Source organism: Inmirania thermothiophila (assembly GCF_003751635.1).
In the GTDB taxonomy this organism is placed as follows: Bacteria; Pseudomonadota; Gammaproteobacteria; order DSM-100275; family DSM-100275; genus Inmirania; species Inmirania thermothiophila.
This window is the reverse complement of the sequence record NZ_RJVI01000002.1, coordinates 111,742-168,081: the sequence shown is the minus strand read 5'-3', so window position 1 is coordinate 168,081 and position 56,340 is coordinate 111,742. Positions and strand designations below refer to the sequence as shown.

Below are 56,340 nucleotides of genomic sequence, written 5' to 3'. Positions count from 1 at the left end.
ACATGAGCGCCGGGCAGGTCGAGCACTTCCGCAAGATCCTTCAGGCCTGGAAGGCGCAGCTGGTGGAGGAGGCGGGCCGCACCGTCAACCACCTGCGCGACGAGGCCGGCAACCTGCCCGACCCCAACGACCGCGCCTCGCAGGAGTCGGAGTTCAGCCTGGAGCTGCGCACCCGCGACCGCGAGCGCAAGCTCATCAAGAAGATCGACGAGGCCCTCGCCCGCCTCGACACCGGCGACTACGGCTACTGCGACTCCTGCGGCGAGGAGATCGGCCTGCGCCGCCTCGAGGCCCGCCCCACGGCGACGCTGTGCATCGACTGCAAGACCCTGGACGAGATCCGCGAGAAGCAGCTCGGCTGAACGCCGGCGGGCGCACGCCCTGCGGGCGCTTCGCGCCCTCGCCCACCGGCCCGCTCCACTTCGGCTCGCTGGTCGCGGCGCTGGCGAGCTTCCTCGAGGCGCGCAGCCGCCGCGGGCGCTGGCTCGTGCGCATCGAGGACCTGGACCGGCCGCGCTGCGTGCCCGGGGCCGCCGACACCATCCTGCGCCAGCTCGAGGCCTTCGCCCTCCCCTGGGAGGGGCCCGTGCTCTTCCAGAGCCGGCGGATCGAGCGCTACCGCGAGGTCCTCGCCGCCCTCGCCCGCGAGGGTCTCCTCTACCCCTGCGCCTGCACGCGGCGGGAGCTGCGCGCCGTCGCCCGTCCGGGGCCGGCGGGCCCGGTCTACCCCGGACGCTGCCGCGGCGGCCTCGCCCCGGGGCGCCGCCCCCGCGCCCTGCGCGTGCGCGTCGACGGGACCGCGGTGGACTTCGTCGACGCCGTGCGCGGGCCGCAGCGCGAGCACCTCGCCGCCACCAGCGGCGACTTCATCGTCCGCCGCGCCGACGGCATCGTCGCCTACCAGCTGGCGGTGGTGGTGGACGACCACGATCAGGGGGTGACCGAGGTGGTCCGCGGCGCCGATCTCCTGGACTCCACCGCGCGCCAGATCCACCTCCATCGCCTCCTCGGCCTCACCCCCCCGCGCTACGCCCACGTCCCGGTGGCGCTCGGCCCGGACGGGGCCAAGCTCAGCAAGCAGACCGGCGCCCGCGCCCTCGACCCGGCGGCGGCCCCGCGCCTGCTCTGCGCCGCCCTGCGGCTGCTCGGCCAGGCGCCGCCGCCGCAGCTCGCGGGCGAACCCGCCGCGACCGTGGTGGCGTGGGCGCTGGCGCACTGGCGCCTCGACCGCGTCCCCGCCCGCGACGCCCCCGCACCGCCCGAGGCGTTACCGTAGGTAACCCCGATCTGGTAGGCTTGGGCCCATGAGCGGAAGGGGGGAACCCGCGCGCGCCATCACCAGCCTGCTGCTGGTGTTCCTGTTCGCCGCGCTGCTCTTCGCCACGCCCTTCATCACCTGGCTGGGCGGCCTCCACCAGCCCTGGTACTTCCCCTACCTGATCTGGGGGCTGGTGATCGCCCTCGCCGCCCTCGCCACCCCGCCCAACCATGACCTTTGAGCTCGGACCGCTCTACGCCGCGGCGGTCGCCTACCTGGGCCTGCTCTTCCTCATCGCGTGGGCGGTGGAGCGCGGTCTGCCGGTGGCGCGTCTCGTCCGCCATCCCGCCACCTACGTCCTCTCCCTGGGGGTCTACGCCACCACCTGGACCTACTACGGCAGCGTGGGCTTCGCCCAGTCCCAGGGCTACAACTTCCTCACCATCTACCTCGGCGCCACCCTCGCCTTCCTCCTCACCCCCTATCTGCTCGCGCCGATCCTGCGCCTGACCCGCGAGTACCAGCTCACATCGGTGGCCGACCTCTTCGCCTTCCGCTACCGCAGCCAGCTCGCCGGCGTCCTTACCACCGTGTTCATGATCGCCGGCGTCCTCCCCTACATCGCGCTGCAGATCCGCGCCGTCACCGAGTCGCTGCGCATCCTCACCCAGGAGGCCACCAGCGCCGAGGTGGGCTTCGGCTTCTGCCTCACCCTGACACTGTTCGCGATCCTCTTCGGGGCCCGCCACGTGCATCCGCGGGACAAGCACGAGGGGCTGGTGGCGGCGATCGCCTTCGAGTCGGTGGTCAAGCTGGTGGCGCTGATGGCGGTGGGGCTCTTCGCCTATCTGGGCGTGCTCGGCGGCGGGGACGGTCTCTGGGCCTGGCTCGCCGCCCACCCGCAGGCCCTGGCGCGGCTCTACGAGCCGGTGCGCGACGGGCCCTGGAGCGCGCTCGTGCTGCTCTCCTTCGCCGCGGCCTTCCTCCTGCCGCGCCAGTTCCACATGGCCTTCGCCGAGAACATCGAGCCGCGGGCCCTGCGCGCCGCGGCCTGGGGCTTCCCCCTCTATCTGCTGCTGCTCAACCTGCCCATCCTTCCGGTGCTCTGGGCCGGCCAGCGGCTGGGCCTCGACCTCGACCCCGACTACTACGTCCTCGGCATCACCCTGGCCAGCGGCAGCCCGCTGCTGCCGGCGCTCGCCTTCGTCGGCGGCGTCTCCGCCGCGAGCGCCATGATGATCGTGACCACCCTGGCGCTCGCCGCCATGGCCATGAACCACCTCCTGCTGCCGGCGAGCTACCCCGATCCCCGGCTCGACATCTACCGCTGGCTGCTCTGGGGCCGGCGCCTGCTCATCGGCGTCATCATCTTCGCCGGCTACGTCTTCTCGCTCCTCCTGGAGCAGCACCAGGGGCTGGTGCGGCTGGGGCTCGTCTCCTTCGTCGCCGTGGCCCAGCTCCTGCCCGGCGTCGTCGGCGTCCTCCTGTGGCCGCGGGCGACGCGCGCGGGCTTCGTCGCCGGGCTGGCCGGAGGCGCCGCCGCATGGCTGGTCCTGCTGGTCCTGCCGCTGCTGCGCAGCTCGGGCGTGCTGGATGCGGCCGCACCCTCGCTCTGGGCGGGCCTCGTCGGCGACGACCCATGGAGCTTCGCCACCTTCTGGTCCCTCGCCCTCAACACCGCCCTCTTCGTCGGCGTCTCCCTCGTCACCCGCCCCTCGCCCGAGGAGCAGGACGCGGCCAATGCCTGCGCCCGCCACATCCTCCTGCCCCCGGGCGGGCGGCTCACCGCGGGCTCGCCGGCGCAGCTTCGCGAGCAGCTCGCCGCCGTGGTCGGCGCCGCCACCGCGCGCAAGGAGGTGGGCCGGGCCCTGCGCGAGCTGGGCATGGGGGAGGACGAGCGGCGGCCGACGGAGCTGCGGCGGCTGCGCGACCGCATCGAGCGCAACCTCTCGGGGCTGGTGGGCCCGCAGCTCGCGCGCATGATCCTGGACCGCCCGGCCCTCGTCGCCGACCCCGCGCACCGCGCCCTCGCCGACGGCATGCGCTTCATCGAGGAGCGTCTGGAGGAGTCGCGCGCCCAGCTCCAGGGGCTCGCCGCCGAGCTCGACGCCCTGCGCCGCTACCACCGCCAGATCCTCTACGAGCTGCCGCTGGGGGTGTGCGCCCTCGGCCCCCGCGACGAGGTGGTGATCTGGAACCTCGCCATGGAGCTGGTCTCGGGCATCGACCGCACCACCGCGCTGGCGACCCCGGTGGCGGATCTGCCGGCCCCGTGGGGCGGGCTTCTCGCCTCCTTCGCCGCCACCCCCGAGCAGCACCGGCACAAGCAGCGCCTTGCCATCGGCAGCGGCGAGCGCTGGTTCAACCTCCACAAGGCCGCCCTCGGCGGCGAGCCGGCCGGCGGCACCCGACGCGGCTTGGTGATCCTGGTGGAGGACCTGACCGAGATGCAGCGCCTCGAGGCCGAGCTCGCCCACAGCGAGCGGCTGGCCTCGGTGGGCCGACTCGCCGCCGGGGTGGCGCACGAGATCGGCAACCCCGTCACCGCCATCGCCTGCCTGGCCCAGAACCTGCTCGAGGAGGACGACCCCGAGGCGGCGCGGGAGGCCGCCCGGGAGATCCTCGCCCAGACCCGCCGCATCAGCGACATCGTCCAGTCGCTGGTCTCCTTCGCCCACGGCGGCAGCACGGTGCGCGGGCGCCGCGAGCGGGTGCGGCTCGCCGCCTGCGCCGAGGAGGCGCTGCGCCTGGTCCGCCTCAGCCATGCCGGGCGGCGGGTGCAGTGCCGGCTCGAAGCCGACCCGGCGGCCGAGCTGGTGGCTGACGCACGGCAGATGGTGCAGGTCCTGGTGAATCTTCTCACCAACGCCTGCGACGCCTCGGAGCCCGGCGGCGAGGTGGTGGTGCGCATCGGCCGCCGCGGCGGCGACGTCCTCCTCGAGGTCGCCGACCGCGGCTGCGGCATCCCCGAGGACCTTCACGAACGCATCTTCGAGCCCTTCTTCACCACCAAGGAACCGGGACAGGGCACGGGCCTCGGCCTGCCCCTGGTCTACAGCATCGTCCGCGCCCACGGCGGCCAGATCCAGCTCGAAAGCCGCCCCGGAGCGGGCACGCGGGTGCGGGTGACCCTGCCCGGCGAGGCCCCCGCCCTCGCCTCGCCCGTGACGGAGGCCTGAGCCGTGGGTGCCCGCATCCTGATCCTCGAGGACGAGCCGGTCATCCGCCGCGCCCTGCGCCGGCTGCTCGAACGGCACGGCCACACCGTGGAGGAGGCCGCCACGGTGGCCGAGGCCGAGGCGGCCTGCGCCCGCTGCGGCTTCGACCTCGTCATCGCCGACCTGCGCCTGCCCGGCGCCCCCGGCACCGACATCATCGGCCGCTGCGGCGACGCCCCGGTGCTGGTCATGACCAGCTACGCCAGCATCCGCTCGGCGGTGGAGTCCATGAAGAAGGGCGCCGTGGACTACATCGCCAAGCCCTTCGACCACGACGAGATGGTGCTCACGGTGGAGCGCATCCTGCGCCAGCACCGCCTGGAGCGCGAGAACCGGGCGCTGCGCTCCGAGCTCGCGCGCAGCTACCCGGTGCACGGGATGGTGGGCGAGTGCCCGGCCATGCAGGAGGTCTTCCGCCGCATCCGCAAGGTCGCCGCCACCGACACCACGGTGCTGATCCTGGGCGAGTCCGGCACCGGCAAGGAGCTGGTGGCCCGGGCCCTGCACGAGCAGAGCCCCCGTGCCGACCGGCCCCTGATCACGGTCAACTGCGCCGCGATCCCGGAGACGCTCATCGAGAGCGAGCTCTTCGGCCACGAGCGCGGCGCCTTCACCGGCGCCGTCGAGCGCCGCCAGGGCCTGGTGGAGGCCGCCGACGGCGGCACCCTCTTTCTGGACGAGGTGGGCGAGCTGCCCCTGACGGCCCAGTCGCGGCTGTTGCGCCTGCTCCAGGAGGGCACCATCCGCCGCCTCGGCGAGGCGCGCGAGCGGCAGGTGGACGTGCGCCTGGTGGCCGCCACCCACCGCGACCTGCAGCGCCTGGTGGCCGAAGGGGCGTTCCGGGAGGACCTCTACTTCCGCCTGCGCGTGATGGAGATCTGGCTGCCGCCGCTGCGCGAGCGGGGCGACGACATCGAGCGCCTGGCCGCCTTCCTCCTGGAGAAGGTGACCCGCCGCCTCAACCGCCCGCCCATGCACTTCACCGAGGAGGCGCTCGCCGCCATGCGCGCCTACCACTGGCCGGGCAACGTGCGCGAGCTGGAGAACGCCATCGAGCGTGCCGTCATCCTCGCCGAGGACGAGCGCATCACCCCGGCCCTGCTGGCCCTGGGCACGCCGGCAAGCGACCCGGCCTCGACAGCTCCCCAGGCGCCGCCCGCGGACCTCTCGCTGGAGGCGTATTTCCGCCACTTCGTCCTCACCCACCAGGAGCACATGACCGAGACCGAGCTCGCGCGGCGGCTCGGCATCAGCCGCAAGGCCCTGTGGGAGCGGCGCCAGCGCCTCGGGATCCCGCGCCCGCGGCGCCGGCAGGCGCGTTGACACCCCCTGGTTATGGAAAGAAAAATACCGGCTATATCGCCGCCTGGGCCGGGCGGTGCGTCTGGACACGAGCCCGCGGTCAGGGCCGACAGAACCACACCGAGGCACCACACGAGAGGGAGAGCAGGCATGTCCGACAGCAAGGTCTACGACGTCCCCGCCGAGTTCGCCGCGCGGGCGCACATCACCGCCGAGCGGTACGAGGAGATGTACCGCCGCTCGGTGGAGGACCCGGACGGCTTCTGGGCCGAGCAGGCGGAGAAGTTCGTCACCTGGTTCCGCAAGTGGGACAAGGTCTCCGACTGGAGCTACGACCCCGCCAATCTCTACATCCGCTGGTTCGAGGGCGCCAAGCTCAACGCCAGCTACAACTGCCTCGACCGCCACCTGGAGACCCGCGGCGACCAGATCGCCATCATCTGGGAGGGCGACGACCCCACGGTGGACCGCAAGATCACCTACCGCGAGCTCCACGAGGAGGTGTGCAAGTTCGCCAACGTCCTCAAGGCCCGCGGGGTCAAGAAGGGCGACCGCGTCTCCATCTACATGCCCATGATCCCGGAGGTGGCGGTGGCGATGCTCGCCTGCGCGCGCATCGGCGCCATCCACTCGGTGGTCTTCGGCGGCTTCTCGCCGGATTCGTTGCGGGACCGCATCCTCGACTCCGACTGCCGCGTCGTCATCACCGCCGACGAGGGCCTGCGCGGCGGCAAGCGCGTGCCCCTCAAGGCCAACACCGACGAGGCGCTGACCGCCTGCCCCAACGTCCACTCGGTGATCGTGGTCCGCCGCACCGGCGGCGAGGTGCCGTGGACCGAGGGCCGCGACTACTGGTACCACGAGGAGATGGCCAAGGCCTCCGCCGACTGCCCGCCCGAGGAGATGGATGCGGAGGACCCGCTGTTCATCCTCTACACCTCCGGCTCCACCGGCAAGCCCAAGGGCGTGCTCCACACCACCGGCGGCTACATGCTCTACACCGCCATGACCCACAAGTACGTCTTCGACTACCACGACGGCGACATCTACTGGTGCACCGCCGACGTGGGCTGGGTCACGGGGCACTCCTACATCGTCTACGGCCCGCTGGCCAACGGCGCCACCACCCTGATGTTCGAGGGCGTGCCCAACTATCCGGATCCCTCGCGCTTCTGGCAGGTGGTGGACAAGCACCAGGTCAACATCTTCTACACCGCGCCCACCGCGATCCGCGCGCTGATGCGCGAGGGCGACGAGCCGGTCAAGCGCACCAGCCGCAAGAGCCTCAAGCTCCTCGGCACGGTGGGCGAGCCCATCAACCCCGAGGCCTGGGAGTGGTACTACCACGTGGTGGGCGAGGGCCGCTGCCCCATCGTCGACACCTGGTGGCAGACCGAGACCGGCGGCATCCTCATCACCCCGCTTCCGGGCGCCACCCGCCTCAAGCCCGGCTCGGCGACGCGGCCCTTCTTCGGCGTCGTGCCCGCGCTGCTCGACGACCAGGGCAACGTGCTGGAAGGCGCCACCAGCGGCAACCTCGTGATGACGCGTCCCTGGCCGTCGCAGATGCGCACCGTCTACGGCGACCATCAGCGCTTCGTGGACACCTACTTCAAGATGTACCCGGGCTACTACTTCACCGGCGACGGGGCGCGCCGCGACGAGGACGGCTACTACTGGATCACCGGCCGCGTCGACGACGTCATCAACGTCTCCGGCCACCGCCTCGGCACCGCCGAGATCGAGAGCGCGCTGGTGCTGCACGACGCCGTCGCCGAGGCCGCGGTGGTGGGCTACCCCCACGACATCAAGGGCCAGGGGATCTATGCCTACGTGACCCTGGTCAAGGGGGTGGAGCCCAGCGACGCGCTGCGCCAGGAGCTGGTGCAGCTGGTGCGCAAGGAGATCGGCCCCATCGCCACCCCGGACGTGATCCAGTGGGCGCCGGGCCTGCCCAAGACCCGCTCGGGCAAGATCATGCGCCGCATCCTGCGCAAGATCGCCGCCAACGAGATCGACAACCTCGGCGACACCACGACCCTGGCCGATCCCAGCGTGGTCGACGACCTCATCGCCAACCGCGCCAGCCGCTAGGCGCGGCGCGGCAGGCCCTCAGCCCGGCGCCCCGGCGCCGGGCTTTTTCGTCTGCGCCGCCGCGAGCGGCAGGCTGAAGACGAAGCGCGCCCCGCCGCCCTCCGCCTCCTCCACCCAGATCCGGCCGCCGTGGTACTCCACGATGTGGCGGCAGATGGCAAGCCCCAGGCCGCTGCCGGTGGGCTTGTGGCCGCTGCGGTCGTGGACCTGGTGGAACTTGTCGAAGACGCGCTCGCGCTCCGCCGGCGGGATGCCGGGGCCGTTGTCGCTCACCGCCACCCGCGCCTCGCCCCCTTCCCGCCACGCCGACACCTCCACCCGCCCGCCCTCGGCGGGACAGAACTTGGCGGCGTTGGCGAGCAGATTGAGCAGCACCTGGGTGAGCCGGTCGCGATCGCCCGTCACCTCCAGCGGCTCCCGCGGCAGGCGCAGCACCAGCCGCACCCCGCGCTCGCGCAGGAGCTGGCCGCCGCTCTCCATCGCCTCGCGCACCACGGCCCCGAGGTCGAGCGCGGCCTCGTGCCACTGCACCCGCCCCGACTCCAGCCGCGCCAGATCCAGGACCTCGTTGACGAGGCGCGACAGCCGCTCCGTCTCCCGCACCAGGATGGCCAGGAACTCCTGCCGGCGCCCGCGCGGCATCTCCGGCTCCGAGAGCAGGATCTCGGCGAAGGCCCGGATCGAGGTCAGGGGCGTGCGCAGCTCGTGGCTCACGGTGGAGACGAACTCGTCCTTCATGCGGTCGAGCTCCTGCAGCCGCTCGTTGGCCGCCCGCAGCTCCTCGGTGGCCCGCTCCAGCTCGCGCGACTTCTCCTCGAGGCGGCGGCTGTACTCGATCACCTGCGAGGTCTCGTCGACGATCTCCATCACCTCGGCAAGCCCCACCTCGCCGCCCTGGACCACCGAGGCCACCATCACCCGCGCCGAGGCGGCGCCGATCGCCCCGGCGAGCTCCCGCTCCACCGCCCGCACCAGCCCGGGCGGGGCCTCCGCCTCGGCGGCGAGGGCGCAGCCTGCGGCCTCGGCCGCCCGCGCAAGGGCCTGCCCCGCGCGCGCCTCGCCCAGGAAGCGCGCAAGCAGCGCCTGCAGATCGCCGATGCGGGCGCTGCCCCGCCAGTCGCCGCCGGCGCCCGCGCGACGGCGGAAGACGTCCACGAAGAGCTCCGCCTGGACCCGCTCCAGGGGCCCCGGGCGGTCCAGCAGGGACACCCCCACGAGCAGCCCGACGTTGGCCACCAGGCTCCAGAAGACGGCGTGCGTGACCGGATCGAGCCCGGCGAGGCCGAGGAGGGCATAGGGCCGCAGGAGCGCGATCCCCCACGGGCCCGTCTCGAGGAAGCCCGCATCGAGCCAGCCCGAGCGCGCGAAGGCCGGCAGGAACAGGGTGTAGGCCCAGACCGCGAAGCCTGCGGCGAGCCCCGCCAGGGCGCCGCGGCGGGTCGCCCCGCGCCAGTAGATGCCGGCGAGGATCGGCGGCGCGAACTGCGCCGCGGCGGCGAAGGAGACGAGGCCCATGCTCACCAGGGCGTAGCCCTCGCCGATGAGGCGGAAGTAGGCGTAGCCGAGGAGCAGGATGAGGACGATGGCCCCGCGCCGCACCGCCAGCAGCAGCCCGCTCAGGCTCTCCCCCTCCAGCGCCCGCAGCCGCAGCAGCAGCGGGGTCACGAGGTCGTTGCAGATCATGGTGGAGAGGGCGATGGTGGCGACGATCACCATCCCGGTGGCGGCCGACAGCCCGCCGAGGAAGGCCAGCAGCGCCAGGCCCTCGCGCCCGCCTGCGAGCGGCAGGGCGAGGACGTAGGTGTCGGGGTCCACCTGGCCGCGGAAGACTAGCTCGCCGGCGAGCGCCAGCGGCAGCACGAAGAGGTTGATGGCGAGCAGGTAGAGGGGGAAGAGCCAGCTCGCCTTGCGCAGGTGCGCCTCGTTGACGTTCTCCACCACCAGGACCTGGAACTGGCGCGGCAGGAAGAGGATCGCCGCCATGGACAGCCCGGTGAGGGTGAACCAGCCCGCCGCCCCGCCGGGCACCGCCTCCCAGGTGAGCAGCCGCGCGAGACGCGGATCGGCGGCGGCGCGCGCGAACAGCGCCGCCGGCCCGTCGAACAGCCCGGCGACCGCGAAGACCCCCACCGCGGTGAGGGCCACGAGCTTGACCACCGACTCGAAGGCGATGGCGGCCACCATCCCCTCGTGGCGCTCGGTGGCGTCGAGATGACGGGTGCCGAAGAGGATGGAGAACAGCGCCATCACGAGGGCGACGTAGAAGGCCGTGTCGGCCAGGATCCCCCGCGTGGCCAGCGCCTCCGGCACCGCAGGCGCCTGCACCAGCACCTCGAAGCTGGTGGAGACCGCCTTGAGCTGCAGCGCGATGTAGGGTGTGATCCCCACCACCGCGATCACCGTCACCAGGCCGCCGATCCCCGTGCTCTTGCCGTAGCGGGAGGCGATGAAGTCGGCGATGGTGGTGATGCGGTGGGTCTTGCTGATGCGCACGATCTTGCGCAGCACCACCCACCACAGGCAGGCCGCCAGCGTCGGCCCCAGGTAGATGGGGAGAAAGCCGATGCCGGCGCTGGCCGCGCGGCCGACGCTCCCGTAGAAGGTCCAGGCCGTGCAGTAGACGGCGATGGACAGGGTGTAGGTGTAGGGGTTGGCGATCAGCGAGCGCCCGGCCGCGGCGCGCCGATCCCCGTAGTAGGCGATGGCGAAGAGGAGGGCGAGATAGGCCGCCGAGGCGGCGACGACCACGCCCTCGGGCAGCATCAGTCCCCTCCGCGCCGCAGCACCGCCGCCACCAGGGCGATCACGGCCCCCCAGGCGAGGAAGAGGTAGAGCGGCAGGGCCGGCAGCCCGCCCCACAGGCGCGGCTCGCGGAAGATCCCGAGGATGGGCGGGTCGAGCAGCAGCAGCCCCAGCAGCGCCACCGCCACCAGCCGCGCCGTCACCTGTCCCCTGCCGTCCACCGCCGCGGCCCCGCGCCCCCTCAGGCGCCCAGGATCGCCCGCACCTTGTCGGCCACCTCGCGGGTGGAGAAGGGCTTGGTGATGTAGTCGTCGGCGCCGAGCGCCAGCCCCCGCTCCCGCTCCACGTCCCGGCCCTTGGCCGTGAGCATCACGATGCGCACGCCGGCGAGCGCCGGATCCGCCCGCACCGCCTCGCACACCCGGTAGCCGTCGAGCCCCGGCATCATGACGTCGAGCAGCACCAGGTCCGGCGGCGCCTCGCGGATGCGCGCCAGCGCCTCCTCGCCGTCGGCGGCGGTCTGCACCTCGTAGCCCTCCCGCCGCATAAGATACTCCAGCGACAGCACGATGTTGGGCTCGTCGTCCACCACCAGCACGCGCTTGGCCACGTCTCCCTCCGTCAGCCCCCGGCTTCCTTCTCGTCCTCGCCGCCCCGGCCGGTCGCCGCCGACCAGAAGGCGCGCTGCACCGCCTCCAGCGAGCGCAGGTGCTCGGGCAGCAGCGGCGCGAGCAGCGCCGCTGCCTCGAAGCCCTTCACGCCCTGCTCCATCTGGGCCCGCAGCCGCTCCATGAGCTCGCGCTGCAGCGGCGCCACGTCGGGCAGGCCGAAGAAGGCCCGAAGCTCCTCGGGCTTGGCCTCGACGTCGATCCGGATCTTCATCGCCGCACCTCCTCCTCTCCCGCCCCACTATATCAGGCCGCGCAACCCCTGCAGGCATGAAAAAGGGGGCCCGCAGGCCCCCTTTCCGCGGCCGTGCGGGGCGCCGTCACTCGCCCTCGCCCACCGCCTTCATGCTGAGGCGGATGCGGCCCTGCTTGTCCACCTCCAGGACCTTGACCCGGACGCGGTCGCCCTCCCTGAGCTTGTCGCTGATGTTCTGCACCCGCTCCTCGGAGATCTGCGAGATGTGGAGCAGGCCGTCCCGCCCCGGCAGGATGGTGACGAAGGCCCCGAAGTCCATCAGGCGCACCACCTTGCCCTCGTAGACCTTGCCCACCTCCACGTCCGCGGTGATCTCCTCGATGCGCCGGCGCGCCTCGTCGCTCGCGGCCTTGTCCACCGAGGCGATGCGCACCGTGCCGTCGTCGTCGATGTCGATGGTGGTGCCGGTCTCCTCGGTGATGGAGCGGATGGTGGCGCCGCCCTTGCCGATGACGTCGCGGATCTTCTCGGGATCGATCTTGAAGCTGATGATCCGCGGGGCGTAGGGCGACATGTCGCTGCGCGGGCGGCTGATGACGGCGTCCATCCGGTCGAGGATGTGGAGCCGCCCCTCGCGCGCCTGCGCCAGCGCCTGCTCCATGATCTCGCGGGTGATGCCGTCGATCTTGATGTCCATCTGCAGGGCGGTGACGCCCTCGCGCGTGCCTGCGACCTTGAAGTCCATGTCGCCGAGATGGTCCTCGTCGCCGAGGATGTCGCTCAGCACCGCGAAGCGGTCGCCCTCCTTGATCAGGCCCATGGCGATGCCCGCCACCTGCGCCCGGATGGGCACCCCGGCGTCCATCAGCGACAGGCTCGCGCCGCACACCGTGGCCATGGAGCTCGAGCCGTTGGACTCGGTGATCTCGGAGACGACGCGGATGGCGTAGGGGAAGGCCTCGCGCGGGGGCATCACCGCCTTGACGCCGCGCTTCGCCAGCCGCCCGTGGCCGATCTCGCGCCGCTTGGGCGAGCCCACCATGCCCGTCTCCCCGACGCAGTAGGGCGGGAAGTTGTAGTGCAGCATGAAGGGCTCGCGATACTCGCCCTCGATGGCGTCGATGATCTGGGCGTCGCGCTCGGTGCCGAGCGTCGTCACCACCAGGGCCTGGGTCTCGCCGCGCGTGAACAGCGCCGAGCCGTGGGTGCGCGGAAGCAGCCCCACCTCGATGTGGATGGGGCGGATGGTGCGCGTGTCGCGCCCGTCGATGCGGCTGCCGCCGGCGAGGATGCGCCCGCGCACGATGCGCTTCTCGAGCGCTTCCACCGCCTCGCGCACCGCCTCGGTGGCATAGGCGCCGTCGGCGAGCAGGGCCTGCGCCACCCGGGCGCGGATCTCGGCGAGGCGCGCATAGCGGGCCTGCTTCTCGGCGATCTCGTAGGCGGCCCGGAAGTCCTCCTCGGCCAGCTCCGCCACCCGCGCCGCGAGGGCCTCGTCGGGCTCGGGCGGCTGCCAGTCCCAGGCCGGACGCCCGCCCTCGCGGGCCAGCTCGCGGATCGCCTCGATCACCACCTGCTGCTGCCGGTGGCCGAAGAGCACCGCCTCGAGCATGACATCCTCGGGCAGCTCGCGGGCCTCGGACTCCACCATCAGCACGGCCCGCTCGGTGCCGGCCACGACCAGGTCCAGATCGCTCTCCTCGAGCTCGGCGAAGCCCGGATTGAGGATGAACTGCCCGTCCCGGTAGCCCACGCGGGCGGCCCCGATGGGCCCGTTGAAGGGGATGCCCGAGACCGCCAGCGCCGCCGAGGCCCCGATCATCGCCGGCACGTCCGCATCGACCTCGCCGAGCGAGACCACGGTGGCGATGATCTGGACCTCGTTCTTGAAGCCTTTGGGGAAGAGCGGGCGGATGGGGCGGTCGATGAGGCGGGCGGTGAGGGTCTCCTTCTCCGAGGGGCGGCCTTCCCTGCGGAAGAAGCCCCCGGGGATCTTGCCCCCGGCGTAGGTCCGTTCCTGGTAGTGGACGGTGAGGGGGAAGAAGTCCCGCCCCTCCATCGCCTCCCGCACCCCGACCGCGGTGACGAGGACGACGGTGTCGTCCATCCGCACCAGCACGGCGCCGCTCGCCTGGCGGGCGATGGCGCCGGTCTCGAGGACCACCTTGCGGTCCCCGTACATGAACTCCTGCCTGACTGCTGCCACGGTAGGCTCCCGAAGCTGCGCGGCCGTCACCGGCGGATGCCGAGCCGCTGGATGAGGGTGCGGTAGCGCTCGGCGTCCTCGCGACGCAGGTAGTCGAGGAGCTTGCGGCGCTGGTTGACCATGCGGATCAGGCCGCGCCGGGAGTGGTTGTCGTGCTTGTGGCGCGCGAAGTGCTCGGTCAGCTGCTGGATGCGCTGCGTCAGCAGCGCCACCTGCACCTCCGGCGAACCGGTGTCGGACGGCCCGCGCTGGAACTCCTTGACGATCTCGGCCTTCTGCTCAGTGCTCAGCGGCATGGTTACGATAACTCCCAGACAGCGCTAGCGATTTTGGAAGGGGCGGTATTGTATCCGCGCCCCCCGCGGCGAACAAGGATAATCCCGCCCCTCAGCCCGCCCGCACCAGCCGGCGCGGGGCCACGCGCCCGTCGTCGAGGATCTCGCCGACGCCGAGGAAGGCCGCGTCCGGGGCGTAGAGCCGCACCCACCCGGCGGTGGGCGCCCGCGGAACCAGCACCGGCTGCCCCTGGCGGAGGTAGTAGGCGGCATCCGCATCGAGCCGGATCTCGGGCCAGGCCGCGAGCGCGCTCTCCATCGGCAGCAGCAGCCGGTCGAGGGCGTCGGTGCCGGCCTCCGCCGCCTCGCGCACCTGCTCCAGGGTCACCATCCCCTCGGCGCCGTAGGGACCCACGCCGGTGCGGCGCAGCGCCGCCACATGGCCGCCGCAGCCGAGCGCCTCGCCGATGTCCTCGGCGAGGGTGCGGATGTAGGTCCCCTTGGAGCAGTGGACCTCGATCTCCAGGGTCTCGCCCTCCATGCCCACCAGCGCCAGGGCGTGGATGGTCACCCGCCGCGGCCTGCGCTCCACCTCCTGCCCCTGGCGGGCGAGCCGGTAGAGGCGCTCGCCCTGGTGGCGCAGCGCCGAGTACATGGGCGGGATCTGCTCGATCTCGCCGCGGAAGCGGGCGAGCACGGCCTCCACCGCGGCACGCTCCAGGGCCGGCACCGGGCGCTCCTCCACCACCGCGCCGTCGGCGTCCCCCGTCTCCGTGCGTACCCCCAGGCGCACCCGCACCCAGTAGCGCTTGTCCGCGCCCAGGAGGAAGCCCGAGAGCTTCGTCGCCTCCCCCAGGCAGACCGGCAGCAGCCCGCTCGCGAGGGGGTCCAGGCTCCCCGTGTGGCCCGCCTTGCGGGCGCGGTAGAGGCGCTTGACGATCTGCAGCGCGCGATTGGAGGTGATCCCCGGCGGCTTGTCCAGGAGCAGCACCCCGCTCACGTTCCGCCGGTTGGCTCGGCGCTGGCTCATGCCTTCTCCTCTCCTTCCCCTTCCCCGCCGGAGCCCAGCGCATCCAGCAGGCGCGACAGGCGCGAGGCCTCGTCCAGCAGGGCGTCGTACTCGAAGCGCAGGCGCGGGATGGTGCGCAGGTGCAGGCGCCGCCCCAGCAGCCGGCGCAGGTGCCCGGCGGCGTGGTTGAGGGCCTCCACCGTCTCCTGCGCCCGTTCGGTGCGGTCCAGCACGCCCACGTAGACCCGGGCGTGGGCGAGATCGCGGCTGACCCGCACCGCCGACACCGTCACCGGGCCGACCCGCGGGTCCTTGACCTCGCGGCGGATGAGCTCGGCCAGCTCGCGCTGGAGCTGCTCGGCCACCCGCCGGGTACGATCGAACTCGCGCGGCACCCGCCCCTCCGTCCCGGCCCCGAGGCTCAGAGCTTGCGCTCCACCTCGATGCGCTCGTAGCACTCGATCTGGTCGCCCACCCGCACGTCGTTGTAGTTGCGCACGGCGATCCCGCACTCCGTGCCCGCGCGCACCTCGTCCACGTCGTCCTTGAAGCGGCGCAGCGACTCCAGCTCGCCCTCGAAGATCACCACGTTGTTGCGCAGGACCCGGATCGGGCTGTGCCGACGCACCACCCCGTCCACCACGAGGCAGCCCGCAACGGCGCCGAACTTGGACGAGCGGAAGACGTCGCGGACCTCGGCAAGCCCGATGATCTGCTCGCGCAGCTCCGGCTTGAGCAGGCCCTGGATCGCCTGCTTGACGTCGTCGATGGCCTCGTAGATGACGCTGTAGTAGCGGACCTCGAGGCCGCTGTCCTGGATCGCCCGCCGGGCGGCGCCGTCGGCGCGGACGTTGAAGCCGATGATGATGGCCTTGGAGGCCGCGGCGAGGTGGACGTCCGACTCGGTGATACCGCCGACCCCGGAGGCCACCACCCGGACCTTGACCTCGTCGTTGGAGAGCTTGGTCAGGGCCTCGCTGAGGGCCTCCACGCTGCCCTGCACGTCGGCCTTGACCACGAGGTTGACCTCCTGCGCCTCGCCCTCCTGGATCTGGCTGAACATCTCGTCCAGCCGCGCCGTCTGGCGCTGGGCGAGGCTCGCCTCGCGGGCCTTCTCGCGCCGGCGCTCCGCGATCTCCCGCGCCTTGCGCTCGTCGGCCACCACCACCGCCTCGTCGCCGGCGCTGGGCACCCCCGAAAGCCCCAGCACCTGCACCGGGATGGAGGGCCCGGCCGACTCCACCGCCCGCCCGTTCTCGTCGAACATCGCGCGCACGCGGCCGTACTCGGCGCCGGCGAGCAGGACGTCGCCCTTGCGCAGGGTGCCCCGCTGCACCAGCACGGTGGCCACCGGACCCCGCCCCTTCTCCAGCGAGGACTCCAGCACCACGCCCTTGGCCGGACCCTCGGCCACCGCCTTGAGCTCGAGCAGCTCCGCCTGCAGCAGGATGGCGTCGAGCAGCTCGTCGATGCCCTGGCCGGTCTTCGCCGAGACCGGCACGAAGAGGGTGTCGCCGCCCCAGTCCTCGGGCACCACCTGCTCGGCCGCAAGCTCGTTCTTGACGCGGTCCGGGTCGGCCTCCGGCTTGTCGATCTTGTTCACCGCGACCACGATGGGCACCCCGGCGGCGCGGGCGTGCTGGATCGCCTCCTTGGTCTGGGGCATGACGCCGTCGTCGGCGGCCACCACCAGGACCACGATGTCCGTGGCCTGGGCGCCGCGGGCGCGCATGGCGGTGAAGGCGGCATGGCCGGGGGTGTCGATGAAGGTGACGGTGCCGCGCGGCGTCTCCACGTGGTAGGCGCCGATGTGCTGGGTGATGCCGCCGGCCTCGCCCGCGGCGACCCGGCTCTTGCGGATGTAGTCGAGGAGCGAGGTCTTGCCGTGGTCGACATGGCCCATGACCGTGACCACGGGGGGACGCGGCACCGGCTCGGCCTCCACCGCCGCCTCCTCCACCAGCGCCGCCTCCAGATCCTCCTCGCGCAGGAGCTTGGCCTTGTGGCCCATCTCCTCCACCACCAGGGCCGCCGTCTCCTGGTCGATGCTCTGGTTGATGGTGGCCATGACCCCCATCTTCAGCATCACCTTGATGACCTCGGCCGCCTTGACCGCCATCTTCTGCGCCAGCTCGGCGACGGTGATGGTCTCGGGGATGGTGACCTCCCGCACGATGGGCTGGGTCGGACGCGCAAAGCCGTGCGCGCTCTTCGTGGTGACGGCCACCCGCTGCGGGCGCGGGCGCTTCCGGCGCCGCTCGCCCTTGCCCGACGCCACGTGGAGCTCCTCGCGCCGGATGTGGCCCTTGGCCACCTCCGGCGGCGGCGCGATCTTGGCCTCGGCGCGCCGCTCGGCCTCGGCCTCCTTGCGCGCCTCCCGCTCGGCCGCGCGCGCCTCCTCCTCGGCGCGGCGACGGGCCTCCTCCTCCTCGGCACGTCGCCGGGCCTCGGCCTCCTCGGCCTGGCGCCGCGCGGCCTCCTCCTCGGCACGCCGCCGCGCCTCCTCCTCGGCCTGGCGTCGTGCGGCCTCCTCCTCGGCGCGCCGGCGCGCCGCCTCCTCCTCGGCTTGGCGCCTGGCCTCGGCCTCGGCGAGCTTGGCCGCGTCCTCCTCGAGGCGCTTGCGCTCCTCGTCGAGGACGAGGCTGCGCTTGACGTAGGTCCGCTTGCGGCGGACCTCGACGCTGACCGTCTTGACGCGCCCCTGGGCGGTCTGCCTCAGCTCGGCGTGGGCCTTGCGCTTGAGGGTGATCTTCTTCGGCTCGGCCACCACCGCCGGCTCGCCGTCCTTGCCGTGGGCACGACGCAGGTGGCGCAGCAGCTGCAGCCGCTCCTCCTCGCTCAGGGCCTGGTCGGGTCCGCTCACCGCGAGCCCCGCCTCGCCCAGCTGGGCGAGCAGCCGCTCCACGGGGACGCCCACCACCTGCGCAAGCTGCCTGACCGTGACCTCGCTCATCGACGCGCCTCCTGCCGCCTCAACCCTGCTGCCCCTCGGCCGCCGCACCGTCGGCCTGCTCGAACCAGGGGGCCCGCGCCTTCATGATGAGATCCGCCGCCCGCTCCCGGTCCAGGCCCTCCACCGCCTCGACGACGTCGTCGACGGCCTGCTCGGCGAGATCCTCCGCCGTGCGGATACCCGCGCGCGCCAGCGCGTACGCGAGCTCCCGATCCATCCCCTCGAGGGCGAGGAGGTCCTCGGCCGGCCGGTGGGCCTCCTCCTCCTCCTCCTTGGCCAGCGCCTTCAGCAGCAGCACGTCGCGGGCCCGGTTGCGCAGCTCCTCCACGATGCCCTCGTCGAACTCCTCGATCTCCAGCAGCTCCTGCACCGGCACGTAGGCCACCTCCTCGAGGGAGGAGAAGCCTTCCTGGACGAGGATGGTCGCCACCTCCTCGTCGACGTCGAGCTGCTCCATGAACATCCGCACCAGGGCCTCGGCCTCGGCCTCGCTCTTCTGGCGAGCCTCCTCCTCGGTCATGATGTTGATCTCCCAGCCCGTGAGCTGGCTCGCCAGACGCACGTTCTGCCCGCCCCGCCCGATCGCCAGCGAGAGCTGATCCTCGGGCACCGCGACGTCCATGGTGTGCGTCTCCTCGTCGACCACGATGTGGGAGACCTCGGCCGGCGACATGGCGTTGATGACGAACTGGGCCGGGTTCTCGTCCCACTGGATGATGTCGACGCGCTCGCCCGAGAGCTCGTTGGAGACCGCCTGCACCCGCGAGCCGCGCATGCCGACGCACGCCCCCACGGGATCGATGCGCGGATCCTTGCTGCGCACGGCGATCTTGGCCCGTGCCCCCGGGTCCCGCGCGGCGGCGACGATCTCGATCAACCCCTCGCCCACCTCCGGGACCTCCAGCTTGAACAGCTCGACGAGGAACTCCGGGCAGGTGCGGCTGACGAAGAGCTGCGGCCCGCGCGGCTCCGGGCGCACGTCCTTGAGGTAGCCGCGCAGGCGGTCGCCCGGGCGCACCGCCTCGCGCGGGATCATCTCCTCGCGGGGGATCACCGCCTCGGCGTTGCCGCCGAGGTCCAGGAAGACGTTCCCGCGCTCGACCCGCTTGACGATGCCGGTGACCAGCTCGCCCTTGCGGTCCTTGAACTGCTCCACGATGCGCGCGCGCTCGGCGTCGCGCACCTTCTGCACGATGACCTGCTTGGCGGCCTGGGCGGCGATGCGGCCGAACTCCACCGACTCCATGGGCTCCTCGATGCGCTCGCCCACCTCGACGTCGGGCTTGCGGGCGCGCGCCTCCGACAGGCGCAGCTGCCAACCGGGGTGCTCCAGCTCCTCCACCTCGTCCGGCACCACCTCCCAGTAGCGGAAGGTCTCGTAGTCGCCGGTCTCGCGGTCGATGCGCACGCGCACCCCGATGTCGCCGCCCGCCTTCTTGCGCGTGGCCGAGGCCAGCGCCGCCTCGAGGGCCTCGAAGATCTCCTCGCGGTCGACACCCTTCTCGTTGGCCACCGCGTCCACCACCAGCAGGATGTCCTTGCTCATCTCGTCTCAGCCTCCGCTCCGCACCCCGCGCGGGACCCTCACAGCTGCGGCACCAGCCGCGCCCGCTCGATCGCCGCCAGCGCCAGACGCACCTCCGCCCCGTCCACCTCCAGCACCACCTCCTCGCCCTCCACGCCGCGCAGCAGCCCCGTGTAGTTGCGCCGCCCCCCGGCGTCGCCGGCGAGCCGCACCCGCACCCACGCACCCGCGTGGCGTTCGAAGTGCTCGCGCCGGAACAGGGGCCGGTCGAGCCCCGGCGAGGAGACCTCCAGCAGGTAGCTGCCCGGGATCGGATCGGCCACGTCCAGCACGCCGCTGATCTGCTCGCTGACGCGCTCGCAGTCGTCGAGCCCGATCCCGTCCGGATGATCGATGTAGACGGTGAGCACCACGCGCCGGCCCCGCCGCCCCTGGTCGATGCCCAGGAGCTCGTAGCCGAGCCCCTCCACCACCGGGGCGACCAGCGCGTAGAGCTCCTCCGACGCCTGCCTGATCATCCGCCGTCCAAACAAAAAAGCGGGCCTGCGGCCCACCCCCGCCCCCACGCGCCGCACCTAACAAAAAACCCCGCGAGCGGGGTTCCTTGCAGCGGTGGCCCGTGTCTCGCCACCTCCTCGGCGAAGCGGAGGAATTATAGCCCCACCGACGCCCCGCCTCAAGGGCGCCCGGAAAGACGAAGCCCCGGCCGCGGCCGGGGCTTCCTGATCTGGTAGCGGGGGCAGGATTTGAACCTGCGACCTTCGGGTTATGAGCCCGACGAGCTACCGGACTGCTCCACCCCGCAATCGACGGGCGCAGATTCTATTCAGGACGGGCGCGCGATGCAACCGCCCCTCAGCCCAGCTCCTCGGCCACTACCGCCGCCAGCGCCTCGGCCAGCCGCCGCACCTCCGCCGCGTCCTCGCCCTCCACCATGACCCGGATCACCGGCTCGGTGCCCGAGGGGCGCAGCAGCACGCGGCCCCGGCCGTCCAGCCGCCCCTCCGTGTCGCGGATCGCCTCGCGCAGCCGCGGCGTCGGCGCCAGCTCGCGCACGATCCCGGCGACGCGGACGTTGACCAGCTCCTGCGGGTAGCGGGCGAGCCCGGCCAGCAGCGCCGAAAGCGGCCTGCCCTCACGCACCATCGCCTCCAGCACCTGCAGGCCGCTGACGATGCCGTCGCCGGTGGTGGTGCGGTCCAGGCAGATGATGTGGCCCGAGGTCTCGCCGCCCAGGGTCCAGCCGCGGGCGTTGAGGGCCTCGAGGATGTAGCGGTCCCCCACCCGGGTCCGGTGCAGGCCGATGCCGAGCCCGGCCAGTGCCTGCTCCAGGCCGAGGTTGGTCATCTGCGTGCCGACCACGTCGCCGCGCAGCTCCCCGCAGGCGTGGCGGGCGCGGGCGATGACGTAGAGCAGGCCGTCGCCGTCCACGATCTCGCCGCGCTCGTCCACCATCACCACCCGGTCGCCGTCCCCGTCGAAGGCGAGGCCCGCGTCCGCACCCTCCCGCAGCACCGCCTCGCGCAGGGCCTGCGGGGCGGTGGAGCCGCAGCCGTCGTTGATGTTGAGCCCGTTGGGCGAGATCCCGATGGGGACCACCTCGGCCCCCAGCTCGCGGAAGACCGCCGGGGCGATGTGGTAGGTGGCCCCGTGGGCGCAGTCCACCACGAGCTTCATGCCCTTGAGGCTGAAGCGCGGCGGGACCGTGCTCTTGCAGAACTCGATGTAGCGCCCGGCGGCGTCGTCGACCCGCTGGGCGCGCCCGAGCCGCGCCCCCTCCACGGTGACGAAGGGGCGCTCGAGCTCGGCCTCGATGGCCTCCTCCACCGCGTCCGGCAGCTTGGCCCCGTCGGCGGAGAAGAACTTGATGCCATTGTCGTGATAGGGGTTGTGGGAGGCGCTGATGACGATGCCGGCCTCGGCGCGCAGGGTCCGCGTCAGGTACGCGATCCCCGGCGTCGGCATCGGCCCGAGGAGGAGGATGTCCACCCCGGCCGCCGAGAGCCCCGCCTCCAGCGCCGACTCGAACATGTAGCCGGAGATGCGCGTGTCCTTGCCGATCACCACGCGGTGGGCGCCGCGCTGGGCCAGCACCCGGCCCGCGGCCCAGCCGAGACGCAGCACGAACGGCGCCGTCACCGGCTCCTCGCCCACGCGCCCGCGCACCCCGTCGGTGCCGAAGTAGCGCCTCGCCATCCCTCAGCCCTCCTCTTCCGTCGCCCCTTGCAGCGCCGCACACACGGCGAGGGCGTCCACGGTGGCGGCGACGTCGTGCACGCGCACGATGCGCGCGCCGAGCCAGGCGGCGATCACCGCCGCCGCCACCGATCCGTGCAGCCGCCCCTCCACCGGGCGCTCGCCGAGGATCGCCCCGATCATGGACTTGCGGGAGATCCCCACCAGCACCGGGTAGCCGGCGGCGACGATGCGGTCCAGGCGGCGCAGCAGGGTCAGGTTGTGCGCGAGGGTCTTGCCGAAGCCGAAGCCGGGATCGAGGAGAATACGCCCGCGATCCATGCCCGCCGCCTCGCAGGCCGCCGCGCGCGCAAGCAGGAACCCGCGCACCTCGGCGACCACGTCGTCGTAGCGGGGATCGCGCTGCATGGTGCGGGGCTCGCCCTTCATGTGCATCAGGCACACCGGCAGCCCCGTGGCCGCCGCCGCCTCCAGCGCCCCCGGCTCGCGCAGGGCGCGCACGTCGTTGATGAGCCCCGCGCCGGCCTCGGCGCAGCGCAGCATCACCTCCGGCTTGCTGGTGTCCACCGAGACCGGCACCGGCAGCTCCGCCGCGAGGCGCCGCACCACCGGCTCGACCCGCCGCAGCTCCTCCTCCGCGTCCACCGGCGCCGCACCGGGCCGGGTCGATTCGCCGCCCACGTCGACGAGGTCGGCCCCCTCCTCCACCATCTGCCAGGCGCGCTCGCAGGCGCGCCCGGGGTCGGCCCACCGGCCGCCGTCCGAGAACGAGTCCGGCGTGACGTTGAGGATCCCCATGACCCGCGGCCGGCCCAGATCGAGCCAGCGTCCGCCGCAGTCGATGCCCGGCATCGCCCTCCCCCAGTCCGCAACGGCCACGGCCGCCCGCAGGCGGCCGTGGGTTCGCGCCGCCGCGGCGCTCAGTGCTCGCTCGCGGGTCTCCCGATGGCGCCGTCGGTGCGCCCGCCCCGCGCCGGCGCCGCCACCGCCTCGCCGGGGCCGACGTCGGAGTCGGACCAGCCCTGGGGCGGGCGGGGCGGGCGCCCGGCCATGATGTCGTCGATCTGCTCGCTGTCGAGCGTCTCGTACTTCATCAGGGCCTCGGCCATGGCGTGCAGCTTGTCCCGGTGCTCGGTGAGGATCTCGCGGGCGCGGGTGTAGTTGCGCTCGATGATCGCGCGCACCTCCTCGTCGATGGCCCGCGCCGTCTCCTCGGAGACGGTCTTGTGGCGCGTGATGGCGTGGCCGAGGAAGACCTCGCCCTCCTCCTCGCTGTAGGTGAGCGGCCCCAGCCGCTCCGAGAGGCCCCATTTGGTGACCATGCTGCGGGCGATCTCGGTGGCGCGCTGGATGTCGTTCTGCGCCCCCGTGGTGACGCACTCGGGCCCGAAGACCAGCTCCTCGGCGACGCGGCCGCCGAAGAGGCTCGCGATCTGGCTCTCCAGGCGCCGGCGCGAGTAGCTGTAGCGGTCGTCCTCGGGCAGGAACACCGTCACCCCGAGGGCGCGCCCGCGCGGAATGATGGAGACCTTGTGCACGGGGTCGTGGTCGGGCACCAGCCGCCCGACGATGGTGTGGCCGGACTCGTGGTAGGCGGTGAGCCGCTTCTCGTCCTCACTCATCACCATGGAGCGGCGCTCGGCCCCCATGAGGATCTTGTCCTTGGCGCGCTCGAAGTCCTCCATGTCCACCACGCGCTTGTTGGCGCGCGCCGCGAAGAGAGCGGCCTCGTTGACGAGGTTGGCGAGATCCGCCCCCGAGAAGCCCGGCGTGCCGCGCGCGATGATGGCCGGCTTGACGTCGTCGGCGAGCGGCACGCGGCGCATGTGCACGCGCAGGATCTGCTCGCGGCCGCGCACGTCGGGCAGCGGCACCACCACCTGGCGGTCGAAGCGCCCGGGGCGCAGCAGCGCCGGGTCCAGCACGTCCGGCCGGTTGGTGGCGGCGATGACGATCACGCCCTCGTTGCCCTCGAAGCCGTCCATCTCCACCAGGAGCTGGTTCAGGGTCTGCTCGCGCTCGTCGTGGCCGCCGCCGAGGCCCGCCCCGCGGTGGCGCCCGACGGCGTCGATCTCGTCGATGAAGACGATGCAGGGGGCGTGCTTCTTGGCCTGGTCGAACATGTCGCGCACGCGCGAGGCGCCCACGCCCACGAACATCTCCACGAAGTCCGACCCGGAGATGGTGAAGAAGGGCACCTTGGCCTCGCCGGCGATGGCCTTGGCGAGCAGCGTCTTGCCCGTCCCCGGCGGCCCCACCATGAGGACGCCGCGGGGGATCTTGCCGCCGAGGCGCTGGAACTTGGCCGGGTCGCGCAGGAACTCCACCAGCTCGGCCACCTCCTGCTTCGCCTCCTCGACCCCGGCCACGTCGGCGAAGGTGACCTTGACCTGGTCCTCGCTGAGCATGCGGGCCCGGCTCTTGCCGAAGGACATGGCACTGCGCCCGCCGGCCCCGCCCTGCATCTGGCGCATGAAGAAGACCCAGACGCCGATGAGGAGCAGCATCGGGAACCAGGAGATGAAGATCTGCATCAGGAGCGACTGCTGCTCCGGCGGGCGGGCGTCGATCTCCACCCCCGCATCCAGCAGGTCGCCGATGAGGCCCGGATCCCCCGGGCTGTAGGTGGTGAAGCGCTGTCCGGCGCGCGTCAGCCCCTGGATCGTGCGCCCCTCGATCACCACCTTCTCGACGTTGCCCTGGCGCACCTCCTCGATGAACTGGGAGTAGGCGACCTGGTGCGAGGGGGTCGGCCGGGCCCCGAAGTTGTTGAACACCGACATCAGGACCACGGCGATGATGATCCAGAGGATCAGGTTCTTGGCCATGTCATTCAAGGCAGAAGCCCTCCAGCCTGGCGGCACGCGGCACGGAGCCGCCGCCCGCCCCCGGGGCCGTGCGCGGATGCAGGGGGGGTGGCATGCGGTTCCGCCGTCCCGGCCGACTATACATGACTATAGTGCCTGGCCAGGAGATAAAGTTCACTGCTGCGCGCCCGCGAGGCGGGCGGCTTGCGCGTGGCCACGGCGGCGAAGGCCGCCCCCAGGCGCGCCCGCAGGGCGGCAAGCTCGGGCCCCTCGAAGACCTTCACGAGCAGGTCCCCGCCCGGGCGCAGGACCCCCTCGGCGAAGTCGATGGCGGCAAGCGCCAGCGCCTCGGCGAGGGCGCGGTCGCGATCGCGGACCCCGCTCAGGCTCGGCGCCATGTCGGAGAGGACGAGGTCGGCGGGGCCGCCGAGCCGGGCCCGCACGGTCTCGGCCACCGCCGCCTCCGTGAAGTCCCCCTGGACGAAGTCCACCCCCGCGATGGGCGCCATGGGGAGCCGGTCCACGGCGACCACGCGACCGCCCGGCGCCACCCGCCCGGCGGCGTACTCGGACCATCCCCCCGGCGCCGCGCCCAGATCCACCACCACCATCCCGGGGCGCAGCAGCCGGTCGCGGCGGTCGAGCTCGGCCAGCTTGTAGCCCGCCCGCGAGCGCCGGCCCTCCTCGCGCGCCCGCCGCACGTAGGGATCGCGGCGCTGCCGCGCGAGCCAGCGCCGGCTGCTCGCGCGGCTCACGCCCCCTCCCCGCGCTCGAGCGCGCGCAGCAGACGCCGCGTCCGCCACACCAGCCACAGCGCGGCACCGGCGCCGTAGGCGGCCGCCACCGCAAGCCCCGCCCCCCGCCCCAGCCAGCGCACGCAGAGGAGCGCCACCGGCAGGGCGAGGAGGACGAGCAGCCCGAGCTCGAGCTTGACCGGGTTGAGCGGGCTCGGCGCGATGGTGAAGGCGCCCCGCGGCGGCGCTACACTGTGCGCCCCTTTCCGTGCAGGATCAGCGGCCATGCTCAGCGAGCCCCAGAAGCGCAATCTGCGCCGCCTCGGCCACCGCCTGCGGCCGGTGGTGATCCTCGGCCAGGCCGGCCTCAGCGCGGGCGTGCGCGCCGAGCTCGAGCGGGCCTTCGCCGACCACGAGCTCGTCAAGGTGCGGATCAACGCCGCCGACCGCGCCGCCCGCGCGGCGCTGCTCGCGGCGATCCTGGAGGCGACCCGTGCCGAGCTGGTGCAGCGCATCGGCCATGTCGCCCTCCTCTACCGGCGCAACCCCGAGCGCCCGCGCATCGACCCCGACGCCGGGCCGCGGTCTCACTCGTAGCGGACGTCGACGATCTCGTAGTGGCGCACCCCGGCCGGCGCCTGCACCTCCACCTCGTCGCCCGCCTCCTTGCCGATGAGCGCCCGCGCGATGGGGGAGCTGACCGAGATCAGCCCCTGTTTGATGTCGGCCTCGAGGTCGCCGACGATCTGGTAGGTCACCTTCTCGTCGGTCTCGACGTCGAGCAGCTCCACGGTGGCCCCGAAAACCACCTTGCCGTTGGCCGGCAGGGTGGCGACGTCGATGATCTGGGCCGAGGCGAGCTTGCTCTCGAGCTCCTTGATGCGTCCCTCGATGAAGCTCTGCTGCTCCTTGGCGGCGTGGTACTCGGCGTTCTCCCGCAGGTCGCCGTGGGCACGGGCCTCGGCGATGGCCTTGATGATGCGGGGACGCTCCTCGTTCTTCAGGCGCCTGAGCTCCTCACGCAGGCGCTCGGCGCCGCGACGGGTCAGGGGCACCCTGGTCATGATCCTCCCTCCGCGTGCAGGTCCTGCAGCCGGTAGACGTCGCCGCCCCCCTCCTCCGCGATGGCCACGCAGATGGCGCGCGCCCCGGCGAGGGTGGTGGTGTAGGCCACCTTGTGCTGGAGCGCGGTGCGGCGGATCTCGTAGGAGTCGGCGATCGCCTGCCTGCCTTCGGTGGTGTTGATGATGAGGCTCACCTCGTCGTTCTTGAGCATGTCCACGATGTGGGGCCGTCCCTCCTTGACCTTGTTCACCCGGGTCACCGCAAGCCCCGCCGCCTGCAGCGCCGCCGCGGTGCCGGCGGTGGCGTAGAGCTCGAAGCCGCAGGCCGCGAGCATCCGCGCGCACTCGACTGCGCCCGGCTTGTCGGCGTCGCGCACGCTGAGCAGCGCCCGCCCGCCCCGCGGCAGCCGCTGCCCGGCGGCCAGCTGCGCCTTGGCGAAGGCCTCCCCGAAGCTGCGGCCGACGCCCATCACCTCGCCCGTAGACTTCATTTCGGGCCCGAGCAGGGGATCGACGCCGGGGAACTTGATGAAGGGGAAGACGGCCTCCTTGACCAAATAATAGCGCGGCGTACACTCCGTGGTCAGTCCCTGCTCGGCGAGGCTGCGGCCGGTCATGCAGCGCACCCCCACCTTGGCCAGGGGCACCCCCACCGCCTTGGAGACGAAGGGCACCGTGCGCGAGGCCCGCGGGTTGACCTCCAGGACGTAGATCTCGCCGTCCTGGATCGCGAACTGGGCGTTGACCAGGCCCACCACCCGAAGCTCCAGGGCGAGCCGCCGCATCTGCTCGCGCAGCGCCTCCTGCAGCGCCCCATCCAGCGAGTGCGGCGGCAGGGCGCAGGCGGAGTCGCCGGAATGGACCCCCGCCTGCTCGATGTGCTCCATGATGCCGCCGATCCAGACCCGCTCGCCGTCGCAGACCGCGTCCACGTCCACCTCGATGGCGTCGTCGAGGAAGCGGTCCAGCAGCACCGGCGAGTCGTTGGAGACCTGCACCGCCTCGCGCATGTAGCGGCCGAGGTCCTCTTCGCCGTAGACGATCTCCATCGCCCGCCCCCCGAGGACGTAGGACGGGCGCACCACCAGCGGATAGCCGATCTCGCGCGCCAGCGCCAGGGCCTCCTCGGCGCTCGAGGCGGTGCGGTTGGGGGGCTGGCGCAGACCGAGGCGGTGCACGAGCCCCTGGAAGCGCTCGCGGTCCTCCGCGAGGTCGATGGACTCGGGGCTGGTGCCGATGATGGGCGCGCCCGCCCGCTCCAAGGCGCGGGCGAGCTTGAGCGGGGTCTGCCCGCCGTACTGGACGATCACCCCCTCCGGCCGCTCCACGTGCAGGATCTCCAGCACGTCCTCGAGGGTGAGCGGCTCGAAGTAGAGCCGGTCGGAGGTGTCGAAGTCGGTGGAGACCGTCTCCGGGTTGCAGTTGACCATGATGGTCTCGAAGCCGTCCTCGCGCAGGGCCAGGGCCGCGTGCACGCAGCAGTAGTCGAACTCGATGCCCTGGCCGATGCGGTTGGGGCCGCCGCCGAGGATGACGATCTTGCGCCGGTCGGTGGGCTCGGCCTCGCACTCCTCCTCGTAGGTGGAGTAGAGATAGGCGGTGGTGGTGGCGAACTCGGCCGCGCAGGAGTCGACGCGCTTGAAGACCGGGCGCACCCCGAGCTGGTGGCGCAGGACCCGGACCGCCTCCTCGGAGGTGTCCAGGAGCCGCGCCAGGCGCCGGTCCGAGAAGCCCATGCGCTTGAGCGCACGCAGCCGCTCGCGGTCGAGGGCCTCGAGCCCCGCGGCCCGCACCGCCTCCTCCTCGCGCACGATCTCCTCGATCTGGGCGAGGAACCAGGGGTCGATGGCGCTGAGCTCGTGCACCTCGTCCACCCCCAGCCCCATGCGGAAGGCGTCGGCGACGTAGCGGATGCGCTCGGGCCCGGGCTGGCGCAGCTCGTGGCGCAGCGTCTCGAGGGCGTCCTCGCCGTCGCGATCGAGGATCTCGTCGAGGCCGTCGATGCCGGTCTCGAGCCCGCGCAGCGCCTTCTGCAGCGACTCCTGGAAGGTGCGCCCGATGGCCATCACCTCGCCCACCGACTTCATCTGCGTGGTCAGGCGCGGCTCGGCCTGGGGGAACTTCTCGAAGGCGAAGCGCGGGATCTTGGTGACCACGTAGTCGATGGTGGGCTCGAAGGAGGCCGGCGTGGCGCCGCCGGTGATCTCGTTGGCGAGCTCGTCCAGGGTGTAGCCGACGGCGAGCTTGGCCGCCACGCGCGCGATGGGAAAGCCCGTGGCCTTGGAGGCGAGGGCCGAGGAGCGCGACACGCGCGGGTTCATCTCGATCACCACCATGCGCCCGTCGGCGGGATTGACGGCGAACTGGACGTTGGAGCCGCCGGTGTCCACCCCGATCTCGCGCAGCACGGCGATGGCGGCGTCGCGCATGCGCTGGTATTCCTTGTCGGTGAGCGTCTGCGCCGGCGCCACGGTGATGGAGTCGCCGGTGTGCACCCCCATGGGGTCGAGGTTCTCGATGGAGCAGACGATGATGCAGTTGTCCCTGCGGTCCCGCACCACCTCCATCTCGAACTCCTTCCACCCCAGCACCGACTCCTCCAGCAGGACCTCGGTGGTGGGCGAGAGGTCGAGGCCGCGCTCGACGATCTCGAGGAACTCCTCGCGGTTGTAGGCGATGCCGCCGCCGCTGCCGCCGAGGGTGAAGGAGGGGCGGATGATCACCGGGAAGCCGATGGAGGGCTGGACCTGCACCGCCTCCTCGACGCTGTGGGCGATGGCGGCGCGCGGCACCTCCAGGCCGATGCGCTGCATGGCCTCGCGGAAGCGCTCGCGGTCCTCGGCCTTGTCGATGGCCTCGCGGCTGGCGCCGATGAGCTCGACGCCGAAGGCGTCCAGCACCCCCTCGCGGGCGAGGTCGAGGGCGGTGTTGAGCGCGGTCTGCCCGCCCATGGTGGGCAGCAGCGCGTCGGGGCGCTCGCGCTCGATGATGCGGGCCACCGTGCGCCACTCCACCGGCTCCACGTAGACGGCGTCGGCCATCTCCGGGTCGGTCATGATGGTGGCCGGGTTGGAGTTGACGAGGATGACGCGGTAGCCCTCCTCGCGCAGGGCCTTGCAGGCCTGGCTGCCGGAGTAGTCGAACTCGCAGGCCTGGCCGATGATGATGGGACCCGCGCCCAGGATCAGGATCGATTCGATGTCGGTGCGTTTCGGCATGGGCGTCGCGTTCAGGGCCGCCTCAGGCGGCCGCCTCCATGAGACGGACGAAGCGGTCGAAGAGGTGGCCCACGTCGTGGGGGCCGGGGCTCGCCTCCGGGTGGCCCTGGAAGCCGAAGGCGGGGGCCTCCGTGTGCTCGATCCCCTGGAGCGAACCGTCGAAGAGGGAGCGGTGGGTGGGGCGCAGGGTCGGCGGCAGGCTCACCTCGTCCACGGCGAAGCCGTGGTTCTGGCTGGTGATAAGGACGCGGCCGCCGTCGAGCTCCAGCACCGGATGGTTGGCGCCGTGGTGGCCGAACTTCATCTTCACCGTGCGCGCCCCCGCGGCGAGCCCGAGGATCTGGTGCCCGAGGCAGATCCCGAACAGCGGCACGCCCCGCCCGAGGAAGGTGCGCGCGGCCTCGATGGCGTAGCGGCACGGCTCGGGATCGCCCGGGCCGTTGGAGAGGAAGACCCCGTCCGGGGCCATGGCCAGGACCTCCTCGGCGGGCGTGGCCGCCGGCACCACGGTCACGCGGCAGCCGCGCGCCACCAGCATGCGCAGGATGTTGCGCTTGACCCCGAAGTCGTAGGCCACCACGTGCAGGCGCGGCGCGGGCCGCGGCGCCGCGGCGTCGGCGGCGAGGTCCCAGGTGGACTCGGTCCACTCGTAGCGCTCGGCGGTGGTCACCTCCCGCGCCAGATCCATGCCCTTCAGGCCCGGAAAGGCCTGGGCCAGCGCCACCGCCTCCGCGGGATCGGCGTCGTCACCGGCCCAGAGGCAGCCGTTCATGGCGCCGCGGGTGCGCAGCCTGCGGGTCAGGGCGCGGGTGTCGAGGCCGGCGATGGCGACCACGCCGCGCCGCTCCAGGTAGGCGGGCAGATCCTCGCGGGCGCGCCAGCTGCTCGCGCGCGGCGGCACGTCGCGCACCACCAGCCCCGAGGCCCAGATCCGCGCCGCCTCCTCGTCGCCGGGGTTGGCGCCGACGTTGCCGATGTGCGGATAGGTCAGGGTGACGATCTGGCGGGCGTAGGAGGGATCGGTGAGGATCTCCTGGTAGCCCGTCATGGCGGTGTTGAACACCACCTCGCCGACGACCCGGCCGGGCACGCCGACGGATACGCCCCGGAAGATCGTGCCGTCTTCCAGCGCGAGCAGTGCCGGTGCGCGCAAGGGGACCGCCTCCTCGTTCAGGGATCGCACACAGAAAGCGGGAGGGGCCGCAGCCCATCCCGCCCATGCGGCCGCCACGCGGCCAAATTGACGGCATTTTAAGCCCCCGCGACGGGGGTGTCTAATCGCGCAGCCCGAGCACGTCCTGCATGTCGTAGAGCCCCGGCGGGCGGCCCACGACCCAGGCCGCCGCCCGCATGGCGCCGGCGGCGAAGGTCATGCGGCTCGAGGCGCGGTGGGTGATCTCCACCCGCTCCCCCTCGGCGGCGAAGAGCACCGTGTGCTCGCCCACGATGTCCCCGGCGCGGATGGTGGCGAAGCCGATCTGCTCGCGCGGCCGCGCCCCGGTATGGCCCTCGCGGCCGTAGACCGCGCAGGCCGTGAGGTCCCGCCCGAGGGCCTGCGCCACCACCTCGCCCAGGCGCAACGCCGTGCCCGAGGGCGCGTCGACCTTGTGGCGATGGTGGGCCTCGACGATCTCCACGTCCACCGCGTCACCCAGCACCCGCGCCGCCAGCTCCGCGAGGCGGAAGCAGAGGTTGACGCCGACGCTCATGTTGGGCGCGAAGACGATGGGGATCTCGGCCGCGGCCTCCTCCACTGCGCGGCGCTGGCCGCCGTCGAGGCCGGTGGTGCCGATCACCATCGCCCGCCCGGCGCGGCGGCACGCCGCGACGTGGGCCACCGTCGGCTCCGGCAGCGTGAACTCCACCAGCACCTCGGCGCGCGCGAGCACCGCCTCCACGTCGTCGGTGACCGCCACCCCGAGGGCCGCCCCCCCGGCCAGCACCCCGGCGTCGCTGCCCAGGGCGGGGCTGCCGGGCCGCTCGAGGGCGCCGGCAAGCTCCAGCCCCTCCGCCTGCCGGCAGGCCTCCACCAGGGCCCGCCCCATGCGCCCTGCCGCACCCGCGATCGCCACCCGTGCCATCGTCCCCCCTCCGGTTCCAGAGCCTGTCCGCGCGGCGCAGGATAGCGCAGGCGGCAGGCCCGCCGCACCGCGTCCCGCCCCCGCTCAGCGCCCGCCGGTGATGGCCTCGAAGAAGCGCTTGACGCCGTCGAGCCAGGAGCTCTCGCGCGGGTTGTGGCGCCCGCCCGAGCCCGACATGGTCCGCCCCAGCTCCTCCAGCAGCTCGCGCTGCCGCGGCGTGAGGTTGACCGGGGTCTCCACCACGACGCGGCAGAGCAGGTCCCCGGGCGGGCCGCCGCGCACCGGCCGCACGCCCTTGCCGCGCAGGCGGAAGAGCTTGCCGGTCTGGGTCTCGGGCGGGATGCGCAGGACCACCCGGCCGTCCAGGGTGGGGATCTCCAGCTCGCCGCCGAGGGCCGCGGTGACGATGTTGACCGGCACCTCGCAGTAGAGGTCGTTGCCGTCGCGGCGGAAGATGGGGTGCTCGCGCACCCGGATGTGGACGTAGAGGTCGCCGGGCGGGCCGCCCTGCTCGCCCGCCTCGCCCTCGCCGGCGAGGCGGATGCGGTCGCCCGTGTCGACCCCGGGCGGGACCTTGACCGAGAGCGTCTTGCTGCGCTGGACCCGGCCCCGGCCGCGACACGCCGGGCACGGCCGCTCGATCAGCACCCCCGCGCCCCGGCAGTGGGGGCAGGTCTGCTGGATGGAGAAGAAGCCCTGCTGCATCCGCACCTGGCCGTGGCCGCCGCAGGTGCGGCAGGTCACCGGGCGGGTGCCCGGGGCGGCGCCGCTGCCGCCGCAGACCTCGCAGGCGGCCAGGGTCGGGACGCGGATCCGCACCGTGGTGCCCCGCACCGCCTCCTCGAGGTCGATCTCGAGGTTGTAGCGCAGGTCCGCCCCGCGGTAGCTGCGCCCGCCGCCGCCCTCGCCGAAGATGTCGCCGAAGATGTCGCCGAAGATGTCGCTGAAGCTCGGACCCCGCCCGCCGAAGCCGCCCCCGCCGGCGGCGGCCGCGGGATCGACGCCGGCGTGGCCGAACTGGTCGTAGGCGGCCCGCTTCTGGGGATCGGAGAGGACCTCGTAGGCCTCCTTGATCTCCTTGAAGCGCTCCTCGGCCTCCTTGTCCCCCGGATTGCGGTCCGGGTGGTACTTCATGGCGAGGCGCCGGTAGGCCTTCTTGATCTCGGCGTCGCTGGCGTTGCGCGCGACCCCGAGCGCCTCGTAGTAGTCACGCCTGGGCATGCATGGCTCCCCTGTCGCGCCGCCTCGGCCGCGGCCCCGGCGCCCCGAACACGCAGGCGCGCGGGCCGCCCGGCCCGCGCGCCCCTCCCCGCCCGCGTCGCCGCGGGCCTCTTACTTGCGGTTGTCGTCCACCTCCTCGAACTCGGCGTCCACGACGTCGTCGCCCGAGGCCGACGCGCCGGCGCCCCCCTCGGCACCGCCCTGGCCGGCCCCCGCGGCGCCGCCGTAGGCCTTCTGCGCGATGCGCCCCGAGATCTCCGCCAGCGCCCGCGTCCTCGCCTCGATCTCGGCCTTGTCGTCGCCCTTCATGGCCTCCTCGAGGGCCTTGATCGCCTCCTCGGCCTGCGCCTTGTCCGCGGCCTCCACCTTGTCGCCCAGCTCGCCGAGGGACTTGCGCGTGGCGTGGATGAGGTTGTCGGCCTGGTTGCGCGCCTCCACCAGCTCGCGTGCCCGGCGGTCCTCCTCGGCATGGAGCTCGGCGTCCTTGATCATGCGCTGGATCTCCTCCTCGGTCAGGCCGCTGGAGGGCTGGATGCGCACCGACTGCTCCTTGCCCGTGGCCTTGTCCTTGGCGGAGACGTGGAGGATGCCGTTGGCGTCGATGTCGAAGGTGACCTCGATCTGCGGCACCCCGCGCGGCGCCGGCGGGATGTCGGTGAGGTCGAAGCGCGCCAGCGACTTGTTGTCCTTCGCCAGCGGCCGCTCGCCCTGCAGCACGTGCACCGTCACCGCCGTCTGGTTGTCCTCGGCGGTGGAGAAGATCTGCGTCGCCCGCGTCGGGATGGTGGTGTTCTTCTCGATGATCTTGGTCATCACCCCGCCGAGGGTCTCGATGCCCAGCGACAGCGGCGTGACGTCGAGCAGGAGCACGTCCTTGACCTCGCCCGCGAGCACGCCGGCCTGGATCGCGGCGCCGATGGCCACCGCCTCGTCGGGGTTGACGTCCTTGCGCGGCTCCTTGCCGAAGAACTCCCTCACCGCCTCCTGCACCTTGGGCATGCGCGTCTGGCCGCCGACCAGGATGACGTCGTCGATGTCCTTGACCGTGAGGCCGGCGTCCTTGAGCGCGATCCTGCAGGGCTCGATGGTGCGCGCGATGAGATCCTCCACCAGCGACTCGAGCTTGGCCCGCGTCACCTTCATGTTGAGATGCTTGGGCCCGCTCTTGTCGGCGGTGATGTAGGGCAGGTTGATCTCCGTCTGCTGGGTCGAGGACAGCTCGCACTTGGCCTTCTCGGCCGCCTCCTTGAGCCGCTGCATCGCGAGCGGATCCCCGCGCAGGTCGATGCCGGTGTCCTTCTTGAACTCGTCGACGATGTAGTCGATGAGGCGCTTGTCGAAGTCCTCGCCGCCGAGGAAGGTGTCGCCGTTGGTGGCCAGGACCTCGAACTGGTGCTCGCCGTCCACCTCCGCGATCTCGATGATGGAGATGTCGAAGGTGCCGCCGCCAAGGTCGTAGACGGCCACCTTGCGGTCGCCGGGCTGCTTGTCGAGGCCGTAGGCGAGCGCCGCCGCGGTGGGCTCGTTGATGATGCGCTTGACCTCCAGCCCGGCGATGCGCCCGGCGTCCTTGGTGGCCTGGCGCTGGGCGTCGTTGAAGTAGGCGGGGACGGTGATGACCGCCTCCTTCACCTCCTCGCCGAGGTAGTTCTCGGCGGTCTTCTTCATCTTCATGAGGACCCGCGCCGAGATCTCGGGCGGGGCCATCTTCTTGCCCCGGACCTCGACCCAGGCGTCGCCGTTGTCGGCGCGCACGATCTTGTACGGCACCATCTTGATGTCGCGCTGGACGACGTCGTCGTCGTACTTGCGCCCGATGAGCCGCTTGATGGCGAAGAGGGTGTTCTCGGGGTTGGTGACCGCCTGGCGCTTGGCCGGCGCACCCACCAGCACCTCTCCGTCCTCGGTGAAGGCGACGATGGACGGCGTCGTGCGCGCGCCCTCCTCGTTCTCGATGACGCGCGGCTTGCCGTTCTCCATCACCGCCACGCAGGAGTTGGTGGTGCCGAGGTCGATGCCGATGATCTTGCCCATGGTTGCCTGTCTCCCCTGATCGGCCGACCCCGCGGCCGGCCCTGAATCCGTAGCCCTCGATCCGGACCCCGCCCGGCGACGAGCCCGGCGGGCGCTGCCCCCTCAGGTGGGGGCGAGGCGGCGTCGATTCAAGCGTGCTCGTCCACCTTCGGCCGCCCCTCGGCACCGCCCTTGCCGGTGGAGACCGAGACCAGCGCCGGCCGGATGAGCCGGTCGTTGAGCAGGTAGCCCTTCTGGAAGACGTTGAGGACGGTGTTGGGCTCGACGTGATCGGCCGGCTGGCTGGTCATGGCCTGGTGGCGCTCCGGGTCGAAGCGCTCGCCCTGGGGGTCGATCTCGCGGATGCCGAACTTCTCCATCACGCCGGTGAGCAGCTTGAGGGTGAGCTCCGTGCCCTCGCGCAGCTTCTCGATGTCCGCCCCCTCCTCGGCGGCGGCGCTGAGCCCGAGCTCGAGGCTGTCGCGCACCGCCAGCAGCTCCTTCGCGAACGCCTCCAGGGCGTACTTGCGCGCCGCCTCCACCTCGCGCTCCATGCGCCGGCGCAGGTTCTCGAGCTCGGCCCGCGCCCGCAGGAGCTGGTCCCAGTGCTCGGCGGCGCGGGCCTTCGTCTCCTCCAGCTCCCGCCGCAGCGCCTCCACGTCCACCGCCTCGGCCGCGGTCTCGCCGCCCTGCGCGGCCTCGCCGCCGCTGCGCTCCAGTTCCTCTCGCTCCTCGCTCATCTGCCTCACCCTTTCCAGCAATCGCCCGCGCGGGGCACGCGCGCGCCCCGCGAACCGGTTCCGCTTCAACCCGATGTGGGTCCTAGTGCCGCTGATTCAAGGCCGCGCTGAGGAGCCGCGCGGTCACGTCCACCAGCGGGATGACGCGCTGGTAGGCCATGCGCGTCGGGCCGATCACGCCCAGCACACCGACCCGGCGCCCGTCTACCGAATAGGGCGCCGTGACCACGCTGCACTGGTCGAGGACCTCGAAGCCCGACTCCTCACCGATGAAGATCTGCACCCCGCGGGCGTGCAGGCACTGGTCGAGCAGGTGCAGCAGGTCGCTCTTCTCGTTGAAGGCCTCGAACAGCCGCCGCAGCCGCTCCAGGCTCCCCAGCTCCGCAAAGCCCATCAGCTGCGTCTCGCCCCGCAGGACGTAGTCCTCGCGCCGCTCCGGCACCAGGGCCTTGTCGGCCACCTCGACGATGGCCCCCATGGCGCGGTCCACCGCCGCCCGCACCTCGCGCATCTCCGCCACCAGCCGCTCGCGCACCTCGGCAAGCTCCCGGCCGGCGTAGTTGTGGGTGAGATAGCGGGCGGCGCGCTCGAGCTCCCGCCGGTCGTAGACCCGCTGGGTGTGGATGATGCGGTTCTGCACCTCGCCCTCGGTGCTCACCATGACCACCAGGACGCGGTTGCCCGAGAGCGGCAGGAACTCCACCTCGCGCAGGACGAAGCGCTCCCGCCTCGGCAGCGTCACCACGCCCGCCATGCGCGTGATCTCGGAAAGGAGCGAGGAGGCCGCGGCCACCAGCTCCTCCGGCTCGGCCTCCTGGTCGAGCCCGGCCCGCAGCCGCTCCACCTCCTCCTCCCCCGGGGGGCGCATGGTGAGCAGGGCGTCGACGAAGAAGCGGTAGCCCTTGACCGTGGGCACCCGCCCGGCCGAGGTGTGGGGCGAGGTCACGAGCCCCAGCTCCTCGAGATCGGCCATGACGTTGCGCACCGTGGCGGGGCTGATCTCGAGGCCCGCGTCGCGGGCGAGGGTGCGCGAACCCACCGGATGGCCGTCGCGGATGTAGCGCTCCACCAGCACCTTGAGCAGGCGCTGGGCGCGCTCGCTGAGCACCGGAAGCCTGTCCCGTTCCTGCACCCCGGTCATGGTTCCACGGCGGCCTTTGGGGTCGTTCTTCCCGTCGCTTAGCACTCTACCGCCGCGAGTGCTAAGGGTCAAGGCGCGCCGTCGGGCCCGCGCAACAGCCCAAGCCCCTGCGCCCGCCCCGGGGCACCGCCGCCTGGCCCCTGCCGCGCCCGACCGCCTTGGCGCCCCGCGCAGGCGGTGCTATGGTCGCCGCGATCCGCGGGAGGCGCCCATGTCCTTCGCCACCATCGGCATCATCGGCAAGCACGGCGACCCCGCCGTGGGGGAGACCATCGCGCGCCTGGCGGCGCTGCTCGCCGGGCGTGACCTGCGCCTGCTCCTGGACGAGGCCACCGCCGAGACCTGCCCCGGCCTCGAGCTCGAGACCGCCGACCGCGAGGCCCTCGGCCGCGCCTGCGACCTCGTCCTCATCGTCGGCGGCGACGGCACGCTGCTCCACGCCGCGCGCTCGCTGGTGGAGCACGAGGTGCCGCTGCTCGGGATCAACCTTGGGCGCAGGGGCTTCCTCGTGGACGTCTCGCCGGCGGAGATGGAGGCCACCCTCGACCGCATCCTCGACGGCGCCTACGAGGAGGAGCGCCGCTTCCTGCTCGCCGCGGAAGTGGTGCGCGACGGCGAGCGCGTCGGCGCCGCGCGCGCCCTCAACGACGTCGTGGTGCACAAGCTGGACGTGGCGCGCATGATCGAGACCGAGGCCCACGTGGACGGACGTCACCTCTACACCCTGCGCTCGGACGGGCTCATCGTGGCCACGCCCACCGGGTCCACCGCCTACGCCCTCTCGGGCGGCGGCCCCATCCTCGAGCCCTCCCTCGACGCCCTGGTGCTGGTCCCCATCTGCCCCCACAGCCTGAGCAACCGCCCCTTCGTCACCGGGGCCGACGCGGTGGTGGAGATCCGCGTCCACGCCCACGCGGCCCAGCTCACCTGCGACGGGCAGATCAACCTCCAGCTCGAGGCCGGGGACCGGGTGCGGGTGCGCCGCATGGCGCCGCCGATCCGCCTCATCCATCCCCCCGGCCACGACTACTACGAGATCCTGCGCACCAAGCTGCACTGGAACCGCTGAGCGCACCATGCTTGCCGAGCTGCACCTGCGCGACTTCGTTCTCGTGGAACGCGCCACCATCCTCCTGCGCCCCGGCCTGACCGTGATCACCGGTGAGACCGGGGCCGGCAAGTCGCTCCTGGTGGACGCCCTGGAGACGGTCCTCGGCGGGCGCGCCGGCGCCGAAAGCGTGCGCCCGGGGGCGGCGCGGGCCGAGATCGGCGCGGTCTTCGATCTCGGCGCCGCGCCGGCGGTGCTCGCCGCCCTCGCCGAGCTGGACCTCGACGACGGCGAGGCCTGCGTCCTGCGCCGGGTGATCGCCGCCGAGGGGCGCAGCCGCGCCTACGTCAACGGCCGCCCCGTGACCGTCCAGCAGCTGCGCGCCGTGGGGGCGCTGCTCGCCGACATCCACGGCCAGCACGAGCACCAGTCGCTGCTCACCCGCGAGGCCCAGCGCGAGCTCCTCGACGCCTACGGCGGCCACACCGCCCTCGCCGAGGCGGTGTGCACCGCCCACACCGCCTGGCGGGAGGCGCGCGAGCGCCTCGCGCGGCTCGAGCGGGAGGCGGCCGAGCGCGCCGCCGAACGCGAGCTCACCGCCTACCAGGTGGCCGAGCTGGAGGCCCTGGGGCTGGCCGAGGGCGAGGCCGAGGCCCTGGAGCGGGAGCAGCGGCGGCTGGCCCGCGCCGAGGAGCTCCTCGCCACCTGCGGCGGCGCCGTGGAGGCCCTCTACGAGGGCGAGGGCGAGACCGTCCACGCCCGCCTGACGCGGCTCGCCGACGCCCTCCACCGCCTCGCCGAGGCCGAGCCCCGCTGCGCCGAGGCGGCCGCCCTCCTGGAGGGGGCCGCGGTGCAGATCGAGGAGGCGGTGCACGGCCTGCGCGGGGTCCTCGCCGCCACCGAGCTCGACCCGCAGCGGCTCGCCGAGGTGGACCGCCGCCTCGGCCAGGTGGTGGCGCTCGCGCGCAAGCACGGGGTCGCCCCGGCGGAGCTCCCGGTCCGCCTCGAGACCCTGCGCCGGCGGCTCGAGGCCCTGGAGGCGGACGATGACGAGCGCGAGGCCCTGTCGGGCCGCCTCGCGGCCCTCGAGGCGGCCTACCGGGAGGCCGCGAAGCGGCTGTCCGAGGCGCGCCGGCGGGCCGCCGCCACCCTCTCCGAGGCCGTCACCGAGGCCATGCAGGGGCTCGGCATGGCGGGCGGGCGCTTCGAGGTCGCGGTGGAGACCGATCCCGCGGCGGCGCCCGCGCCCCACGGCCTCGACCGCGTCGGCTTCCTCCTCGCCGCCAACCCCGGCCAGTCCCCCCGTCCCCTGGCGCGGGTGGCCTCCGGCGGCGAGCTCTCGCGCATCGCCCTCGCCCTGCGGGTCACCGCGGCCGCGGCCCACCGCCCCCCGACCCTGGTCTTCGACGAGGTGGACGTGGGCATCGGCGGTGGCGTCGCCGAGGTGGTGGGCCGCCTGCTGCGGGCGCTGGCGGGCGAGCGGCAGGTGCTGTGCGTGACCCACCTGCCGCAGGTGGCGGCGCAGGGGCACCACCACCTGGCGGTGCACAAGGCGCACGTGGCGGGCACGACGCGGGCCGAGGTGCGCCTCCTCGAGGACGCCGAGGCCCGCGTCGCGGAGCTTGCGCGCATGCTCGGCGGGATCGAGATCACCGCCCGCACGCTGGAGCACGCCCGCGAGCTCATGGCCCGCGCCGGGGCCTAGCGCGGCAGCGGCGGGCTCAGCCCCCGTCGCGGCCCTGCTCGTCGGCGCGGCAGCGGGCGCAGAGGCCGTAGATGTAGAGCACGTGATCGCGGATCTCGTAGCCCGCCTCGGCCGCCACCTGGCGCTGCAGCCGCTCGATCTCGGCGCTCGTGAACTCGTCCACGCGACCGCAGCGCACGCAGACGATGTGGTCGTGATGGCCGCCCTGGTTGAGCTCGTAGACCGCGTGCCCGCCCTCGAAGTGATGGCGCTTGATGAGCCCGGCGGCCTCGAACTGGGTCAGCACCCGGTAGACGGTGGCCAGCCCGATCTCCTCGCCCCGCGCCAGCAGCTGCTTGTAGATGTCCTCGGCGCCGAGGTGGCGGTCGGGGCTCTCCTCGAGCATCTGGAGGATCTTGACCCGGGGGACGGTGACCTTGAGGCCGGCGTTGCGGATGTCGTCGCTCTGCAAGGGTCCACCTCTTCCCGGCCGCGGTGCCACGACGACCGCAAGCCGTTATCATGCCGCGACCGGATTATGCGACGATCGCCGGGACCATGCAAAAGCTTCTCATTCCCCTGGTGACGGTGCTGGCGCTGGCGGGCTGCGGGCGCCTCGTCCATCGTCCCGACCTGCGCCAGGGCAACATCCTCGATCCGAAGGCGGTGGCGCAGCTGCGCGCCGGCATGACCGAGGAGCAGGTCCGTTTCCTGCTCGGCACGCCGCTGGTGCGCGATCCCTTCCACCCGGAACGCTGGGACTACGTGGAGCTGCTGCTGCCGGGCCGGGGCGAGCGGCAGCTTGCCCGTCTCACCCTGCGCTTTCGCGACGGACGCCTCGTGGAGGCCCTGCGCGACGGCGCGCCCCTAGCCCTGCCCTGAGTCCTCGTCCTGCGCTGCGGCGCGGCGCTTGCGCACCTCCTTGGGATCGGCGATGAGGGGGCGGTAGACCTCGACGCGGTCGCCCGGGGCGAGCTCGTGCCCGGGCTTGACCACCTTGCCGTAGACCCCCAGCTTGTTGCGCGCGAGATCGATCTCGGGGAACCGCTCCAGCAGCCCCGAGCGGCGCACCGCCTCCTCGGCGGTGGTGCCCGGCTCCACCTCGAGCTCCAGCACGAGCTGCTCGTCCGCCCGCGCGTAGACCACCTCCACCGTGAACCGCTCAGCCTCTTCCATAGACCTCCTCCGCCCTTCTGCAGAACGCCTCCACCAGGGTCTGGGCGATCTGGTGGAAGACCGGCCCCAGGGCCAGGCTCACCACCCGGCCCGCGAACTCGAACTCGAGGTCGAGGCAGACCCGGCAGCCCCCGCCCGCCGCCTCGTCGAAGCGCCAGAACCCCTCCAGGCGCCGGAACGGCCCCTCCACCAGCCGGATCTCGATCATCTTGCCCGGCTGGACCCGGTTGACGGTGGTGAAGGCCTTGCGCAGGCTGCCGCGGGCGATGACCACCGTGGCCCAGACCGCATCGCCCTCGTCCCGCAGCACGCGGGCCCCCCCGCACCACGGCAGGAAGCGCGGATAGGCCTCGACGTCGTTGACCAGCTCGAACATCTGGCGCGGCGTGTAGGGCACCCGCGCCTCGCGGTGGATGACCGGCACCCCTCCTCCCCTCGACCGCCCGCGGAGGCGGCCCCGTATAATAGCCTGATGGGAAAAGCCAAGGACAACGGCGGCAGCGTCATCGCCGTCAACAAGAAGGCCCGCCACGACTACTTCATCGAGGAGCGGCTCGAGGCCGGCATCGCCCTCGAGGGCTGGGAGGTCAAGGCCCTGCGCGCGGGGCGCATCCAGCTCAAGGAGAGCTACGTCCTCGTGCGCGGCGGCGAGGCCTTCCTCTTCGGCGCCCACATCTCGCCCCTGCCCTCCGCCTCCACCCACGTCGAGCCCGACCCGCGCCGCACCCGCAAGCTGCTCCTGCACCGCGCCGAGCTCAACCGCCTCATCGGCGCGGTGGAGCGGCGCGGCTACACCCTCGTGCCCCTCTCCATGTACTGGAAGCGCGGACGGGCCAAGGTGGAGATCGCGCTCGCCAAGGGCAAGAAGCTGCACGACAAGCGGGCGACCCTGCGCGAGCGCGACTGGCAGCGGGAGCGCCAGCGCCTGCTCAAGGCCCGCTGAGCCCCGTGGACGGGAACCGGCCGAGGGTCTAGACTGTCCCACGTTCAGCCAAGGGGGCGACCTGGGTTCGACGCAGGCTGCGAAACCCGAGGTGCATGCCGAGGTGCAGCTGCCTCGTAAAACTGGCTGCAAACCAATAGTCGCCAACGACGACACCTACGCTCTGGCCGCCTAATCCGGCCAGCCCCTGACCGGTCGGTGCCCGTGCCGCCGGACGGCCTTCGGGCCACCTCAGGGGTCGACGCACACGGGATCGCGGTGCCGCGGGCCCGACGCGGCATCGTCAGAATCACAGGGCTCGCCGCCACCATGCCCTGCCCGTCGGACGGGTGGCGGTCAAAGCAAAGACGAGGCTAAGCATGTAGGACCGAGGGCGTAGGGTCTGCGGACGCGGGTTCGATTCCCGCCGCCTCCACCATCCCCGCGCGACGGGGCCGCCGAGAAGGCGGCCCCGTCTCCCCATCCGACGCGGGACGGGCAACGCGCGGTGCGGTCGGCATCCGGCCGCACCGCCGCTATACTGCCGGCATGCCGCGATGGATCGCCGTCTGCGCCCTCGACGACCTCGAGGAAGACCGGGGCCGGGAGGTGTGGGTCAACCGCCGCCCTCTGGCGCTGTTCCTGCACCGGGGCCGGGTGCACGCCCTCGAGGACCGCTGCCCCCATCGCGAGGGGCAGCTCTCGCGCGGCTGGGTCGCGGACGGTGACGCCGTCTGCCCGCTGCACTGCTGGAACTTCGACCTCGAGACCGGGATCTCGCCCTACGACCTCCACGACCGCGTCGCCGTCTATCCGGTGGCGGTGCGCGACGGGGTGGTGCACGTGGACGCCGACGCCGTCCCGCCCCTGCCCGAGGCCGTCTTCGCCGGCTACCAGGGGCGCTTCCGGCGCTGGCGGCAGGACGCCCGCGGCCACTACGAGGTGCGCCGCCTGGCCAAGGGCATGGGCCCAGCGGTGGAGGCCATGGGCTCGCCGCGCGCCGGCGGACCCGCCCCCGCGGCGGGTCTCGACCGCTTCCACCTGCGCGCGGCGCAGCTTGCCCGCGCGCCGCTGCTCGAGGACGAGCCGGTCTCCACGGAGGTGGTGATCGGGCGCGGCGCCGCCCGGCCCCTCCGCCTCGCCCTCCCCGTCTACGTCTCGCACATGTCCTTCGGCGCGCTGTCGCGGGAGGCCAAGATCGCGCTGGCCAGGGGCGCGGCGGCGGCGGGCACCGCCATCGGCTCCGGCGAGGGCGGGATGCTGCCGGAGGAGCGCGAGGCCGCCGCCCTCTACATCCTCGAGATGGCGAGCGGCTACTTCGGCTGGAACGAGGCCAGCCTGGCCCGCGCCGATGCGGTGGAGATCAAGCTCGGCCAGTCCGCCAAGCCCGGTCTCGGCGGCGAGCTGCCGGCGGCCAAGGTCACCGAGGAGATCTCCGCGGTGCGCGGGATCGCGCCGGGCACGCCCGCCCACTCGCCGGCGCGCTTCCCCGACATCGACGGGCCCGAGGCGCTGCGCGCGCGCATCGCCTGGATCCGCGAACGCACCGCCGGCCGCATCCCCGTGGGCATCAAGCTCGCCGCCAACGACCCCGAGGACGTGCGCGCCGCGCTGGCGCTGGAGCCCGACTTCATCACCGTGGACGGCTACGGCGGCGGCACCGGGGCGGCGCCGGTGGATGTCCGCGACCACTTCGGCATGCCGCTGGTGCAGATCCTGCCCGTTGCGCGCGAGCTGGTGGACGCCCACAACGCGGCCTCGGCCCGCCCGGTGAGCCTCGTCGCCACCGGGGGCCTGTGCACGCCCGTGGACGTGATCAAGGCGCTGGCGCTCGGGGCCGACGCCTGCGCCCTCGCCACCGCCGCGCTCTTCGCCATTGGCTGCGAGTACTACCGCGCCTGCAACAGCGGCGAGTGCCCGGTGGGGATCGCGACGCAGAAGCCCGAGCTGCGCGCCCGCCTCGACATCGCGACCGCCTCGGAGCGCCTAGCCGCCTTCCTCGACGGCAGCCGCCGGCGCATCGAGACCTACCTGCGCGTCATGGGCCGACGCTCGGTGGCCGAGCTCGGCCCGGAGGATCTCATCCGCATCGAGGCCTGAGGCGGGCCGCCTCCGGCCACCGCCTACGAAGCGGCCGGCCGCCGGCGCCAGCCCATGAGACCCAGCCCCGCGCCCAGCAGCGCCAGCGTCGCGGGCTCGGGCACCGGCGTGAAGCCGTCGCCCCCGACGCTGGCCACGCCGGCGAGCGTGGTGGCGTTGCCCGCGGCGTCGGTGTCCACGACGCTGAGGCCGCCCACGAGGCCGAAGGAGTTGTGGGTCGGATCGTTGAGGTCTCCGTCCACGAGCCCCAGACCGCTGCCGAAGGGCGTCACCGTGAAGGGGGGGCTTGCGCCGATGGAGGTGACCGTCACCGGCAGGAAGCCGAAGAGGTCCGGCGGGGTCGGACCGGCGAGCAGATTCGCCCCGCAGGGGAAGCACTCGGAGGCGGCGAACAGACCCCTGCCCGCGTTGATGAAGGCCTCGAGGTCGGCCTTGCGGGCCACCAGCGCATCGAGCTCGTCCCGCGTCAGCATGCCGCCGAAGGCGGAGGCGATCCCCACCGCCTCGTAGGCGGAGAGGTCCGCCGTCGCGAAGCCGGCGGCGTCGACCCAATCGTAGTGGGTGCCGGGCACGAGCCCGATGGCGTTGAGCCCGTCCGCGCCGCGACGGTGGCCGCCGGGGATGGGATCGAAGGACTCGACCCAGAGAAACCGGGTCGTGCTGTCGAAGGCCATGCCCCCGGTGGCGAACTCGAGCCCCACGCGGAGGAGGTTCCGCGCCCCCGCACTGTCCTGCGCATGGTAGTCCGGATCGTGACCGGTCAGGAAGATCGGCCCCGCACCCGCCGGCACGGCGGCAAGCAGGAGCCCTCCGCCCAGCGCACCCAGCCACCACGGATTCTTGCCTTGCATCGCCCTGCTCCCTTCGCGGCCGCCGGCACCCGGCGGCGGTGCGGAAAGCGATGCAGGAACCGTGCCGAGGCCCCTTCGGCCCCTGCCGACCCGAGAGATTGCGCTTGTGGCACAGACCCTTGCCGAGCCTGCTCGACGGCGGTGCAGCGGCCGCCGACGCCTTCGCGGGCCCGCATGTAAAGAATCCTGACATGCCCGGCGCGGACGGGGCCGGGGCACGCCCGGCGGCCGGGCACGCGGATCCCGAGGGACGTGGGAGAACGGACAGCGACCTGGCAGCGGGCACCGGATTGGCCTATCGTGTCCTCAACGCCGCCGGGACCTGCGATGCGCATCCGCCCCCGCGGCACGGCCCGGAGGAAGGGGCCGGCATGGCTGACTGCACCGCCGTCGCGCGAATCATCGTCGTTGGGACGAGCGCCGCCCTCGCGGCGTGCGGGAACGGCTCGGACGGCGGCCCGCTCCCGCCCACATCCTGCTGCACCGAGTCCGGGCTCAACCCGGTGATCGGCTTCGGCACACTGTTCCCGCGGGCATTCTGGAACGATCCCTCGGTACGCCGTGAGGACGGGCAGTACCGTATGTGGCTGACCGCCGGCGACCCCTTGTCGAGCCCGATCCGCGTCGCGGTCTACGAAGCCACGTCCCCGGACGGGCTGGCGTGGACCATCGACCCGGTGGAGCAATTCTCCCCCACGGGGAAGCCGGGCGACTTCGACGAACTGCGCACCGAGACCCCCGAGGTGGTCCTGCACGCCGGCACCTACCACCTCTACTACTCGGGGTGCACGCAGGACGACACGAACGGCTGCGAGAACGGCGTCTACGCCATCGGCCACGCGACATCGACGGACGGGGAGCATTGGGTGCGCGATCCCGCCAATCCCGTGGTCACCGCGCAGACCGACCCCGGGAAGTGGGGCTTCTTCACCGCAGCCGAACCCGGCGTCATCTACCATCCGGGGCGAGGCGAGTTTCTGCTCTACCACGTGGGCATACGCATCGACGCCGACGGCAAACCGGAGGCGGCCATCCTGCTCGCCCGTTCCCCGGACGGCAGCAGCTTCACGCACGTCACGGACGCCGCGGGCGACAGGCGGGCGGTGGTGAGGCTCGGCAGCGGCTACCCCGCCACATTCGGCGGCGTGACCCAGCCCGACCCCGTGCTCGACGGCGCGGGTCGCGTCCACCTCTTCTACACCGTGGTGAGCGATTTCGACTCCTTCAGCACGCACTCGCTGGTCCACGCCGTGAGCGACGACGGCGTCGATTTCACGGAGGTCGAACGCGACATCCTTCCCGCCGGCCGCGGCGACTGGAAGGAGGCCAGCGGAGGACGCGCGGCGTCGGTGCTGCTCGAGAACGGGCGATTCCTCCTCTGGTTCCAGGGCAACCGCGCTCTCTCGACCATCGGGCAACCGGACTTCCGGGCCGGCATCGGCTTCGCCACGAGCCCCGTGGACTGTCCCTGAGCGCCCGCCACCGCGTGCGCCCGTGTGTGCGCGGCGGCGCGGGACCGGCCGCGCGTCATTCCCCGGAACGGGCCCCGCCCCTCCTGCGCGCTCCCGAGGCGCGCCCGGCCGCGCCCTGGAAACCCGCTCCGCGCGCCCCCATCTCCCGCAGTGCCGGGCCGCGCCCGGCGCCGTGCGGAGACGGAGTCGAGCGATGACCGGACGAGACCTGGAATCGTGGATGTGGCAGGAGGCGCTGGCGATGCTGGCGCGCGCCGAGCGGCTGCACCGGCGCTTCTTCGAGCCTGCCGCGGACGCGGCGTGGGAGCCGCCGGTGGACGTCTACGAGACGCCCGAGGCGGTCTGGATCGTGGCCGCGCTCCCCGGGGTGCCGGCGGAGCGGGTGCGGCTTCGCCACGAGCCCGGCGTCGCCGTCATCGAGGGCGAACGGCGCCTGCCCGCCGACGCCCGCAGCGGCTTCATCCGCCGCCTGGAGATCCCGCACGGGCGCTTCCGCCGCCGCATCGAGCTGCCCGCGGGGCTCGCCCTCGACGGGCATCAGCTCGTCGACGGCTGCCTCTACATCCGCTTCCGCAAGGGGGCCTGAACATGAGCGAGCAGGAACGCAGGGACGAGGCCACGAACCAGGCACCCGCTCTCCCGGAGGGCGTGCTGCCGCTGGTGCCGCTGCGCGGCACCGTGCTCTTCCCGGGCATGGTGGCGCCCATCACGGTGGGACGTCCGGCCTCGGTGGCGGCGGCCCAGGCCGCGGTCCACTGGGAACGTCCGCTCCTGCTGGTGGCCCAGCGCGACCCGGCGGTGGAGTCGCCCGCCGCCGACGACCTCCACCCGGTGGGGGTGCAGGCGCGGGTGCTGCGCTACGTCACCACCCCGGACGGCAACCACCATGTGATCGTGCAGGCCGAGGCCCGCTTCCGCATCGCCGAGCTGGTGCCGGGCCACCCGTTCCTGGCCGCGCGGGGGGTCGCCATCGCCGAGCCCGAGACCGCCGACGCCGAGACCGAGGCCCTCGCCGCCACCCTGCGCGAGCGGGTGCTGGAGGCGCTGCAGCTGCTGCCGGAGGCGCCGGCGGAGCTGGTCGCGACCGTGCGCGCCATCGACCGGCCGGGGACCCTCGCCGACCTCGCCGCCGGCTACCTCGACCTGCCCCCCGCGGAGAAGCAGGAGATCCTGGAGCTGGTGGAGCTCAAGCCGCGGCTGCGCCGGGTCCTCGAACACGTGAGCCACCGCATCGAGGTCCTGCGCCTGACCCGCCGGATCCAGGAGCAGACCAAGGAGAAGCTCGACGAGCGCCAGCGCGAGTACTTCCTGCGCGAGCAGCTCAGGACCATCCGCCGCGAGCTGGGCGAGGAGGAGGACGAGGACGGCGAGCTGGAGAGCCTCGCCGAGGCGGTCGAGCGGGCGGGCATGCCCGCGGAGGTCCTCGAGCAGGCCCGGCGGGAGCTCAGGCGGCTGCGCCGCACGCCGGAGGCCTCGGCCGAGCACGCCATGCTGCGCACCTGGCTCGAGTGGCTGACCGAGCTTCCCTGGTCCCGGCAGAGCGAGGAGACCATCGACCTCGCGCGCGCCCGCGCCGTGCTCGACGAGGACCACCACGACCTCGACAAGGTCAAGCGGCGCATCCTCGAGTACCTGGCGGTGCGCAAGCTCAACCCCGAGGGCAAGGCGCCGATCCTCTGCTTCGTCGGCCCGCCCGGCGTGGGCAAGACCTCCCTCGGACGCAGCATCGCCCGCGCCCTCGGCCGGGCCTTCGAGCGCATGAGCCTCGGGGGCGTGCACGACGAGGCCGAGATCCGCGGCCACCGCCGCACCTACGTCGGCGCCATGCCGGGCATGGTGATCCAGGCCATCCGCAAGGCCGGCACCCGCAACCCGGTGCTGATGCTGGACGAGGTGGACAAGCTGGGCATCGGCTTCCACGGCGATCCCGCGGCGGCGCTGCTGGAGGTGCTGGACCCGGAGCAGAACGCCACCTTCCAGGACCACTACCTCGGCGTGCCGTTCGATCTGAGCCGCGTCCTCTTCATCTGCACGGCCAACGTCCTCGACCAGATCCCGCCGCCGCTGCGCGACCGCATGGAGGTGATCGAGCTGCCGGGCTACACGGAGGAGGACAAGCTGGAGATCGCCCGCCGCTACCTCATCCCCCGCCAGCTCGAGGCCGCCGGCCTCGACGCCGGGCGCTGCCGCATCGACGACGCCGCGCTGCGCGACCTCATCCGCGGCTACACCCGGGAGGCCGGCTGCCGCGGCCTCGAGCGCCAGATCGGTGCGCTGTGCCGCCACGCCGCCATGCGCATCGCCGAGGGGGACGCCGAGCGGGTGGAGATCGGCCCCGCAGATCTCGCCCCCATCCTCGGACCGCCCCGGTTCGAGAACGAGGCGGCGCTGCGCACCAGCGTCCCGGGGGTGGCCACGGGGCTGGCCTGGACCCCGACCGGGGGCGAGCTCCTCTTCATCGAGGCCACCCGGGTCCCGGGCAAGGGCGGCCTGATCCTGACCGGCCAGCTCGGCGACGTGATGAAGGAGAGCGCGCAGGCGGCCCTGAGCCTGGTGAAGTCGCGGGCGCAGGCCCTCGGCATCGACCCGGCGGTGTTCGACTCCGCCGACCTGCACGTGCACGTCCCGGCCGGCGCCATCCCCAAGGACGGCCCCAGCGCCGGGGTGGCGATCTTCCTCGCCCTGGTCTCGCTGCTCACGGGCCGGCGCGTGCGCCCCGACACCGCGGTCACCGGGGAGATCACGCTGCGCGGCCTGGTGCTGCCCGTGGGTGGGATCAAGGAGAAGGTGCTGGCGGCCCACACCGCCGGGATCGCGCGCGTGGTCCTGCCGGCGCGCAACCGCCGCGACTACGAGGAGATCCCGGAGCACGCCCGCGCGGGGCTGGAGCTCGTCTGGGTCGAGAACGTCGACCAGGCGCTGGAGGCGGCCCTCGCCGAGGAGACCCCCGACGGTCCGGCCCGCGCCGCCGCGGTGGGCGAGAACTGAGGGCCCGCCCCCCGCGGCGGGGCTCAGAACCAGACGCCGAAGCTGAGGAAGCGCACGTCCCCGTCGCCGACGTCGGTGTACTCGAGCTCCAGGCGGAAGAGCCCCGCGCTGACCCCGAGGCCGACCCCGGCCGCCGAATCGTCGACGTCCGCCCGCCCGGTCCGCTCCGCGTGGGCGGCGCCGAGACGGGCGACGAGGTAGACCGGCCCGGCGCTGCGGAAGGCGAGGTACGCGGCCTCGCTGTCCACGTCGAGGTCGGCGCCCCCGACCCGGCCGCTGTCGGTGGTGCGCGAGACCTCCAGCTCCAGCGCGAGGTCCCCGACCCCGATCCCCCACTCGCGCCCCAGCACGAGGGCGAGATTGGTGGGGTCGTCGGCCCCGGCGATGCGGCTGTCGACCCGGGAGGCCTTGACCCCGAGGCGCCACTCCCCCGCCTGCGCCGTCGCCGCCCCGCCCGTCGCCAGAGCGAGCGCGACCATCCCGACCCCGATCCTGCGCCTGCTCATCTCCTGTCCTCCCCGTCCTGCCTCGCGCGGCGGCCCCGCGCTGCGGCGGCGCCACCGCCGTCGCATCCTGCCATGGTCCCCGCCTCGGGTACACTCCCTCCCATGCGCGCCGCCATCGACCACCTCGTCGTCCTCGCCCCCGACCTCGACGCCGGCGGCGCCTGGGTGGCGGCGAGGCTCGGCGCCGCCCCGCGGCCCGGCGGCGCCCATCCCGACATGGGCACCCACAACCGCCTCCTGCGCCTCGGCGAGGGGTGCTACCTGGAGGTCATCGCGGTGGACCCGCAGGCCCCGGCACCGCCGCACCCGCGCTGGTTCGGCCTCGACCGCCCCCCGCCTGCGCCCCGCCTCGGCGCCTGGGTGGCCCGCTGCGCCGACCTCGCAGCAGCCCTCGGCGCACACCCCGAGCCGCCGGGGCCGCCGCGCCCCATGCGCCGCGGCGACCTGCGCTGGGAGATCGCCTTCCCGCCGGACGGCACCCTCCCCGCGGGCGGGGTCCTGCCCTCGCTGATCCGCTGGCCGGAGGGCGTCCACCCCGCCGCGCGCCTGCCCGACGACGGCCTGCGCCTGCACCGGCTGCGCCTGCGCCACCCCGATCCCGGCCGCATCCGCCGCGTGCTGGAGGCGCTGGGCCTGACCGCCGCACCGCTGGAGGTGGCGGCCGGCCCGCCCGGCCTCGAGGCGCTCATCGACACCCCGGCCGGCCGCCGTCTGCTCTGAGGCCCGCCGCCGGATCGGCGAGCGCGAGGGGCACGGGCTCACCCTCCCGCGGGCAGACCACCCCGCCGCCGAGGCGCGCGGCCAGCGCCTCCATCGCCCGCGTCTCGCCGTGGACCAGCACCGTGCGCCGCGCCCGCGCACCGGCGTGCCAGGCCGCCAGCTCCGCGCGATCGGCATGGGCGGAGAAGCCGTTGATGGTGTGGATGCTTGCGCGCACCGGGATGTCCTCGCCCAGGATCCGGACCCGGCGGGCCCCGTCCACCAGGCGCCGGGCCAGCGTGCCCTCGGCGGCGAAGCCCACCAGCACCACCGCGCACTCGCGCCGCCACAGGTTGTGCCGCAGGTGGTGCAGCACGCGCCCGCCGGTGCACATCCCGGAGCCGGCGATGATCACCGCCCCGCCCCGGATCTGGTTGATGGCCATGGAGTCGGCGGTCTCGCGCGTGGCGCGAAGCCCCGGCAGCCGGAACGGGTCCCGCCCGGCCTCCAGCAGCGCCCGCGCCTCGCGGTCGTAGCACTCGGGGTGACGGCGGAAGACCTCGGTGGCGGCGATGGCCATGGGCGAGTCGAGGAAGACCGGCATCGCCGCCGGCAGCCGCCCGTCCTCCACCGCCTCGCGCAGGAAGTAGAGCAGCTCCTGGGCGCGCTCCAGGGCGAAGCTCGGCACCACCACGTTGCCGCCGCCGCGCAGGGTGCGATCCACCACCTCCACGAGCTCGGCCACCGAGTCCGCCAGCGGCCGGTGGCGGCGGTCGCCGTAGGTGGACTCCATCACCACCGCGTCCACCGCCGGGGCCGGCTCCGGGTCGCGAAGCACCGGATGGCCGGGGCTTCCCAGGTCCCCGGAGAAGGCCACCCGGCGGCCGCCGTGCTCCAGCACCAGGAAGGCCGAGCCCAGGATGTGGCCGGCGTCGTGGAAGGTGGCGCGCAACCCCGGCAGCACCTCCAGCGGCTCGCCGTAGCGGGCGATGCGCCCGAAGCGGTCCATCGCCTCCAGGACGTCCAGGAGCCCGTAGAGGGGGCCGGGCGGTGGCCGCCGCCCCCGGCGCGCCGCCTTGCGCGCGCGCCAGGCGGCCTCGGCCTCCTGCAGGTGGGCCGCGTCCAGCAGCACCAGCCGCGCCAGATCGCGGGTCGCCGCGGTGGCGATGACCTCGCCGCGGAAGCCCTCGCGCACCAGCAGCGGCAGGCGGCCGCAGTGATCCAGGTGGGCGTGGGTGAGGAGGAGCGCGTCCACCGTCGCCGGATCGAACCCGAACGGGCGGCGGTTGGCCTCCTCGATCCCGTCCCCGCCCTGGAAGAGGCCGCAGTCGACGAGGACGCGCCGCCCGCCCGCCTCCAGCAGATGGCACGAGCCGGTCACGCCCCGCGCCGCGCCGTGGCAGACGAGCCTCATGCCCCTCGCCCCGCCGCGGCCACGCCGCACGCCCTCGCCCGCCCCCGGGGGTGATCAGCCGATGGCGAGGATGCGCTGGGTCTGCTCCACCTCCGGCAGCGCCGCCCCGATGGCGGCGTCGACGTCGTCCGCGCCGAGCCCGATGCGCTCGGCCACCCGCGGATCGAAGAGGGCGTTGAGGTCGGCGTCGCTGCAGAAGGGGGCGTCGGTGCGGGTGTTGGCGTAGCCGTCGGCGAGGTGGACGATGGCGGGCTCGAGCCCCGGGCCCGGGGCCTCCAGCGGCCGGTGATGGTGGGTCACGGCGCGGCAGAGCTCGGGGGGCAGATTCCAGCAGGCGAGGAGCGCTCCGCCCAGCTCGGCGTGGCCGAAGCCCAGCCGCTCCTCCTCGAGCCGCTCCATCACCGCCTCGTCCCCGTCGGCGGCGATGAGCAGCTCGCGCATCACCTCGGGCCGCTCGCGGTAGAGGACGAGGCTGCCGAGATCGTGCAGGAGTCCGGCGACGAAGAGCCGCTCCGGATGCAGCACGCCGGCGCGGCGCGCCAGCTCCTTGGCGAGCAGCGCGGTGGCGACGCTGTGGCGCCAGAAGGTGCGCATGTCCACCAGGGTGATGGGGATGTTGGAGAAGACGCTCACCGCCTGCACCGCCAGCACCAGCTGGTGCAGCTCGCGCAGGCCGACGATGGTCACCGCGCGCGAGACCGTGTCCACCCGGCGCGCCATGCCGAAGTAGGCGCTGTTGACCAGCTCCAGCAGCCGTGCGGTGAGATTCGGATCCAGCGCGATGACCTCGCCGATCTCCTTCGCGCCGGCGGTCTCCGAGCGCATGAGCTCGAACAGCCGCACGCAGACCTCCGGCGGCGAGGCGAGATCCCGCGCCTCGCTCAGCAGCTCGGCGATGGCGCGCCCGCGCTCCTCGCCCGTGATGACGTCCGCCCCGTCCATCAGCTCCCCCACGATAGCCTCCTCCCCGCACCAGACTGCGAGCTCGGTCACGAACCGGATGACATCATGATGCTACCTGTATTGACAACTCATAGCAGGTCTCGAGGGCTGGCGGAGGGCACGAAGATGAGCAGCGAAAGCGTGCGCGACAAGGTGGTCCCGCTGGGACCGGTGCGCCGGGGTCCCGCCGGCATCTCCGCACCGGAGGCGAACCGGCTGCTGCGCACCGTGCTGGACTCGGCGCGGCGGTACCTGGACGAGGCCGTGGCGGCGACCCTCGACCGCCTCGACGACACCCTCTTCCGGCTCGCCGAGCGGGCCGAGAGCAACGCCGCCCAGAGCCTGTACTTCGACGCCATGCGCGAGACGCGGCTGCGCCGGCAGGCGCTCGCCGAGGCCTTCCGCGAGCACTTCGAGGCCAACTACAACGCCCTGCGCCGCGGCGAGCCGAGCCCGCTCGCGCGCCCGCCCGCCGACCCCGAGGCGAGCACCCTGGAGCTGTCGCTGGTGGACGAGCGTGAGCTGGAGGTCTCGGTGGCGGTGGGCAACATGGTGGCCAAGGCGCGCAACCTCCACCGCCAGACCCTCTACGAGCTCGAGCAGCGCCTCGCCCTCCTCCTCGGACGAGGCGAGCTCGACGGCGACGCCAACCCCTTCGGCCCCGAGGCGGTCTGCCGCAGCTTCGCCAAGGCCTGCGCCGTGCTCGAGACCGACACCCGCATCGTCCTGGTGGTGCTCAAGCTCTTCGACCAGCACGTGGTCAACGGCCTCGGCGACTACCTCGGGCGCGTCAATCGCCAGCTCGCCGACGCCGGTGTGCTGCCCGAGGTGCGCCCGCGCATCCGCGTCCATCCCGCCGCACCGCGCCGGCCGGCGTCGCCGCAGGCCGCCGGCGAGCCGACGGCGACGCCGCCCGCCGGCGAGGGCGTCTACGCCCGCACCTACCGCGGCGACGAGGCCGCGGAGGGCGACGCCCTCGCCCTCATCCGGCGCATCGCCGCCGCCCACGGCCTCGAGGCGGCGCCCGCGCCGGCGGCGGGCATCGCCCCCGGGGTCCTCGCCGCGCTCACCGCCTGGCAGCACGACCCGGCCCGGGTGGCGGAGCTCGCCGGCGACGAGGTGGAGGATCCGGGCGCCGTCAACGTCGTGCGCCTCGTCGGGGGGACCCCGCAGATGGCGGCCCTTGGCGGGGTGGACCGGCTCGTGGTCGACATCGTGGCCATGCTCTTCGACCAGATCCTCGACGACGAGGCCATCCCCGAGCCCATGAAGGCGCTGATCGGGCGGCTGCAGATCCCGATCCTCAAGGTGGCGCTCCTGGACAAGGGTTTCTTCTCGCGCCGCAGCCACCCGGCGCGCCGGCTCCTCAACGGCCTCGCCCGCGCCGCCCTGCGCTGGAGCGAGGACGAGGGCCGCGGCGAGGGCACCCTCTACCATCGCGTCGAGTCCATCGTCGAGCGGCTGCTGCAGGAGTTCGAGGACGACCCCGCCGTCTTCGAGCGGCTGGAGCGGGAGCTGACCGCCTTCCTGGGCTACGAGGAGCTCAAGGCCGAGGAGGCCGAGCGGCGCTCGGCCAAGGCCATGCAGGGCACGGAGCGGCTGGCGCTGGCGCAGATGGCGGCCGACGACGAGATCGAGCGCACGCTGGCCGAGGGGGGCGTGCCGGCGCCGGTGGAGGCCTTCCTGCGCGAGCGCTGGCGCGAGCTGCTGGTGCTGGTCCACCGCCAGGACGGCGAGGGCAGCGGCGCCTGGCGCGACGCCGTCCACACCGCCCGCACCCTCGCCTGGAGCGTGCGGCCGAAGACCTCGCGCGAGGAGCGAAGCCGCCTGGTGGCCGCGCTCCCCGCGCTGCTGCGCGCGGTCACCGCAGGCTGCGAGCGCCTGGCCATGCCCGAGGAGGCACAGCGGGCCTTCCTCGCCGAGCTCGCCCGCTGCCACCGCGCCGCCGTCGCCGGTGCGCTGCAGGACGATGCGCCCGCCGCCGATGCCGGGGCGGCACCGACCGCCCCGCCCGAGGACGCCGAGGCGGCGGAGGACGACGTCCCCACCCTCACCCCGGTGGACGAGGACGCGGACTCCGGGGCGTCCGACGTGGACCCCTTCGGCGACCTCGTGGTGGAGGAGGAGATCACCCTCGGCGAGGAGGAGGCGGAGCCCGAGCCGGAGGATGCCTTCGACGCCCTCGCCGCCGGGATCGAGGTGGGCACCTGGGTGGAGTTCACCGAGCCTGCGGGGACCCGCGTCCGCGGCAAGCTCTCCTGGAAGAGCCCGCTCACGGGCGTCTACCTCTTCACCAACCGCATGGGCTGCACGCTCACCGAGCGCACGGCGAAGGGCCTCGCCGCAGAGCTGCGCCGCGGCACCGCCCGCATCATCGAGGAGGCCCCGCTCCTCGACCGCGCCCTGGACCGCCTCCTGGGCGGCACCGCCGAGGAGGGCGGGGCATGAGGGCGCATCCCGGCTTGGGCCGGCGCAGCGGACCGTGAGCGGCTGGCTCTGCATCCGCCTCGGCGACGCCCTGCTGGCCGACGACCGCCTCGCCGAGGTGGCGCGGCGCGCCCGGGAGCACCTCGCCGCGGCCCGGGATCCCGACGACGCGACGGCCGTCTTCTACCGCCACGAGTCGGAGGGACGGCTCCACTGCGAGGTGGTGGTCTACTTCGCGCCGGCGGCGGCCGGGCTCGGGCGGGCCCTGGGTGCGCGGCCCTGCGGGCGCCCGTCGCCCCACGGCCTGAGCCTGCTCGCAGGCTCCGAGCGCGCCTGGCCGCTGCTGTTCCCGGAGCGGGGCCGCTGAGGCGCGCCGGCGCCGGGCCCTTCAGGCGGCCGCCTTCTCCATCAGCCGCTTCAGATCCGCCTCGCCCAGGGTCTCGCGGGCGAGGAGGAGCCGCGCCCCCTCCTCGAGCTGCCCGCGGCGCTCCTCGAGGATGGCGCGGGCGCGCTCGAAGGCGCCCTGCACCAGCGCGCGCACGGCGCGGTCGATCTCGCGCGCGGTCTCCTCGCTGTAGTGGCGCTCCCCCGGCTGCTGGGCGATGCCGAGAAAGCCCGGCCGGGTCTCGTCGTAGGCGACGAAGCCGAGCCGCTCGTCCATGCCGTAGCGCGTCACCATGCTGCGCGCGATCTCCGTCGCCTTGGCGAGGTCGTCGGCGGCGCCGGTGGAGAGGTGGCCGAAGACGAGATGCTCGGCCGCCCGCCCCCCGAGCAGCACCGCCATCTTGTTCTCCAGCTCCTCGCGGGTCATGAGGAAGCGGTCCTCGGTGGGCCGCTGGATGGTGTAGCCCAGGGCGCCGATGCCGCGCGGGATGATGGAGACCTTGTGCACGGGATCGGTCCCCGGCAGCGCCATGGCCACCAGCGCATGCCCCATCTCGTGGTAGGCCACCACCTCGCGCTCCCTCGGGTTGAGGACGCGGTTCTTCTTCTCCAGGCCGGCGACGATGCGCTCGACGGCGCGGGTGAAGTCGTCCATGGTGACCGCCTCGGCGCCGCGCCGGGTGGCGAGCAGCGCCGCCTCGTTGACGAGGTTGGCGAGATCGGCCCCGCTGAAGCCCGGGGTGAGCTCGGCCACCTTGGCCGCATCCACGTCCTCGGCGAGCTTCACCTTCTTCATGTGGACACGGAGGATGGCCTCGCGGCCGCGCCGGTCCGGGCGGTCCACCAGCACCTGGCGGTCGAAGCGCCCGGCGCGCAGCAGCGCCGGGTCCAGGATCTCCGGCCGGTTGGTGGCGGCGAGGATCACCAGCCCCTCGCTGGGATCGAAGCCGTCCATCTCCACCAGGAGCTGGTTCAGCGTCTGCTCGCGCTCGTCGTGCCCGCCCACGGGCCCGAGCCCGCGCGCCCGCCCGAGGGCGTCGAGCTCGTCGATGAAGATGATGGCCGG

50 protein-coding genes, 1 tRNA gene and 1 other RNA gene (2 of these 52 cut by a window edge) are annotated in these 56,340 nt (G+C 73.2%); 19 read left to right on the top strand and 33 right to left on the bottom strand.

Annotated elements, in window-relative coordinates; translation table 11 throughout:
• The 6 genes from dksA to acs form a co-directional block, all read left to right on the top strand.
• On the top strand, positions 1-362 hold the 3' portion of the coding sequence (gene dksA, locus EDC57_RS06440) for an RNA polymerase-binding protein DksA (protein ID WP_123401082.1). It extends 85 nt beyond the left edge of the window; the window shows 362 of its 447 coding nt (coding positions 86-447); its start codon lies beyond the left edge, outside the window; the stop codon is at positions 360-362.
• Positions 359-1,276, top strand: coding sequence for a tRNA glutamyl-Q(34) synthetase GluQRS (gene gluQRS, locus EDC57_RS06435; RefSeq protein WP_123401825.1), 918 nt, complete (start codon positions 359-361; stop codon positions 1,274-1,276). The genes dksA and gluQRS overlap by 4 nt, the downstream gene beginning before the upstream one ends.
• Before the next feature lie 28 nt (positions 1,277-1,304).
• Complete coding sequence (locus tag EDC57_RS06430) at positions 1,305-1,499, top strand: UTP--glucose-1-phosphate uridylyltransferase (protein WP_123401081.1); 195 nt, start codon at positions 1,305-1,307, stop codon at positions 1,497-1,499.
• Positions 1,489-4,437: an ATP-binding protein gene (locus EDC57_RS06425; RefSeq protein ID WP_123401080.1), complete on the top strand. Its 2,949-nt coding sequence runs from the start codon at positions 1,489-1,491 to the stop codon at positions 4,435-4,437. The genes EDC57_RS06430 and EDC57_RS06425 overlap by 11 nt, the downstream gene beginning before the upstream one ends.
• A 3-nt stretch (positions 4,438-4,440) precedes the next feature.
• A complete protein-coding gene (locus EDC57_RS06420; RefSeq protein WP_123401079.1) occupies positions 4,441-5,799 on the top strand; it encodes a sigma-54-dependent transcriptional regulator in 1,359 nt (452 codons plus the stop codon).
• Positions 5,800-5,928: 129 nt separating this feature from the next.
• On the top strand, positions 5,929-7,872 hold the full coding sequence (gene acs, locus EDC57_RS06415; protein WP_123401078.1) for an acetate--CoA ligase: 1,944 nt from the start codon (positions 5,929-5,931) through the stop codon (positions 7,870-7,872).
• Between the two features lie 18 nt (positions 7,873-7,890).
• On the opposite strand, the gene EDC57_RS06410 is transcribed toward acs, so the two are convergent.
• The 17 genes from EDC57_RS06410 to EDC57_RS06330 form a co-directional block, all read right to left on the bottom strand.
• On the bottom strand, positions 7,891-10,635 hold the full coding sequence (locus tag EDC57_RS06410; RefSeq protein WP_123401077.1) for an ATP-binding protein: 2,745 nt from the start codon (positions 10,633-10,635) through the stop codon (positions 7,891-7,893).
• Entirely contained in the window at positions 10,635-10,835 is a 201-nt protein-coding gene (locus tag EDC57_RS06405; protein WP_211331914.1) for a hypothetical protein, read from the bottom strand. Before EDC57_RS06405 ends, EDC57_RS06410 begins: the two co-directional genes overlap by 1 nt.
• Positions 10,836-10,855: 20 nt before the next feature.
• Entirely contained in the window at positions 10,856-11,224 is a 369-nt protein-coding gene (locus EDC57_RS06400) for a response regulator transcription factor (protein WP_123401075.1), read from the bottom strand.
• Positions 11,225-11,235: 11 nt separating this feature from the next.
• The gene (locus tag EDC57_RS06395; RefSeq protein ID WP_123401074.1) at positions 11,236-11,496 is read right to left on the bottom strand and encodes a DUF6489 family protein; all 261 of its coding nucleotides are present in this window, start codon (positions 11,494-11,496) and stop codon (positions 11,236-11,238) included.
• A 106-nt stretch (positions 11,497-11,602) separates the two neighbouring features.
• Positions 11,603-13,660 carry a polyribonucleotide nucleotidyltransferase gene (gene pnp / locus EDC57_RS06390; RefSeq protein WP_425454796.1) on the bottom strand — a complete coding sequence of 686 codons (2,058 nt, stop codon included), beginning with the start codon at positions 13,658-13,660 and terminating at the stop codon, positions 11,603-11,605.
• Positions 13,661-13,710: 50 nt separating this feature from the next.
• Positions 13,711-13,980, bottom strand: a complete 270-nt coding sequence (rpsO, locus tag EDC57_RS06385) for a 30S ribosomal protein S15 (protein ID WP_123401072.1) — start codon at positions 13,978-13,980, stop codon at positions 13,711-13,713.
• A gap of 91 nt (positions 13,981-14,071) precedes the next feature.
• Positions 14,072-14,989 (bottom strand): tRNA pseudouridine(55) synthase TruB, encoded by a 918-nt coding sequence (gene truB / locus EDC57_RS06380; RefSeq protein WP_123401071.1) that lies wholly within the window; start codon positions 14,987-14,989, stop codon positions 14,072-14,074.
• Positions 14,986-15,363 (bottom strand): 30S ribosome-binding factor RbfA, encoded by a 378-nt coding sequence (gene rbfA / locus EDC57_RS06375; protein ID WP_170165063.1) that lies wholly within the window; start codon positions 15,361-15,363, stop codon positions 14,986-14,988. The genes truB and rbfA overlap by 4 nt, the downstream gene beginning before the upstream one ends.
• Positions 15,364-15,389: 26 nt before the next feature.
• The gene (infB, locus tag EDC57_RS06370; protein ID WP_123401069.1) at positions 15,390-17,921 is read right to left on the bottom strand and encodes a translation initiation factor IF-2; all 2,532 of its coding nucleotides are present in this window, start codon (positions 17,919-17,921) and stop codon (positions 15,390-15,392) included.
• Positions 17,922-17,940: 19 nt separating this feature from the next.
• Positions 17,941-19,467: a transcription termination factor NusA gene (nusA, locus tag EDC57_RS06365; RefSeq protein ID WP_123401068.1), complete on the bottom strand. Its 1,527-nt coding sequence runs from the start codon at positions 19,465-19,467 to the stop codon at positions 17,941-17,943.
• 38 nt (positions 19,468-19,505) lie between these two features.
• Positions 19,506-19,964, bottom strand: coding sequence for a ribosome maturation factor RimP (gene rimP / locus EDC57_RS06360; RefSeq protein WP_123401067.1), 459 nt, complete (start codon positions 19,962-19,964; stop codon positions 19,506-19,508).
• Positions 19,965-20,174: 210 nt separating this feature from the next.
• Positions 20,175-20,251: transfer RNA gene (locus tag EDC57_RS06355), tRNA-Met, on the bottom strand.
• 50 nt (positions 20,252-20,301) lie between these two features.
• Positions 20,302-21,642 (bottom strand): phosphoglucosamine mutase, encoded by a 1,341-nt coding sequence (glmM, locus tag EDC57_RS06350; RefSeq protein ID WP_123401066.1) that lies wholly within the window; start codon positions 21,640-21,642, stop codon positions 20,302-20,304.
• 3 nt (positions 21,643-21,645) lie between these two features.
• Positions 21,646-22,494, bottom strand: a complete 849-nt coding sequence (gene folP, locus EDC57_RS06345) for a dihydropteroate synthase (RefSeq protein ID WP_123401065.1) — start codon at positions 22,492-22,494, stop codon at positions 21,646-21,648.
• 68 nt (positions 22,495-22,562) lie between these two features.
• Positions 22,563-24,470, bottom strand: a complete 1,908-nt coding sequence (ftsH, locus tag EDC57_RS06340) for an ATP-dependent zinc metalloprotease FtsH (RefSeq protein WP_123401064.1) — start codon at positions 24,468-24,470, stop codon at positions 22,563-22,565.
• A 116-nt stretch (positions 24,471-24,586) separates the two neighbouring features.
• Positions 24,587-25,204 carry an RlmE family RNA methyltransferase gene (locus EDC57_RS06335; RefSeq protein WP_123401063.1) on the bottom strand — a complete coding sequence of 206 codons (618 nt, stop codon included), beginning with the start codon at positions 25,202-25,204 and terminating at the stop codon, positions 24,587-24,589.
• Positions 25,201-25,470: a hypothetical protein gene (locus EDC57_RS06330; protein WP_123401062.1), complete on the bottom strand. Its 270-nt coding sequence runs from the start codon at positions 25,468-25,470 to the stop codon at positions 25,201-25,203. The genes EDC57_RS06335 and EDC57_RS06330 overlap by 4 nt, the downstream gene beginning before the upstream one ends.
• On the opposite strand from EDC57_RS06330, the gene EDC57_RS06325 reads away from it, so the two are divergent.
• Complete coding sequence (locus tag EDC57_RS06325) at positions 25,469-25,780, top strand: YhbY family RNA-binding protein (protein ID WP_123401061.1); 312 nt, start codon at positions 25,469-25,471, stop codon at positions 25,778-25,780. The two genes, EDC57_RS06330 and EDC57_RS06325, sit on opposite strands and share 2 nt — an antisense overlap.
• Here the strand turns inward: EDC57_RS06325 and greA are convergent.
• The 8 genes from greA to hrcA all read right to left on the bottom strand — a co-directional run bounded on the left by greA (position 25,771) and on the right by hrcA (position 36,628).
• Entirely contained in the window at positions 25,771-26,247 is a 477-nt protein-coding gene (greA, locus tag EDC57_RS06320) for a transcription elongation factor GreA (protein ID WP_123401060.1), read from the bottom strand. The genes EDC57_RS06325 and greA overlap by 10 nt on opposite strands.
• The gene (gene carB, locus EDC57_RS06315; protein ID WP_123401059.1) at positions 26,244-29,465 is read right to left on the bottom strand and encodes a carbamoyl-phosphate synthase large subunit; all 3,222 of its coding nucleotides are present in this window, start codon (positions 29,463-29,465) and stop codon (positions 26,244-26,246) included. The genes greA and carB overlap by 4 nt, the downstream gene beginning before the upstream one ends.
• A 22-nt stretch (positions 29,466-29,487) precedes the next feature.
• Positions 29,488-30,618 (bottom strand): glutamine-hydrolyzing carbamoyl-phosphate synthase small subunit, encoded by a 1,131-nt coding sequence (gene carA, locus EDC57_RS06310; protein WP_123401058.1) that lies wholly within the window; start codon positions 30,616-30,618, stop codon positions 29,488-29,490.
• Positions 30,619-30,739: 121 nt separating this feature from the next.
• Positions 30,740-31,546: a 4-hydroxy-tetrahydrodipicolinate reductase gene (dapB, locus tag EDC57_RS06305; protein ID WP_123401057.1), complete on the bottom strand. Its 807-nt coding sequence runs from the start codon at positions 31,544-31,546 to the stop codon at positions 30,740-30,742.
• 84 nt (positions 31,547-31,630) lie between these two features.
• A complete protein-coding gene (gene dnaJ / locus EDC57_RS06300) occupies positions 31,631-32,767 on the bottom strand; it encodes a molecular chaperone DnaJ (RefSeq protein ID WP_123401056.1) in 1,137 nt (378 codons plus the stop codon).
• A 111-nt stretch (positions 32,768-32,878) separates the two neighbouring features.
• Entirely contained in the window at positions 32,879-34,801 is a 1,923-nt protein-coding gene (gene dnaK, locus EDC57_RS06295; RefSeq protein WP_123401055.1) for a molecular chaperone DnaK, read from the bottom strand.
• A gap of 128 nt (positions 34,802-34,929) precedes the next feature.
• Positions 34,930-35,520, bottom strand: coding sequence for a nucleotide exchange factor GrpE (grpE, locus tag EDC57_RS06290; protein ID WP_123401054.1), 591 nt, complete (start codon positions 35,518-35,520; stop codon positions 34,930-34,932).
• An 82-nt stretch (positions 35,521-35,602) separates the two neighbouring features.
• On the bottom strand, positions 35,603-36,628 hold the full coding sequence (gene hrcA, locus EDC57_RS06285) for a heat-inducible transcriptional repressor HrcA (RefSeq protein ID WP_342768972.1): 1,026 nt from the start codon (positions 36,626-36,628) through the stop codon (positions 35,603-35,605).
• Between the two features lie 244 nt (positions 36,629-36,872).
• Here hrcA and EDC57_RS06280 point away from each other — a divergent pair, with 244 nt between their 5' ends.
• Entirely contained in the window at positions 36,873-37,730 is an 858-nt protein-coding gene (locus EDC57_RS06280) for an NAD(+) kinase (protein ID WP_123401052.1), read from the top strand.
• Positions 37,731-37,737: 7 nt separating this feature from the next.
• Positions 37,738-39,414, top strand: a complete 1,677-nt coding sequence (recN, locus tag EDC57_RS06275; RefSeq protein WP_123401051.1) for a DNA repair protein RecN — start codon at positions 37,738-37,740, stop codon at positions 39,412-39,414.
• A 16-nt stretch (positions 39,415-39,430) separates the two neighbouring features.
• On the opposite strand, the gene fur is transcribed toward recN, so the two are convergent.
• Positions 39,431-39,865, bottom strand: coding sequence for a ferric iron uptake transcriptional regulator (gene fur, locus EDC57_RS06270; protein ID WP_123401050.1), 435 nt, complete (start codon positions 39,863-39,865; stop codon positions 39,431-39,433).
• An 86-nt stretch (positions 39,866-39,951) separates the two neighbouring features.
• Here fur and EDC57_RS06265 point away from each other — a divergent pair, with 86 nt between their 5' ends.
• Entirely contained in the window at positions 39,952-40,275 is a 324-nt protein-coding gene (locus EDC57_RS06265) for an outer membrane protein assembly factor BamE (RefSeq protein ID WP_123401049.1), read from the top strand.
• Here EDC57_RS06265 and EDC57_RS06260 read toward each other — a convergent pair.
• The gene (locus tag EDC57_RS06260) at positions 40,261-40,569 is read right to left on the bottom strand and encodes an RnfH family protein (protein WP_123401048.1); all 309 of its coding nucleotides are present in this window, start codon (positions 40,567-40,569) and stop codon (positions 40,261-40,263) included. The genes EDC57_RS06265 and EDC57_RS06260 overlap by 15 nt on opposite strands.
• Positions 40,556-40,993, bottom strand: coding sequence for a type II toxin-antitoxin system RatA family toxin (locus EDC57_RS06255; RefSeq protein WP_123401047.1), 438 nt, complete (start codon positions 40,991-40,993; stop codon positions 40,556-40,558). Before EDC57_RS06255 ends, EDC57_RS06260 begins: the two co-directional genes overlap by 14 nt.
• A gap of 48 nt (positions 40,994-41,041) precedes the next feature.
• On the opposite strand from EDC57_RS06255, the gene smpB reads away from it, so the two are divergent.
• The 3 genes from smpB to EDC57_RS06240 all read left to right on the top strand — a co-directional run bounded on the left by smpB (position 41,042) and on the right by EDC57_RS06240 (position 43,591).
• Positions 41,042-41,512 carry an SsrA-binding protein SmpB gene (smpB, locus tag EDC57_RS06250; RefSeq protein ID WP_123401046.1) on the top strand — a complete coding sequence of 157 codons (471 nt, stop codon included), beginning with the start codon at positions 41,042-41,044 and terminating at the stop codon, positions 41,510-41,512.
• 52 nt (positions 41,513-41,564) lie between these two features.
• Positions 41,565-41,930: a transfer-messenger RNA gene (ssrA, locus tag EDC57_RS06245) on the top strand.
• 110 nt (positions 41,931-42,040) lie between these two features.
• Positions 42,041-43,591 (top strand): glutamate synthase-related protein, encoded by a 1,551-nt coding sequence (locus EDC57_RS06240; protein ID WP_123401045.1) that lies wholly within the window; start codon positions 42,041-42,043, stop codon positions 43,589-43,591.
• A gap of 23 nt (positions 43,592-43,614) precedes the next feature.
• Here EDC57_RS06240 and EDC57_RS06235 read toward each other — a convergent pair whose 3' ends face one another.
• Positions 43,615-44,442 (bottom strand): PEP-CTERM sorting domain-containing protein, encoded by an 828-nt coding sequence (locus EDC57_RS06235; RefSeq protein WP_123401044.1) that lies wholly within the window; start codon positions 44,440-44,442, stop codon positions 43,615-43,617.
• Positions 44,443-44,813: 371 nt separating this feature from the next.
• On the opposite strand from EDC57_RS06235, the gene EDC57_RS06230 reads away from it, so the two are divergent.
• From EDC57_RS06230 to lon, 3 genes are all read left to right on the top strand, one after another.
• On the top strand, positions 44,814-45,914 hold the full coding sequence (locus tag EDC57_RS06230) for a hypothetical protein (protein WP_123401043.1): 1,101 nt from the start codon (positions 44,814-44,816) through the stop codon (positions 45,912-45,914).
• Positions 45,915-46,107: 193 nt separating this feature from the next.
• Positions 46,108-46,500 (top strand): Hsp20/alpha crystallin family protein, encoded by a 393-nt coding sequence (locus EDC57_RS06225; RefSeq protein ID WP_123401042.1) that lies wholly within the window; start codon positions 46,108-46,110, stop codon positions 46,498-46,500.
• A 2-nt stretch (positions 46,501-46,502) separates the two neighbouring features.
• Complete coding sequence (gene lon / locus EDC57_RS06220; protein WP_123401041.1) at positions 46,503-48,902, top strand: endopeptidase La; 2,400 nt, start codon at positions 46,503-46,505, stop codon at positions 48,900-48,902.
• 23 nt (positions 48,903-48,925) lie between these two features.
• Here lon and EDC57_RS12770 read toward each other — a convergent pair whose 3' ends face one another.
• Entirely contained in the window at positions 48,926-49,408 is a 483-nt protein-coding gene (locus EDC57_RS12770; protein ID WP_170165062.1) for a hypothetical protein, read from the bottom strand.
• 102 nt (positions 49,409-49,510) lie between these two features.
• Here EDC57_RS12770 and EDC57_RS06210 point away from each other — a divergent pair, with 102 nt between their 5' ends.
• On the top strand, positions 49,511-50,128 hold the full coding sequence (locus EDC57_RS06210; protein WP_123401040.1) for a VOC family protein: 618 nt from the start codon (positions 49,511-49,513) through the stop codon (positions 50,126-50,128).
• Here the strand turns inward: EDC57_RS06210 and EDC57_RS06205 are convergent.
• Both EDC57_RS06205 and EDC57_RS06200 read right to left on the bottom strand, forming a co-directional pair.
• Complete coding sequence (locus tag EDC57_RS06205) at positions 50,094-51,521, bottom strand: MBL fold metallo-hydrolase (RefSeq protein WP_123401039.1); 1,428 nt, start codon at positions 51,519-51,521, stop codon at positions 50,094-50,096. The genes EDC57_RS06210 and EDC57_RS06205 overlap by 35 nt on opposite strands.
• Positions 51,522-51,575: 54 nt before the next feature.
• Entirely contained in the window at positions 51,576-52,514 is a 939-nt protein-coding gene (locus tag EDC57_RS06200) for an HDOD domain-containing protein (protein ID WP_148051437.1), read from the bottom strand.
• Between the two features lie 75 nt (positions 52,515-52,589).
• Between EDC57_RS06200 and EDC57_RS06195 the strand changes: the two genes are divergently transcribed.
• Both EDC57_RS06195 and EDC57_RS06190 read left to right on the top strand, forming a co-directional pair.
• The gene (locus tag EDC57_RS06195) at positions 52,590-54,911 is read left to right on the top strand and encodes a DUF1631 domain-containing protein (protein WP_170165061.1); all 2,322 of its coding nucleotides are present in this window, start codon (positions 52,590-52,592) and stop codon (positions 54,909-54,911) included.
• A 34-nt stretch (positions 54,912-54,945) separates the two neighbouring features.
• Positions 54,946-55,257, top strand: a complete 312-nt coding sequence (locus EDC57_RS06190) for a hypothetical protein (protein WP_123401036.1) — start codon at positions 54,946-54,948, stop codon at positions 55,255-55,257.
• Positions 55,258-55,278: 21 nt separating this feature from the next.
• Here the strand turns inward: EDC57_RS06190 and ftsH (EDC57_RS06185) are convergent, their stop codons facing one another.
• Positions 55,279-56,340, bottom strand: the 3' portion of a protein-coding gene (gene ftsH, locus EDC57_RS06185) for an ATP-dependent zinc metalloprotease FtsH (RefSeq protein ID WP_123401035.1). Its footprint extends 750 nt past the window's final position; the window shows 1,062 of its 1,812 coding nt (coding positions 751-1,812); the start codon falls outside the window, past its right edge; its stop codon occupies positions 55,279-55,281.

What these genes read in the sequence shown, in the direction of transcription:
- EDC57_RS06430 (WP_123401081.1), top strand. Translation starts at nt 1,305, where the DNA reads ATGAGCGGAAGGGGGGAACCCGCGCGCGCCATCACCAGCCTGCTGCTG.
- EDC57_RS06425 (WP_123401080.1), top strand. Translation starts at nt 1,489, where the DNA reads ATGACCTTTGAGCTCGGACCGCTCTACGCCGCGGCGGTCGCCTACCTG.
- acs (WP_123401078.1), top strand. Translation starts at nt 5,929, where the DNA reads ATGTCCGACAGCAAGGTCTACGACGTCCCCGCCGAGTTCGCCGCGCGG.
- EDC57_RS06410 (WP_123401077.1), bottom strand. Translation starts at nt 10,635, where the DNA reads ATGCTGCCCGAGGGCGTGGTCGTCGCCGCCTCGGCGGCCTATCTCGCC.
- EDC57_RS06395 (WP_123401074.1), bottom strand. Translation starts at nt 11,496, where the DNA reads ATGAAGATCCGGATCGACGTCGAGGCCAAGCCCGAGGAGCTTCGGGCC.
- pnp (WP_425454796.1), bottom strand. Translation starts at nt 13,660, where the DNA reads ATGTACGGGGACCGCAAGGTGGTCCTCGAGACCGGCGCCATCGCCCGC.
- rpsO (WP_123401072.1), bottom strand. Translation starts at nt 13,980, where the DNA reads ATGCCGCTGAGCACTGAGCAGAAGGCCGAGATCGTCAAGGAGTTCCAG.
- truB (WP_123401071.1), bottom strand. Translation starts at nt 14,989, where the DNA reads ATGAGCCAGCGCCGAGCCAACCGGCGGAACGTGAGCGGGGTGCTGCTC.
- infB (WP_123401069.1), bottom strand. Translation starts at nt 17,921, where the DNA reads ATGAGCGAGGTCACGGTCAGGCAGCTTGCGCAGGTGGTGGGCGTCCCC.
- nusA (WP_123401068.1), bottom strand. Translation starts at nt 19,467, where the DNA reads ATGAGCAAGGACATCCTGCTGGTGGTGGACGCGGTGGCCAACGAGAAG.
- rimP (WP_123401067.1), bottom strand. Translation starts at nt 19,964, where the DNA reads ATGATCAGGCAGGCGTCGGAGGAGCTCTACGCGCTGGTCGCCCCGGTG.
- glmM (WP_123401066.1), bottom strand. Translation starts at nt 21,642, where the DNA reads ATGGCGAGGCGCTACTTCGGCACCGACGGGGTGCGCGGGCGCGTGGGC.
- folP (WP_123401065.1), bottom strand. Translation starts at nt 22,494, where the DNA reads ATGCCGGGCATCGACTGCGGCGGACGCTGGCTCGATCTGGGCCGGCCG.
- ftsH (WP_123401064.1), bottom strand. Translation starts at nt 24,470, where the DNA reads ATGGCCAAGAACCTGATCCTCTGGATCATCATCGCCGTGGTCCTGATG.
- EDC57_RS06325 (WP_123401061.1), top strand. Translation starts at nt 25,469, where the DNA reads ATGCTCAGCGAGCCCCAGAAGCGCAATCTGCGCCGCCTCGGCCACCGC.
- EDC57_RS06330 (WP_123401062.1), bottom strand. Translation starts at nt 25,470, where the DNA reads ATGGCCGCTGATCCTGCACGGAAAGGGGCGCACAGTGTAGCGCCGCCG.
- greA (WP_123401060.1), bottom strand. Translation starts at nt 26,247, where the DNA reads ATGACCAGGGTGCCCCTGACCCGTCGCGGCGCCGAGCGCCTGCGTGAG.
- carB (WP_123401059.1), bottom strand. Translation starts at nt 29,465, where the DNA reads ATGCCGAAACGCACCGACATCGAATCGATCCTGATCCTGGGCGCGGGT.
- dapB (WP_123401057.1), bottom strand. Translation starts at nt 31,546, where the DNA reads ATGGCACGGGTGGCGATCGCGGGTGCGGCAGGGCGCATGGGGCGGGCC.
- dnaJ (WP_123401056.1), bottom strand. Translation starts at nt 32,767, where the DNA reads ATGCCCAGGCGTGACTACTACGAGGCGCTCGGGGTCGCGCGCAACGCC.
- dnaK (WP_123401055.1), bottom strand. Translation starts at nt 34,801, where the DNA reads ATGGGCAAGATCATCGGCATCGACCTCGGCACCACCAACTCCTGCGTG.
- grpE (WP_123401054.1), bottom strand. Translation starts at nt 35,520, where the DNA reads ATGAGCGAGGAGCGAGAGGAACTGGAGCGCAGCGGCGGCGAGGCCGCG.
- EDC57_RS06280 (WP_123401052.1), top strand. Translation starts at nt 36,873, where the DNA reads ATGTCCTTCGCCACCATCGGCATCATCGGCAAGCACGGCGACCCCGCC.
- recN (WP_123401051.1), top strand. Translation starts at nt 37,738, where the DNA reads ATGCTTGCCGAGCTGCACCTGCGCGACTTCGTTCTCGTGGAACGCGCC.
- EDC57_RS06265 (WP_123401049.1), top strand. Translation starts at nt 39,952, where the DNA reads ATGCAAAAGCTTCTCATTCCCCTGGTGACGGTGCTGGCGCTGGCGGGC.
- EDC57_RS06260 (WP_123401048.1), bottom strand. Translation starts at nt 40,569, where the DNA reads ATGGAAGAGGCTGAGCGGTTCACGGTGGAGGTGGTCTACGCGCGGGCG.
- smpB (WP_123401046.1), top strand. Translation starts at nt 41,042, where the DNA reads ATGGGAAAAGCCAAGGACAACGGCGGCAGCGTCATCGCCGTCAACAAG.
- EDC57_RS06240 (WP_123401045.1), top strand. Translation starts at nt 42,041, where the DNA reads ATGCCGCGATGGATCGCCGTCTGCGCCCTCGACGACCTCGAGGAAGAC.
- EDC57_RS06235 (WP_123401044.1), bottom strand. Translation starts at nt 44,442, where the DNA reads ATGCAAGGCAAGAATCCGTGGTGGCTGGGTGCGCTGGGCGGAGGGCTC.
- EDC57_RS06230 (WP_123401043.1), top strand. Translation starts at nt 44,814, where the DNA reads ATGGCTGACTGCACCGCCGTCGCGCGAATCATCGTCGTTGGGACGAGC.
- EDC57_RS06225 (WP_123401042.1), top strand. Translation starts at nt 46,108, where the DNA reads ATGACCGGACGAGACCTGGAATCGTGGATGTGGCAGGAGGCGCTGGCG.
- lon (WP_123401041.1), top strand. Translation starts at nt 46,503, where the DNA reads ATGAGCGAGCAGGAACGCAGGGACGAGGCCACGAACCAGGCACCCGCT.
- EDC57_RS12770 (WP_170165062.1), bottom strand. Translation starts at nt 49,408, where the DNA reads ATGAGCAGGCGCAGGATCGGGGTCGGGATGGTCGCGCTCGCTCTGGCG.
- EDC57_RS06210 (WP_123401040.1), top strand. Translation starts at nt 49,511, where the DNA reads ATGCGCGCCGCCATCGACCACCTCGTCGTCCTCGCCCCCGACCTCGAC.
- EDC57_RS06205 (WP_123401039.1), bottom strand. Translation starts at nt 51,521, where the DNA reads ATGAGGCTCGTCTGCCACGGCGCGGCGCGGGGCGTGACCGGCTCGTGC.
- EDC57_RS06195 (WP_170165061.1), top strand. Translation starts at nt 52,590, where the DNA reads ATGAGCAGCGAAAGCGTGCGCGACAAGGTGGTCCCGCTGGGACCGGTG.